At 54.9% G+C, this 51,016-nt stretch carries 38 protein-coding genes and 9 pseudogenes; 38 read left to right on the forward strand and 9 right to left on the reverse strand.

The genetic code is table 11. The features are described from left to right. Window positions 1–190, reverse strand: a pseudogene (locus tag ACTBDZ_RS00235) (hypothetical protein); the annotation flags it as partial. A 162-nt stretch (window positions 191–352) separates the two neighbouring features. Here ACTBDZ_RS00235 and fabB point away from each other — a divergent pair. Then, window positions 353–1,567 (forward strand): beta-ketoacyl-ACP synthase I, encoded by a 1,215-nt coding sequence (fabB, locus tag ACTBDZ_RS00240; RefSeq protein ID WP_438813761.1) that lies wholly within the window; start codon window positions 353–355, stop codon window positions 1,565–1,567. Window positions 1,568–1,630: 63 nt separating this feature from the next. Here the strand turns inward: fabB and ACTBDZ_RS00245 are convergent, their stop codons facing one another. Both ACTBDZ_RS00245 and ACTBDZ_RS00250 read right to left on the reverse strand, forming a co-directional pair. Continuing rightward, on the reverse strand, window positions 1,631–2,860 hold the full coding sequence (locus tag ACTBDZ_RS00245; RefSeq protein WP_438813762.1) for a flagella biosynthesis regulator Flk: 1,230 nt from the start codon (window positions 2,858–2,860) through the stop codon (window positions 1,631–1,633). 119 nt (window positions 2,861–2,979) lie between these two features. After that, window positions 2,980–3,923: pseudogene (locus tag ACTBDZ_RS00250) on the reverse strand (DMT family transporter). 96 nt (window positions 3,924–4,019) lie between these two features. On the opposite strand from ACTBDZ_RS00250, the gene ACTBDZ_RS00255 reads away from it, so the two are divergent. From ACTBDZ_RS00255 to yfcD, 19 genes and pseudogenes are all read left to right on the forward strand, one after another. Then, window positions 4,020–4,796, forward strand: coding sequence for a helix-turn-helix domain-containing protein (locus ACTBDZ_RS00255; protein WP_438813763.1), 777 nt, complete (start codon window positions 4,020–4,022; stop codon window positions 4,794–4,796). A gap of 90 nt (window positions 4,797–4,886) precedes the next feature. Then, on the forward strand, window positions 4,887–6,014 hold the full coding sequence (locus ACTBDZ_RS00260) for a DUF3410 domain-containing protein (protein WP_438813764.1): 1,128 nt from the start codon (window positions 4,887–4,889) through the stop codon (window positions 6,012–6,014). A 102-nt stretch (window positions 6,015–6,116) separates the two neighbouring features. Next, the gene (locus tag ACTBDZ_RS00265; protein ID WP_438813791.1) at window positions 6,117–7,127 is read left to right on the forward strand and encodes an aspartate-semialdehyde dehydrogenase; all 1,011 of its coding nucleotides are present in this window, start codon (window positions 6,117–6,119) and stop codon (window positions 7,125–7,127) included. Next, entirely contained in the window at window positions 7,127–7,948 is an 822-nt protein-coding gene (gene truA, locus ACTBDZ_RS00270) for a tRNA pseudouridine(38-40) synthase TruA (RefSeq protein WP_438813765.1), read from the forward strand. Before ACTBDZ_RS00265 ends, truA begins: the two co-directional genes overlap by 1 nt. 78 nt (window positions 7,949–8,026) lie before the next feature. After that, the gene (locus tag ACTBDZ_RS00275) at window positions 8,027–8,713 is read left to right on the forward strand and encodes a DedA family protein (protein WP_438813792.1); all 687 of its coding nucleotides are present in this window, start codon (window positions 8,027–8,029) and stop codon (window positions 8,711–8,713) included. A gap of 213 nt (window positions 8,714–8,926) precedes the next feature. Continuing rightward, the gene (gene accD / locus ACTBDZ_RS00280; protein ID WP_438813766.1) at window positions 8,927–9,844 is read left to right on the forward strand and encodes an acetyl-CoA carboxylase, carboxyltransferase subunit beta; all 918 of its coding nucleotides are present in this window, start codon (window positions 8,927–8,929) and stop codon (window positions 9,842–9,844) included. Between the two features lie 88 nt (window positions 9,845–9,932). After that, window positions 9,933–11,201 carry a bifunctional tetrahydrofolate synthase/dihydrofolate synthase gene (gene folC, locus ACTBDZ_RS00285; RefSeq protein WP_438813767.1) on the forward strand — a complete coding sequence of 423 codons (1,269 nt, stop codon included), beginning with the start codon at window positions 9,933–9,935 and terminating at the stop codon, window positions 11,199–11,201. Further along, window positions 11,191–11,949, forward strand: a complete 759-nt coding sequence (dedD, locus tag ACTBDZ_RS00290) for a cell division protein DedD (RefSeq protein WP_438813768.1) — start codon at window positions 11,191–11,193, stop codon at window positions 11,947–11,949. The genes folC and dedD overlap by 11 nt, the downstream gene beginning before the upstream one ends. A 307-nt stretch (window positions 11,950–12,256) precedes the next feature. Further along, window positions 12,257–12,763, forward strand: a complete 507-nt coding sequence (gene cvpA, locus ACTBDZ_RS00295; RefSeq protein WP_438813769.1) for a colicin V production protein — start codon at window positions 12,257–12,259, stop codon at window positions 12,761–12,763. A 21-nt stretch (window positions 12,764–12,784) separates the two neighbouring features. Beyond that, the gene (gene purF / locus ACTBDZ_RS00300) at window positions 12,785–14,302 is read left to right on the forward strand and encodes an amidophosphoribosyltransferase (RefSeq protein WP_438813770.1); all 1,518 of its coding nucleotides are present in this window, start codon (window positions 12,785–12,787) and stop codon (window positions 14,300–14,302) included. A gap of 202 nt (window positions 14,303–14,504) precedes the next feature. Next, the gene (locus ACTBDZ_RS00305; RefSeq protein WP_438813771.1) at window positions 14,505–15,074 is read left to right on the forward strand and encodes a UbiX family flavin prenyltransferase; all 570 of its coding nucleotides are present in this window, start codon (window positions 14,505–14,507) and stop codon (window positions 15,072–15,074) included. Window positions 15,075–15,490: 416 nt separating this feature from the next. Beyond that, complete coding sequence (locus ACTBDZ_RS00310; RefSeq protein WP_438813772.1) at window positions 15,491–16,270, forward strand: lysine/arginine/ornithine ABC transporter substrate-binding protein; 780 nt, start codon at window positions 15,491–15,493, stop codon at window positions 16,268–16,270. A 66-nt stretch (window positions 16,271–16,336) separates the two neighbouring features. Then, window positions 16,337–17,024, forward strand: a pseudogene (locus tag ACTBDZ_RS00315) (histidine ABC transporter permease HisQ). Beyond that, window positions 17,017–17,628: pseudogene (locus ACTBDZ_RS00320) on the forward strand (ABC transporter permease); the annotation flags it as partial. The pseudogenes ACTBDZ_RS00315 and ACTBDZ_RS00320, both read left to right, overlap by 8 nt. A gap of 1 nt (window position 17,629) precedes the next feature. Beyond that, window positions 17,630–18,604 (forward strand): annotated as a pseudogene (gene eat / locus ACTBDZ_RS00325) (ethanolamine permease); the annotation flags it as partial. Between the two features lie 15 nt (window positions 18,605–18,619). After that, window positions 18,620–20,024 (forward strand): annotated as a pseudogene (locus tag ACTBDZ_RS00330) (ethanolamine ammonia-lyase subunit EutB). After that, window positions 20,021–20,818 (forward strand): ethanolamine ammonia-lyase subunit EutC, encoded by a 798-nt coding sequence (eutC, locus tag ACTBDZ_RS00335; RefSeq protein WP_438813773.1) that lies wholly within the window; start codon window positions 20,021–20,023, stop codon window positions 20,816–20,818. The pseudogene ACTBDZ_RS00330 and the gene eutC overlap by 4 nt, the downstream one beginning before the upstream one ends. A gap of 305 nt (window positions 20,819–21,123) precedes the next feature. Continuing rightward, window positions 21,124–21,675 (forward strand): phosphodiesterase, encoded by a 552-nt coding sequence (gene yfcE, locus ACTBDZ_RS00340; protein WP_438813793.1) that lies wholly within the window; start codon window positions 21,124–21,126, stop codon window positions 21,673–21,675. 85 nt (window positions 21,676–21,760) lie between these two features. Beyond that, a complete protein-coding gene (gene yfcD / locus ACTBDZ_RS00345) occupies window positions 21,761–22,354 on the forward strand; it encodes an NUDIX hydrolase YfcD (RefSeq protein WP_438813774.1) in 594 nt (197 codons plus the stop codon). A 51-nt stretch (window positions 22,355–22,405) separates the two neighbouring features. Here yfcD and ACTBDZ_RS00350 read toward each other — a convergent pair whose 3' ends face one another. From ACTBDZ_RS00350 to ackA, 3 genes are all read right to left on the reverse strand, one after another. Beyond that, window positions 22,406–23,230, reverse strand: coding sequence for a hypothetical protein (locus ACTBDZ_RS00350; protein WP_438813775.1), 825 nt, complete (start codon window positions 23,228–23,230; stop codon window positions 22,406–22,408). Between the two features lie 260 nt (window positions 23,231–23,490). Further along, window positions 23,491–25,647, reverse strand: a complete 2,157-nt coding sequence (gene pta / locus ACTBDZ_RS00355; RefSeq protein WP_438813776.1) for a phosphate acetyltransferase — start codon at window positions 25,645–25,647, stop codon at window positions 23,491–23,493. A gap of 93 nt (window positions 25,648–25,740) precedes the next feature. Next, window positions 25,741–26,943, reverse strand: a complete 1,203-nt coding sequence (gene ackA / locus ACTBDZ_RS00360) for an acetate kinase (protein ID WP_438813777.1) — start codon at window positions 26,941–26,943, stop codon at window positions 25,741–25,743. Window positions 26,944–27,491: 548 nt separating this feature from the next. On the opposite strand from ackA, the gene yfbV reads away from it, so the two are divergent. From yfbV to ACTBDZ_RS00380, 4 genes and pseudogenes are all read left to right on the forward strand, one after another. After that, the gene (gene yfbV / locus ACTBDZ_RS00365) at window positions 27,492–27,947 is read left to right on the forward strand and encodes a terminus macrodomain insulation protein YfbV (RefSeq protein ID WP_438813778.1); all 456 of its coding nucleotides are present in this window, start codon (window positions 27,492–27,494) and stop codon (window positions 27,945–27,947) included. 169 nt (window positions 27,948–28,116) lie between these two features. Further along, a complete protein-coding gene (locus ACTBDZ_RS00370; protein ID WP_438813779.1) occupies window positions 28,117–28,611 on the forward strand; it encodes a YfbU family protein in 495 nt (164 codons plus the stop codon). A 28-nt stretch (window positions 28,612–28,639) separates the two neighbouring features. Then, window positions 28,640–29,300: pseudogene (locus tag ACTBDZ_RS00375) on the forward strand (sugar phosphatase). A gap of 120 nt (window positions 29,301–29,420) precedes the next feature. Further along, window positions 29,421–31,297 (forward strand): annotated as a pseudogene (locus ACTBDZ_RS00380) (SLC13 family permease). An 86-nt stretch (window positions 31,298–31,383) separates the two neighbouring features. Here ACTBDZ_RS00380 and yfbR read toward each other — a convergent pair. Next, a complete protein-coding gene (yfbR, locus tag ACTBDZ_RS00385; protein WP_438813794.1) occupies window positions 31,384–31,983 on the reverse strand; it encodes a 5'-deoxynucleotidase in 600 nt (199 codons plus the stop codon). Window positions 31,984–32,096: 113 nt separating this feature from the next. Next, window positions 32,097–33,311, reverse strand: a complete 1,215-nt coding sequence (locus ACTBDZ_RS00390; protein ID WP_438813795.1) for a pyridoxal phosphate-dependent aminotransferase — start codon at window positions 33,309–33,311, stop codon at window positions 32,097–32,099. Window positions 33,312–33,946: 635 nt separating this feature from the next. Between ACTBDZ_RS00390 and ACTBDZ_RS00395 the strand changes: the two genes are divergently transcribed. The 14 genes from ACTBDZ_RS00395 to nuoN all read left to right on the forward strand — a co-directional run bounded on the left by ACTBDZ_RS00395 (window position 33,947) and on the right by nuoN (window position 50,720). Then, window positions 33,947–34,906: a LysR family transcriptional regulator gene (locus ACTBDZ_RS00395; RefSeq protein WP_438813780.1), complete on the forward strand. Its 960-nt coding sequence runs from the start codon at window positions 33,947–33,949 to the stop codon at window positions 34,904–34,906. A 655-nt stretch (window positions 34,907–35,561) separates the two neighbouring features. Continuing rightward, window positions 35,562–36,005 carry an NADH-quinone oxidoreductase subunit A gene (locus ACTBDZ_RS00400; RefSeq protein ID WP_438813781.1) on the forward strand — a complete coding sequence of 148 codons (444 nt, stop codon included), beginning with the start codon at window positions 35,562–35,564 and terminating at the stop codon, window positions 36,003–36,005. Between the two features lie 17 nt (window positions 36,006–36,022). Beyond that, the gene (locus ACTBDZ_RS00405; RefSeq protein ID WP_222157560.1) at window positions 36,023–36,697 is read left to right on the forward strand and encodes a NuoB/complex I 20 kDa subunit family protein; all 675 of its coding nucleotides are present in this window, start codon (window positions 36,023–36,025) and stop codon (window positions 36,695–36,697) included. A gap of 112 nt (window positions 36,698–36,809) precedes the next feature. Continuing rightward, a complete protein-coding gene (nuoC, locus tag ACTBDZ_RS00410; protein ID WP_438813782.1) occupies window positions 36,810–38,609 on the forward strand; it encodes an NADH-quinone oxidoreductase subunit C/D in 1,800 nt (599 codons plus the stop codon). 2 nt (window positions 38,610–38,611) lie between these two features. Beyond that, window positions 38,612–39,145: an NADH-quinone oxidoreductase subunit NuoE gene (gene nuoE / locus ACTBDZ_RS00415; protein WP_438813783.1), complete on the forward strand. Its 534-nt coding sequence runs from the start codon at window positions 38,612–38,614 to the stop codon at window positions 39,143–39,145. After that, entirely contained in the window at window positions 39,142–40,491 is a 1,350-nt protein-coding gene (gene nuoF / locus ACTBDZ_RS00420) for an NADH-quinone oxidoreductase subunit NuoF (RefSeq protein ID WP_438813784.1), read from the forward strand. Before nuoE ends, nuoF begins: the two co-directional genes overlap by 4 nt. Before the next feature lie 117 nt (window positions 40,492–40,608). Further along, window positions 40,609–43,335, forward strand: coding sequence for an NADH-quinone oxidoreductase subunit NuoG (nuoG, locus tag ACTBDZ_RS00425; RefSeq protein WP_438813785.1), 2,727 nt, complete (start codon window positions 40,609–40,611; stop codon window positions 43,333–43,335). After that, window positions 43,332–44,309 (forward strand): NADH-quinone oxidoreductase subunit NuoH, encoded by a 978-nt coding sequence (nuoH, locus tag ACTBDZ_RS00430; RefSeq protein ID WP_438813786.1) that lies wholly within the window; start codon window positions 43,332–43,334, stop codon window positions 44,307–44,309. The genes nuoG and nuoH overlap by 4 nt, the downstream gene beginning before the upstream one ends. Window positions 44,310–44,322: 13 nt before the next feature. Then, window positions 44,323–44,865 carry an NADH-quinone oxidoreductase subunit NuoI gene (gene nuoI, locus ACTBDZ_RS00435; protein WP_222157554.1) on the forward strand — a complete coding sequence of 181 codons (543 nt, stop codon included), beginning with the start codon at window positions 44,323–44,325 and terminating at the stop codon, window positions 44,863–44,865. Window positions 44,866–44,875: 10 nt separating this feature from the next. Next, window positions 44,876–45,430, forward strand: a complete 555-nt coding sequence (gene nuoJ, locus ACTBDZ_RS00440; protein ID WP_438813787.1) for an NADH-quinone oxidoreductase subunit J — start codon at window positions 44,876–44,878, stop codon at window positions 45,428–45,430. Continuing rightward, the gene (nuoK, locus tag ACTBDZ_RS00445; protein ID WP_195315030.1) at window positions 45,427–45,729 is read left to right on the forward strand and encodes an NADH-quinone oxidoreductase subunit NuoK; all 303 of its coding nucleotides are present in this window, start codon (window positions 45,427–45,429) and stop codon (window positions 45,727–45,729) included. The genes nuoJ and nuoK overlap by 4 nt, the downstream gene beginning before the upstream one ends. Beyond that, window positions 45,726–47,576, forward strand: coding sequence for an NADH-quinone oxidoreductase subunit L (gene nuoL / locus ACTBDZ_RS00450; protein ID WP_438813788.1), 1,851 nt, complete (start codon window positions 45,726–45,728; stop codon window positions 47,574–47,576). Before nuoK ends, nuoL begins: the two co-directional genes overlap by 4 nt. Window positions 47,577–47,720: 144 nt before the next feature. After that, window positions 47,721–49,256 (forward strand): NADH-quinone oxidoreductase subunit M, encoded by a 1,536-nt coding sequence (gene nuoM, locus ACTBDZ_RS00455; protein WP_438813789.1) that lies wholly within the window; start codon window positions 47,721–47,723, stop codon window positions 49,254–49,256. Window positions 49,257–49,262: 6 nt separating this feature from the next. Beyond that, window positions 49,263–50,720, forward strand: a complete 1,458-nt coding sequence (gene nuoN / locus ACTBDZ_RS00460; RefSeq protein ID WP_438813790.1) for an NADH-quinone oxidoreductase subunit NuoN — start codon at window positions 49,263–49,265, stop codon at window positions 50,718–50,720. A 225-nt stretch (window positions 50,721–50,945) separates the two neighbouring features. On the opposite strand, the pseudogene ACTBDZ_RS00465 reads toward nuoN, so the two are convergent. Beyond that, window positions 50,946–51,016: pseudogene (locus ACTBDZ_RS00465) on the reverse strand (surface-adhesin E family protein); the annotation flags it as partial.

Raw genomic sequence — 51,016 nt, forward strand, 5'->3', positions numbered from 1 at the left:
CCGCAATGATGCACAGTGGGCGTGAATGCTCAACAAAGCGCGCCGGAAAGTGATTGCCTTGCAAGAAAACGTAGCGGGTCTCTTCCAACCCATCCTGATTTGAGAAGTAAACGTCATCAAACTGTTGCGAAACAGGTGTACCCTGTTCGTTCTAGGAGAGAGTACCGTGCTGAACAGCATGGTCTTTCACGATAATTGACTCATTTTTAAAGCGATAGCGCGATTTTACTCAGCCAGCGTCCAGCGCGCAAATTTTGTAAAAGGTTGGGTGATCGGACTTGTTCAGCTTACATCTGTACGCTAAAGTGCGTGACGAAATCCCAAAATACATTTATACGGAAAGAGGTATTGAATGAAACGTGCAGTGATTACTGGCCTGGGGATCGTCTCAAGCATTGGTAATAACCAGCAGGAAGTCCTGGCATCGTTGCGGGAAGGCCGCTCGGGTATTACGTTCTCACAAGAGCTGAAAGATTCCGGTATGCGTAGTCACGTCTGGGGCAATGTGAAGCTGGATACTGCCGGCCTCATTGAACGTAAGGTCGTGCGTTTCATGAGCGATGCCTCTGTCTATGCTTTTTTGTCGATGGAACAAGCCATTGACGATGCCAAGCTGGCACCTGAGGTTTACCAAAACAATCCGCGTGTCGGTTTGATTGCCGGTTCCGGCGGTTCCGCGCGTTCTCAAGTGTTTGGCGCGGATGCCATGCGCAGCCCACGGGGCCTGAAAGCGGTTGGCCCGTATGTGGTGACCAAAGCGATGGGTTCTGCGGTGTCAGCCTGTCTTGCAACGCCCTTTAAAATTCAGGGCGTGAACTACTCCATCAGCTCTGCCTGCGCCACCTCTGCGCACTGTATTGGTAATGCGGTAGAGCAAATCCAACTGGGTAAACAGGACATCGTATTTGCTGGTGGCGGTGAAGAGCTATGCTGGGAACTGGCCTGTGAATTTGATGCCATGGGCGCGCTGTCTACCAAATATAACGAAACGCCGGAAAAAGCGTCCCGCACCTATGATGCCGATCGTGACGGTTTTGTTATCGCCGGTGGCGGCGGTATGGTGGTCGTGGAAGAACTGGAACATGCGCTGGCGCGTGGTGCACATATTTACGCCGAAGTGGTGGGATACGGTGCAACCTCTGACGGTGCCGACATGGTTGCGCCGTCCGGTGAAGGCGCAGTGCGCTGCATGAAGCTTGCGATGCAGGATGTGGATACCCCTATCGATTATATCAACACCCATGGTACTTCTACGCCGGTGGGGGACGTGAAAGAGCTGTGGGCGATTCGTCAGGTGTTTGGCGATGCGGTTCCACCCATCTCGGCAACCAAGGCCATGACCGGGCACTCCCTCGGCGCAGCGGGCGTACAGGAAGCGATCTACTCTCTGCTGATGCTGGAGCACGGTTTTATCGCGCCAAGCATTAACGTTGATACGCTGGATGAGTTGGCGCAGGACATGAACATCGTGACACAACCGACTGAGCGTAAGCTGACCACGGTAATGTCCAACGGTTTTGGCTTCGGCGGCACCAATGCTACGTTGGTGATGCGCAAGTTAGCGTAATCGATATACCCTAAATCGTCTGTTTTGCTGAACCGGGGCCTTGTGCCCCGGTTTTTTTGTTTGTTAAAACAGTACCCACAACAAAAATATCACCACGCAAACGCTGACAATGGGCCAAAATAGCGGTTTGTTGAACACGGCCTGGAGGGCAGGCGGTAAGGCAGCAACCAGCGGGTTGGCAATCGGCTGCGGATGCGGGAACAGGCTCTGTATCGTCAGTTCCCCGTCGGAAGCGCGCTGCATGCGGTGAGCGAACAAAAAGGTCACCAGTTCGTTGAGTTGCGGTTGGGTGAGCGGTGTTTGTACCCCGGCATTGAAACGGTTTTGACTGTAGTCCAGCAACAACTGTCGCTCATTGGCTTCCAACGCGGGTTGAAACAGCGTGTACAAGGTGGACTGAGTCGCAGTCATTGGGGGTTGCGCCGCATTGCCCGCCGCAGTGGTTGCGGTCGACGTTGTTGCCAGAGTCGCGGGCGCATCGCTGCGCCCGTTGCCGGTGGTCAGCAGATGATGCAGGTCAGTTTGCGTTTGCAAATATTGCATCAGGAGCGGCAAATGACGAGCGGGGATCGGCGTGCACGGCGGCTGGTGTTGCATTGCCGTCAATGACGTCCAGATTTTTTCCGTCGGTTCGCCCAGCAGCGCGGACAATCGCACCACCATCTGATTCAGGCTGTTCTGCTCGACGCTGGATAACGGACGTTGCAGCAGGGCCGTGGTCGCGGCATTGGTCGCAACATTGGTGAGCGCATTTTGCACCAGCGTTGTGGCAAGCGCGGGTGCTCTGCCTGACGCGGCATTTAGCGGTGCCGCATCGGGCGGTGTTTGCAACATGGTCAGCACCCGTTGTAACTGGGGCTGCGTCAGCGCTTTGAGTTCGGTATGACCAAATTCCTGACGTAAAAACTGAGTGACGCGCTGGCTGTTGTTTCCTTGCGGCAGCAGATCGGTCAAGCGTTGCAATAACGGATGGCGGGCGCTGCTTTGCTGTGTTTGCGCCTGCACCAGTTGGTTCTGCAATGACTGCTCGGCGGCGGTAAAATGCTGTCCGAGCAAGGTCTGGTTTGGCGCCAGACCGATGTCCTGACGTAGTGTGGTCCAGATGGCATTGTTACTCAGCGACGTCAGCGCCTGTAGCTTGACCACCAGCGTATCCAGCGTGGCGCGCTGGGTAAAGCTGAGCGGGGAGTTCGCCGCCGCCGTATTGGATGAGGAAGAGGCAATGGCCGACGTCGGCCATGCGGGGGGGCGATCTCCCGGCGTCGGGGTTCCCGGACTGCTGACAGGCTGCATGATGGACTCCTCACTGCGTGAAAGACACCCTGCATTCCCCGGGAGCCCTGAATAGGCAACGGAAATCATAGCAAGGTGTCTGGTGCGAGAATAGTCAGATCATAGGGGAAAATGTCTTCTTATTTGCGGTTTGTTTCCACTTCATGGATTTGGCTGCGAGACGTATCGCTATCCGGTGTGCGAATGGAGTTGTGCTGAGCGCGCGGAGTACGCATATGCTGCGCCATGACAACCCCGAGTAATACCAGTATCCCGCCCACGATGTGGTAGCTGTGCAGCGTTTCATGCAGCAACGTCACGGCGATCAGCGCGGTAAACACCGGTGTCAGATTAATGAAAATGCTGGCGTTATTGGCCCCGATGCGCATCACCCCGACGATCCACATCCACGGAGCGAGGATAGAGGCGAAAATACCGGCGAACAGCACCAGCGGTAGGTTTTGCGCGTTCAGGGCAATGCTTTCTGCCAACAATAAGTTCGGCAGCAACAGCACGACGCCAAAGGCAATCTGCACGTAGACGACACCCAGGTGGGCAGAGCAATGGACCAGCGTTTGGTTAATACGCCGTACAAGGCGTAGGCTAACGCAGCAATAAACATCATCACCTCGCCGCGCCCGATGCCCTGCGCCAGAATCAGAGCCGGATGTCCACCGCTGATAAGCCAACTGATGCCGAAAAAGGAGAGCAGACTGCCGCACAGTAAGCTCAAGGTGGGTACCACGCCGAGCAACGGAATGCTGATCAATACCGTGAACAAGGGGATCAACTAAACCAGCATGCCCATCATCAGCGCACTGATGCTGTGTGCGGCATAGTAAGCCATGCTTTGGTAGAGCACCATGCCGAGAAACCCCAGAAACAGCAATTTTCCCCAGTGTAGCCTGATGGTGCCCGCGTGGTGTCGCAACTGAGGCAACATAAAGGGCGTCAGTACCAGCAGAGCCAACAGCCAGCGGTAGAATGACATCGCTGCTGGATCGATGACACCAACGGAAAGTTTGTTAACGATCACGTTAAATGACCAAAACAGGACGGCGATAAGTGGGAATAACAGGTGCATGATAACAATTCTCATTAACGTGGTAAGTCAGTTTACGACAGGCGGGTTCGTTCTATATAGTGAAAACAAGACATTCTGAACGGTAAGACAGACAACATGACGCGACAACGATCTTACTACCGCCCTGAAGGCATACCGCCGAACGGGGTGTTTTTGTGTACCGAAGCGGTCAGAGCGGATACGGAATACCTGCCTCATCGTCATGAGTGGGGGCAATTGCTGTATGTGGTTTCTGGTGTTGTGGTGCTGCGTCTCGCACAGGAGCGTTTTTGGGCACCGACCCATTTTGCTATCTGGTTACCGCAGGGGATTAAGCACGCTTGCTACAACCAACGTCAGGCCACCATTCGCACCATCAATTTCGATACGCGCTGGTATGCAGAACTTCCCGAAACGCCGTGCCTGCTTGAGGTCGGCCCGCTGTTTAAGGCGATTCAGGATGATCTATTCGCGCGCGACGTGCTGATCCCTCACGATAAACCCGACCTGCGCTTGTGTCGTGTGCTATGCGATCAAATGACGGTGGCACCGCGCCAACGCAATTACTTGCCGGGAACCGACGATCGCCTGTTGGCTCCAGTGTTGCATGCTCTGGAGCAGTGCCCGGCGGATAACCGTACGCTGGCGCAATGGGCAACCGAGGTCTACAGCACGGAACGCACGCTGTCGCGGCGCTGTCAGGCATTACTCGGTATGTCATTCAGCGAGTGGCGACAACGGCTACGCTACCTGCAAGCGCTGGCATTGTTGCGTCAGGGCATGAGCGTGCAGTCTGTAGCGCTGGAAGTCGGCTACAGCTCTTCATCGGCGTTTATCGCCATGTTTCGCCAGCAAAGTGGGTCCACGCCGGAAGGGTATCGAACCAGACCTTAATCGATGGGGATAGAGTTGGGATTCTTCACCATTCGGTGGCAAAATAGTGCTCCTGTTTTTCTTGCAAACGTTACCTGACCGGGGTCGTACATGAAAATTGTGGTTGATGAGAATATGCCGTATGCGCGCAAGCTGTTCAGCCACGTGGGTGAGATGGTGGCCGTGCCGGGAAGGCCGTTGCCCGTTGAGGCGCTGACACAGGCACACGCCCTGATGGTGCGCTCCGTCACGCCGGTTAACGCCGCGCTGTTAGCGGATTCGGGCGTGACCTTCGTCGGCAGCGCCACGGCGGGCACCGATCATGTGGATGAAGCCTGGCTGCGTGAGCAGGGGGTCGGATTTTCAGCCGCGCCGGGTTGCAATGCCATCGCGGTGGTGGAATACGTTTTTTCTGCGCTGCTGATGCTGGCGGAGCGAGATGGCTTTCAGTTGCGCGACAAAAGCGTTGGGATTGTCGGTGTGGGCAACGTCGGACGGCGTTTGCAGGCACGCCTCAACGCCTGGGGAGTGAAGACGTTACTGTGCGATCCCCCTCGCGCGCGCAATGGTGATGTTGGCCCCTTTTTGCCGCTGGATGCGCTATTGCGTGACGCGGATATTGTCACGCTGCATACGCCCTTGACCAAGGGTGGCCCAGATAACACCCTGCACCTGATTGATGACGCGGCGCTCGCCGCCTTGCCCGCTGGCCGTATTTTGATCAACGCGTGTCGCGGGCCGGTGGTTGATAACGCAGCCCTGCTGCGGGCGTTACAGCAAGGCAAGGATCTGCGCGTGGTGCTGGACGTGTGGGAGCCGGAGCCGGGACTTTCGCTGGATTTGCTGGCGCGTGCAGACGTGGGTACGGCGCATATTGCTGGCTATACGCTGGAAGGCAAGGCGCGCGGTACCACGCAAGTGTTTGAGGCGTTGTGCCAGTTTATCGGGCAGCCTCAGCAAGTGCCGCTGTCATCGCTGTTGCCTGCCCCGGATATCACGGATGTTCACGTAACGGCCCCTCTCGATCAAGCGTTGCTTAAGCGTCTGGTGCATCTGGTGTATGATGTACGCCGCGACGATGCGCTGTTGCGCCAGTCTGCGGGTCAAGCTGGCGGATTTGATCGTCTGCGTAAACACTATCAGGAGCGCCGCGAATGGTCTTCGCTGCGTGTCACTTGTTCTGATGAGGCCAGTGTGGCCTGTCTGAATGCATTGGGTTTCACTGCCATCTTGCCGTAGTGAGGTGAGAGGGTGTCATCAAATACGACGTTTTTAGCGTAGGGTATTCGGGTGGTGATATACCGCCCGAGCAAGAGGTATTGACGAATGGGAGAACACCACATGTCTGACGGCTGGAATATTGCGCTATTGGGCGCAACGGGTGCGGTGGGAACGGCGCTGCTGGAGTTGTTGCAAGAGCGCGCGTTTCCCGTAGGCACGCTCTATCCACTCGCCAGCGAACGCAGCGTGGGGGAATCCGTGAGGATCAACGGCAAATCCTGGCAAGTCGAGGATGCGGCCGAGTTTGATTGGTCTCAGGCACAGTTGGCCTTCTTTGTCGCGGGCAGCGAAGTGAGCGCACGCTATACGGAAGACGCCGGTAACGCAGGTTGCCTGGTGATTGATAGCAGCGATCTGTTCGCGCTGGAGCCGGATGTCCCGTTGGTGGTGCCGGGTGTCAACACCCATGTGCTGGCGGATTACCGTAATCGCAATATCGTCGCCGTGGCAGACAGTCTGGTGAGCCAGCTGCTGCTGGCTATTAAACCGCTGATCGAGCAAGCCGGGCTGTCACGTCTTCACGTCACCAATCTGCTCTCTGTGTCTGCGCTGGGCAAAGTGGCGGTAGACGATTTAGCCGGGCAGAGTGCCCGTTTGCTGAACGGCATTCCACCGGAACTGGGCTTGTTTGCCAAACAGCTGGCGTTTAATGTGCTGCCGTTTCTGGCGGATGCGCAAGGCAGCGTGGCACAAGAGCGTCGATTGGTGGATCAGGTGCGTAAGGTGTTACAGGACGAAGGGCTGCCAATCTCCGTTAACTGCTTACAGGCTCCGGTGTTTTACGGCCATGCACAGGTCGTACATCTTGAGGCATTACGGCCGCTGTCTGCGGAGGAGGCCCGAGATGAACTCGCACGCGCTGAAGATATTCAACTCAGTGATGAAGACGACTACCCGACGCAAGTGGAAGATGCTTCTGACAACGTTCAGCTCAAGATTGGTTGCCTGCGCAATGATTACGGCATTCCCGAACTGCTGCAATTCTGGTCGGTTGCGGATAACGTACTCTTCGGCGGCGCGTTGATGGCGGTGGAAACGGCAGAACGGCTGGTGCAGGAGTATCTGGGGTAATGTCAGACAGTAATTTGCCGCCGCAGCCTGCTGGTATCAAGGTGGCGCTGGGCATTGAGTATGACGGTAGCCGCTATTATGGCTGGCAGCGTCAGGCTGAAGTAGAGAGCGTGCAAGGGCATCTGGAACAGGAGCTGAGTAAAGTGGCCGATGAACCGATTACCGTGTTTTGCGCCGGCAGAACCGATGCCGGCGTGCACGCTACCGGGCAAGTGGTGCACTTCACCACCCAGGCTCAGCGCAAAGATGCTGCCTGGACCATGGGCGTCAATGCCCATTTGCCAGCGGATATCGCCGTGCGCTGGGTGAAAACCATCGATGATGATTTTCATGCACGTTTCAGCGCCACGGCACGTCGCTATCGCTACCTTATCTTTAATCATCGCCTGCGCCCGGCGGTATTAGTGCGTGGCGTAACGCAGTTCCATTTCCCGTTGGATGCAGCGCGCATGGAACGCGCCGGGCAAAGCCTGCTGGGTGAGAATGATTTCACCTCGTTTCGCGCCGTGCAATGCCAGTCGCGCACGCCGTGGCGCAATGTAAATCATTTAAAGGTTACGCGTCATGGCGCTTACATCGTGGTAGATATTAAAGCCAATGCGTTTGTTCATCATATGGTGCGCAATATCGTTGGTAGCCTGATGGAAGTGGGATGCGGTAATCAGCCTGAATCCTGGATAGCCGAACTGCTGGCGGCTAAAGATCGCACGCTGGCGGCCGCCACGGCGCGCGCCGACGGTCTTTATCTGGTGGCGGTAGATTATCCGGCACGTTTCGAACTGCCCGTTGCGCCAATGGGCCCGCTGTTTCTGGAAGATTGACCCGTGGCGGGCGGTTGTATCGCACCGCGCTAAACACTAGAGGATTCTCACGGCATTGCGCCGTGAAACATGCACATGATGGAACTTGTCGCGTTTGTACGCTTTATCATCGATTTTATTCTGCATATTGACGTTCACCTTGCGGAACTGGTTGCGCAATACGGTGTCTGGATTTATGCCATTCTGTTTTTAATCCTGTTTTGCGAAACAGGTCTAGTGGTGACGCCATTTCTGCCGGGAGATTCCCTGTTGTTTGTCGCTGGCGCGCTGGCGGCATTGCCCACTAACGATCTGGATGTGCACACCATGGTGGCGCTGATGGTCGCGGCGGCCATACTCGGGGATGCGGTCAATTACACCATCGGGCGTTTGTTCGGGGAAAAGCTGTTCAGTAACCCCGATTCGAAAATTTTTCGCCGCAGTTATCTGGATAAAACGCACCAGTTTTATGCCCGTCACGGCGGTAAAACGATTATTCTGGCGCGCTTTGTACCGATTGTGAGAACATTCGCGCCGTTTGTCGCCGGTATGGGACATATGCGCTACCGCCATTTTGCTCTCTATAATGTGGTAGGGGCATTGCTGTGGGTATTACTGTTTACCTACGCAGGTTACCTGTTCGGCGACCTGCCGATTGTGCAAGAAAACTTGAAGTTATTGATTGTCGCGATTATTTTCATCTCTATTTTGCCGGGGATCATTGAAATCTGGCGGCATAGACGAGCGGCGGCCCGGGCGAATAGCCCGTCGCGTTCACAAGAATAAACGCGGTAATCGCTCCGGTTTGACCAGTTTTCTATCCACAGTCCCGGAGTGTTATGGTTTAATGAGCGGCATTTATGGTCTGTCCCTGATGACGACCTGCGTTATCAGCGCCTTGCAATACGGGTGTAAACACCGGTTCAAGCTGCGGTAAACGGGCGTAGTGACGGGGCAGAGCGGACTGGCCACGGCCAGGTTCAAGCAGAAAGGTTATCAATGAGCTGGATTGAACGAATTCTTAACAAGAGCAACATTACACCGACCCGCAAGGCCAATATTCCTGAAGGGGTATGGACCAAATGTGACAGTTGTGGTCAGGTGCTTTACCGCGCTGAATTGGAGCGTAACCTTGAGGTGTGTCCCAAGTGTGACCACCACATGCGACTTTCCGCCCGTGCGCGCTTGAATGCGTTTCTGGATAAGGACAGCGTGGTTGAGCTGGGTAGTGAGCTGGAGCCCAAGGATGCGCTGAAGTTCAAAGACTCGAAGAAATACAAAGATCGTCTGGTTGCTGCACAAAAGCAGTCTGACGAAAAAGACGCGTTGGTGGTGATGAAAGGCACGCTGTACGGCATGCCGGTGGTCGCTGCTTCCTTTGAATTTGCCTTTATGGGCGGTTCCATGGCCTCTGTGGTCGGCGCGCGTTTTGTGCGTGCGGTTGAGCAGGCGTTGGAAGATGGCTGTCCGCTGGTGTGTTTCTCCGCCAGCGGCGGTGCGCGTATGCAGGAAGCGCTGATGTCGCTGATGCAAATGGCGAAAACCAGCGCAGCGTTGGCAAAAATGCGCGAGCGCGGTCTGCCCTATATTTCGGTGTTGACCGACCCGACCATGGGCGGTGTTTCCGCCAGTCTGGCGATGCTCGGCGATTTGAATATTGCTGAACCTAAAGCGCTGATCGGTTTTGCCGGTCCGCGCGTTATCGAACAGACGGTAAGTGAAAAATTGCCGCCAGGTTTCCAACGCAGTGAGTTCCTGCTGGAAAAAGGGGCGATTGACATGATCGTGCGCCGCCCGGAAATGCGCTTCAAGTTAGCCAGCATACTGTCTCGGCTGACCAACCACCCTGAGCCGGTGGACACCGCTGAGGTTCGTCCGCCGGAAGTGACCACTGAACCGCAGGATGATGCGCAATAAGTGACACATGAACAGGGTGCGACAGGATTGTGCTTAGGCCGTTCTGTGCACCCTGTATCAATGAACCGTAAGCCAGTGAACGGGACTCATGGAAAATCTTCTCATTCCCCAAGCCACGTCGCCTTTGGCCGCGTGGCTTCATTATCTGGAGCACCTGCACGCCACTGCCATTGATATGGGATTGGCGCGTGTTAAACAGGTTGCCGACCGTCTTCATCTGCTGCGTCCGGCCCCAACGGTGTTTACCGTCGCGGGCACCAACGGAAAAGGCACTACCTGTTGTACGCTGGAAGCCATTTTGATGGCGGCGGGTTTACGTGTCGGCGTTTACAGTTCGCCCCACCTGCTGCGTTATACCGAGCGTGTGCGCATTAAAGGCCAGGAATTGCCGGAAACCGCGCACACTCAGGCGTTTGCCGAGATCGAAGCAGGGCGTGGCGATGTCTCATTGACCTATTTCGAGTTTGGCACCCTTGCGGCACTGCACCTCTTCAGGCAGGCAAATCTGGATGTGGTGATTCTGGAAGTCGGGTTAGGTGGGCGTCTGGATGCCACCAATATTGTGGATGCTGACGTGACGGTGGTGACCAGTATTGCGCTCGATCATACTGACTGGTTAGGGCATGACCGCGAAAGTATTGGTCGCGAAAAGGCCGGTATCTTCCGCGGTAATACTCCAGCCGTGGTGGGTGAGCCGGATATGCCCGCCTCTATTGCTGCTGTGGCCGAAGAGAAAGGGGCATTGTTGTTCAAGCGTGGTCGCGATTGGCACTTTGCGCTGGAAGGCGACGGCTGGTATTGGCAATCCGCCGACGGAGAGCGCATGACGCTGCCGCTGCCGAACGTGCCATTGCCCAACGCTGCTACGGCGCTGGCCGCGCTGCGCCAGGGGCCGATTGACGTCTCTCTGGCGGCTGTCGAACAGGGGTTGCGTCGCGCTGCGTTACCGTGCCGGTTCCAAACGGTGAGTGAACAGCCGAAACTGATTCTGGATGTTGCGCATAATCCCCATGCAGCAGCCTATCTGGCCGGGCGATTGGCGCAGTTGCCAAAAACGGGCAAAGTACGTGCGGTGATTGGTATGCTGGCCGATAAAGATATTCCCGATACGCTGGCGCACCTCAAGCCCGTGGTGGATGAATGGTATTGCGCCCCGTTGGAGGGGCCACGTGGTGCCAGCGCTGAATTGATAGCGGCACATCTGGATCGCTGCCGGTCGTTTGACGATGTCGCGAACGCCTGGCATCAGGCGATGCAAGATGCAGATACGCAGGATACTGTCGTGGTGTGCGGATCTTTTCATACGGTAGCGCATGTGATGAAAGCGCAGGAGGAGAGGGGATCGAATGGCAAGTAAGTTTCAAAACCGTCTGGTCGGCACCATTATTCTGGTGGCGTTGGGCGTTATTGTGCTGCCAGCACTGCTGGATGGCAAAAAGAAACATTATGAAGATGAGTTTGCCGCGATCCCGCTGGTGCCAAAGCCGGGTGACAGCACGGAGGCCGAATCGCTGCCTTCACTGAACCAGTCGTTGCCCAGTGAGCCGCCGAAAGGGGCACAGCAGGCGATGCAAGGGCAACCGGCTCAGGGCGGTGTGACCGCGCCTGAGGATGACGGTGCCATGCAGGCACCGCCGAGCAGTACGCCACCGCCTCCTGCCGCACCGATAGAAATTGCCCCGCCAGTCGTGGCAGCGCGTCCGGTAACCCCTAAAGTGGACGTGAAGCCGGAAACCAAACCCAAGGCGAAGCCGGAAATCAAACCGGAAGTGAAACCTGAGCCGAAACCGGAAAGCAAGCCGGCAACGCCTACACCGCCGCCCGTAGCGCAACCGGAAGTGAAGCAGGAAGCCGCGCCCGCAGGACAAGCCTATGTGGTGCAACTGGGTGCACTGAAAAATGCGGATAAGGTGAATGAAATTGTTGCCAAGCTGCGCCTGTCGGGATACCGCGCCTACACGGTGCCGTCGACACCCGTCGCAGGGGAGATAACCCGCGTTTACGTCGGGCCGGATGCGTCAAAACAGAAATTACAGTCCGCCCTTGGCGAACTGCAACAGCTGAGTGGGCTGAGCGGGCAGGTCAGGAACTACAGAGCACGTTAAGGGTTGCAAGAGGGTTAAGTCCGCTGAGGTTGTTGGCAAAACCTACTAAAACGGTCATCCCTGCCCACCGCGTCATCCCCGGCTTTCGCCGAGGATGACGCGGAAGAAAAGTGACTTTGCCAGTACGCTGCCAGCAAATTCACCTATCGGTGAAATCGTTGGGGAATAGGCTACGCAAACGTTTTCTTTTTCTGTTAGAATGCGCCGCGAACAGGATGATGAGCGGCGCTACGCTCTCTTGAGCTGGCGGTAATGATTGCTGGTGCGAGAGAGATTGTGTTGGCATCGTTCGTGAGTGAGAGAATTCATGGTTTGGGTTGATTACGTCATCATTGGCATTATTGGTTTCTCTGCGCTGGTCAGTTTGATCCGGGGCTTTGTTCGTGAGGCGCTTTCGCTGATCACCTGGGGCAGTGCATTCTTTGTCGCCAGCCATTATTACCCATACCTGTCGGTCTATTTCACGCGTTTTGAAGACGAGCTGGTGCGCAACGGGGTTGCCATCGCCATTCTGTTTATTGCGACATTGATTGTGGGAGCGATCGTCAACTATGTGATTGGTTCACTGGTTGAACGAACCGGGCTTTCAGGCACCGACAGAGTACTGGGCATTTGCTTTGGTGCATTGCGCGGTGTGTTGATTGTCTCTGCATTGCTGTTCTTTTTGGATACCTTTACCGGTACCGGTTTTTCACAAAGCGACGACTGGAAACGGTCTCAGCTTATCCCGCAGTTTAGCTATATCATCAGGTGGTTTTTCGACTACCTGCAAAGCACATCAAGTTTCTTGCCGCAGCACATAGAGCTGCGGTAGCGCTGATGAGGAAAAGACAACATGTGCGGTATTGTCGGTATCGCCGGTTTTACACCGGTAAACCAGTCGATTTATGACGCGTTAACGGTGTTACAGCACCGTGGACAAGATGCCGCAGGCATCGTCACCATCGACCCCATGAACTGCTTCCGCCTGCGTAAGGCAAACGGCCTGGTGAAGGACGTATTCGAGGCGCGTCACATGCAGCGCCTGCAAGGCAATATGGGCGTGGGGCATGTGCGTTATCCTACCGCGGGCAGCTCCAGCGCATCGGAGGCCCAGCCGTTTTATGTCAATTCCCCGTTTGGCATCACGCTGGCGCACAACGGTAACCTGACCAACGCCCATGAACTGCGCAAACAGCTGTTTGAGCAAGGGCGTCGCCACGTTAACACCACCTCTGATTCCGAGATTCTGCTCAATATCTTTGCCTGCGAGTTGGATCGTTTCCAACACTACCCGCTGGATGCCGACAACGTGTTTGCTGCCGTTGCCGCCACCCATAAAATGATTCGCGGTGCCTATGCGTGCGTTGGGATGATCATCGGGCACGGTTTGTTCGCTTTCCGCGATCCAAACGGTATCCGTCCGTTGGTGATCGGCAAGCGCGAACTGGCCGATGGCCGCATCGAGTATATGGTGGCCTCGGAAAGCGTGGCGCTCGATACCCTTGGCTTTGAGTTCTTGCGTGACGTAGCGCCGGGAGAGGCGGTTTACATCACTGAGAAAGGGCAACTGTTTACGCGCCAGTGCGCCGAAAACCCGAAAAGCAACCCGTGCCTGTTCGAGTATGTCTATTTTGCTCGCCCGGACTCTTTTATCGACAAAATTTCGGTCTACAGCGTCCGCGTGCGCATGGGCCAAAAACTGGGCGAGAAGATTGCCCGCGTGTGGGAAGATCTGGATATCGATGTGGTAATTCCTATCCCTGAAACCTCCTGCGATATCGCCTTGGAGATTGTGCGCATTATCGATAAACCGTACCGCCAGGGCTTTGTGAAAAACCGCTATGTTGGCCGTACCTTTATCATGCCGGGTCAGGAACAGCGTAAAAACTCGGTGCGTCGCAAACTGAACGCCAACCGCGCTGAGTTCCGCGACAAAAACGTGCTGCTGGTGGATGACTCCATCGTGCGCGGTACCACCTCGGAGCAAATTGTCGAGATGGCGCGTGAAGCGGGTGCACGCCGCGTTTATCTGGCCTCTGCCGCGCCGGAAATTCGTTTCCCTAACGTGTACGGCATTGATATGCCGAGCGCCAATGAGCTGATTGCCCATGGTCGCGAAGTAGAAGAGATTCGCCAGATTATTGGTGCCGACGCCCTGATTTTCCAGGATCTCGACGATCTGATCGCCGCCGCGCGGGAAGAAAACCCGGATATCGTGCAGTTTGAATGCTCGGTATTTAACGGTATCTACGTGACAAAAGATGTCGATCAGGGTTATCTCGACTATCTGGAAGGGCTGCGTAATGACGATGCCAAAGCGTTGCGCAGTCAGAACGAAGTCGAGGATCTGGAACTGCACAACGAAGGTTGATGTCATCCAAGGCGAAAGCTGGGGATCTCTGTGAGAAGAAACGCGTTCCTTCTGTAAGAGATTCCCGCCTGCGCGGGAATGACTGACTTGTGAGCAACATCAAAGGGAGGTGCGTAAGCGCCTCCCTTTGTTGCTTATTGAGCGGGGATAAGGCAAAGTCTGCCCGTTATCCTTTTTGCACAGCAGCATCTCGAGGTTTGGCATGAAACGACTCATTATTGGACTTTCCGGTGCCAGCGGCGCGATTTATGGCGTGCGCCTGTTACAGGTGTTACAACCGTTGGCAGACGTGGAAACCCATTTGATCATGAGCCCGGCCGCCCGACAAACGCTGACGCTGGAGAGTGATTTCAGCGTGCGCGATGTGCAGGCATTGGCGGACGTGGTGCATGACAGTCGTGACATTGCGGCCTCTCTGTCGTCCGGTTCGTTTCGTACCGCGGGAATGGTGATTCTCCCCTGTTCCATCAAAACCCTTTCAGGGATTGTGCACAGCTACAGCGATAACTTATTGATTCGTGCCGCAGACGTGATATTAAAAGAGCGTCGCCCGTTGGTCTTGTGCGTGCGTGAAACCCCATTGCACCTCGGGCATCTGCGCCTGATGACGGCAGCCGCAGAAATGAGGGCAGTGATCATGCCGCCCGTTCCCGCGTTTTATCACCGTCCGCAAACCTTGCAAGACGTGGTGGATCAAACGGTCAACCGTGTGCTCGATCAGTTTGATATTGCGTTGCCTGAAGCACTGTTCACACGCTGGCAGGGCAGTTAACGCCGCCCAATCGTAAAAACACACCAATCAGGTGCAATTCCTGTCATCTTTTCCCTCGCTTTCTTGCCTGTCTGCGCAAGGTTTGCACTACGCTTAAGCGATGATGCGTTGTTATGGTTCAAGTGTTGATTGATTTGCACCAATATGTTGCCGGGAAAGCGCGCCGTCTCTTTCCTGATCAACACACGCATCATTACCCTCATCAGGGTGCCCCTATCACTACGCGCCTGCGGCAGAGTTCGGATTTATCCGTATTCTGTTGCGATTATGGCGCGGATTTTGCAAGGTTTCTGCTGATGAGACTGGCGGCGCTGGCATCCCTTTCGCGCAAGAGCGCGCAGGCGTCTGACCGCCCCTTTACGCTTAGTGATATTCATTCTTTTTGATCATCATTCCATCAAGATAAGGGTTGCGAAATGAAAAAATTATTCAGAATTCTGCCGTTGGCCTTAGTTATTGCTGCGGGAAGCTCGCTGGCCGATGTTCCCAAGAATCTCAAAATCGGCACCGACCCGACGTATGCACCCTTTGAGTCCAAGAATGCCAGCGGTGAACTGGTAGGGTTTGATATTGATTTGGCTAAAGAGCTGTGCAAGCGCATCAAGGCTGAATGTACTTTTGTGGAAAGTGATTTCGACGCGTTGATCCCTTCACTGAAAGCGAAAAAGATTGATGCCATCATCTCCTCGCTCTCCATCACTGAGAAGCGCCAGCAGGAGATTGCTTTCACGGAAAAACTCTACGCTGCCAACGCGCGTCTGATTGAGAAGAAAGGGGCGAACATTCAACCGATGCTGGAATCACTGCGCGGTAAACGTGTCGGCGTGTTGCAGGCCTCTACTCAGGAAGCCTATGCCAATGCCAACTGGCAGCCGAAAGGCATTGATGTGGTGGCTTACCAGAACCAGGATTTGATCTACGCCGACTTGACCGCAGGCCGTATCGATGCCGCGTTCCAGGATGAAGTGGCGGGCAGAGAAGGCTTCCTGAAATTACCGGCGGGTAAAGACTACGTCTTCGCGAGTCCGGCAGTGAAGGATGACAAATTCTTTGGCGTCGGTACCGGCATGGGGCTGCGCAAAGAAGATAAAGCATTGAAAGCTGCGCTGGATAAAGCGTTTGAAGAGATGCGCAAAGACGGCACCTACGACACTTTCGCGAAGAAATACTTCGATTTTGACGTATACGGCGGCTAATGGCGTGTTGCTGGGATCTGCCTGCGTCTTGCAGGCAGAGTGTGCCTTTTTAGACGGAAACACGCGATGCTCTACGGCTATACCGACCTGATTCTTGATGGGGCGCGCATGACGCTGCAATTAGCGGTGTGCTCGCTGCTGTTGGCGTTGGTCATTGGGCTGATTGGCGCTGGGGCCAAGCTCTCTGCCAATCGCCTGCTGTCCGGTTTTTTCTCCGCGTACACCACCCTGATCCGTGGCGTGCCGGATCTGGTGTTAATGTTATTGATTTTTTATGGCCTGCAAATTGCGCTCAATAGCGTGACGGAAACGCTCGGTATCGCACAAATCGATATCGATGCTCTCGGCGGGGATCATCACGCTCGGGTTTATCTACGGCGCCTATTTCACTGAAACCTTTCGCGGTGCCTACCTGGCTGTGCCGCCAGGGCAGATTGAAGCGGCGGTGGCTTACGGTTTTACGCCACTGAAGGTATTTCGCCGCATCATGTTTCCTTCCATGATGCGCTTTGCCTTGCCCGGTATCGGCAATAACTGGCAGGTGATCCTCAAGGCAACGGCGCTGGTGTCGCTGTTGGGGCTGAATGACATTGTCAAAGTGACCCAGTTGGCGGGCAAGGGGGCGCATGAACCGTTTTATTTCGCCATTGTTGCCGGGGTGATGTATCTGATTTTTACTACAGTCTCCAACGGGGTACTGTGGTGGCTGGAACGCCATTACTCGCAGGGCGTGAAGAAGGTGAATTATGAGTGAGATCCTGCAACAGTACTGGCAACCTTTACTATGGAGTGATGGGTATCGTCTCACCGGCCTGGCGATGACGCTGTGGCTGCTGATTTCGTCGGTGGTGATGGGCGGTCTGCTGGCGATCCCGCTGGCTATTGCCCGCGTTTCTCCACGGCGACGTTTCAGTTTTCCGGTGTGGGTATTTACCTATGTGTTTCGCGGCACGCCGCTTTACGTGCAGTTGCTGGTATTTTACTCCGGCGTTTACAGTCTGGAGATCGTGCGCGGCACCGACATGCTGAATGCGTTTTTCCGCAGTGGGCTGAACTGTGCGGTGCTGGCATTGGCATTGAACACCTGCTCCTATACCACAGAGATTTTTGCTGGTGCGATCCGTTCGGTGCCTCACGGAGAAATTGAAGCGGCCAGAGCTTACGGTTTTTCCCGGTTTAAACAGTATCGCTGCATTATTTTGCCCAGTGCGTTACGTATTGCACTGCCCGCGTACAGCAACGAGGTGATTTTGATGCTTCACTCCACGGCGCTGGCGTTTACCGTAACGGTGCCGGATATCTTGAAAATTGCCCGAGATATTAACGCTTCCACTTATCAGCCGTTTTATGCCTTTGGCTATGGGGTTGAATATTCTGGGGGTTGGCATTGCTGCCACCTTTGAACTGTTAGTCACCTTACTGGCGATTTTCGAACTGCTGGTGTTTATGGGCGTGGTTGCACCTGGATTCGAATGGGCAAACTTTGCTCGTGGCGGTTGGGCGGGGATGGACAGTTTCAGTCCGGTTGCCTTATCCGGTATTTTTGCCGCCATTCCCTTTGCTATCTGGTTCTTTCTCGCCATTGAGGGGGCGGCGATGGCCGCTGAAGAAGCGAAAGATCCTAAACGCACCATTCCTCGCGCCTTTGTCGGTGGCATCCTGACCTTAAGCCTGCTGGCAATGGGGGTGATGCTGTTTGCCGGCGGGGTGGGTGATTGGACGCAGCTTTCTAATATCAATGACCCGCTGCCTCAGGCAATGAAAATGATTGTCGGCAGCAATAGCGGTTGGCTGCACATGTTGGTGTGGCTCGGGTTGTTTGGCCTGGTGGCCTCATTCCATGGCATCATCATGGGCTATTCGCGTCAGATCTTTGCCCTGGCGCGCGCGGGGTATCTCCCCGCTTCGCTGGCGCGAGTCCATCCGCGTTTCCGTACGCCGCACCGCGCCATTCTGGCGGGCGGTGTCGTCGGGATTGCCGCCATCTTCTCCGATTCGTTCGTCACCATCGGCGGGCTGCCGCTGACGGCAAATATCGTTACCATGTCGGTATTCGGTGCGATAGTCATGTACATTACGTCGATGGCCGCCTTGTTTAAACTGCGTCGCAGTGAACCGGCACTCAGTCGTCCGTTCCGTGCGCCCTGGTATCCCTTTGCCCCGGCATTTGCGCTGGTGATGGCGGTGATTTGTCTGGTTGCCATGGTGTATTACAACACGTTACTGGCGCTGATTTTTACTGCCATGATGTTGCTGGGATACGGTTGGTTTCGGGCAACCCGAAGTGCGCGTGAGTCCGCAGTATTCGATCCCCAATTGACGGCATCCAAATAGCAGGCGAGGAGGGATATGTATCACACAACACTGGGGGCACCAGCGTTACACCTTTGATTCTCTGCGTACGCTACTGGCCAAAGCGTCACCGGCGCGTTCCGGTGACTATTTGGCGGGCATGGCGGCCCTGAGCGCTGAAGAGCGTATGGCGGCGCGTATGACGGCGCGTATGACGCTGGCCGCAGTGCCATTAAAGACCTTTTTGCAGGACCTCTTGATTCCCTATGAGCAGGATGAGGTCACGCGACTCATTGTTGATAGCCACGATAAGCAGGCGTTTGAACCCATTTCACATTTGACCGTGGGGGATTTTCGCAACTGGCTATTGAGCGACACCACCAGTAGCGAACTGTTGACGCGCGTTGCACCGGGTATCACGCCGGAAATGGCGGCAGCGGTGAGTAAGCTGATGCGCAATCAGGATTTGATCCTGACGGCAAAAAAATGTCGTGTCGTCACGCGTTTTCGCAACACGATTGGCTTGCCGGGGCATCTCAGCGTGCGCTTGCAGCCGAACCACCCTACCGATGATTTGAAAGGCATTGCCGCCAGCATGCTTGATGGCTTGCTGTATGGCAGTGGCGATGCGGTGATTGGTATTAACCCAGCCAGTGACAGCCTGCCGCTGCTGGAACAGCTGAATTACATGCTTGATGATGTCATTCACCGCTTTGAGATCCCTACGCAGTCCTGCGTGCTGACGCATGTCACCAACACGCTGAAACTGATTGAGCGTGGGGCACCGGTGGATTTGGTGTTTCAGTCGATCGCCGGTACTGAAGCCACCAATGCCAGCTTTGGCTTCAATCTGGCGACACTGGGAGAGGCGCATCAGGCGGCATTGAGCTTACAGCGTGGCACGTTGGGTAACGAAGTGATGTATTTTGAAACCGGGCAGGGCAGTTGTCTTTCGGCCAATGCTCATCACGGTGTCGATCAGCAAACCTGTGAGGCGCGCGCCTATGCGGTGGCGCGGCGTTTCTCTCCGCTACTGGTAAACACGGTCGTGGGCTTTATCGGGCCTGAATACCTGTATGACGGTAAGCAAATTATCCGCGCCGGATTGGAAGATCACTTCTGCGGCAAACTGCTGGGTGTCCCGTTGGGCTGTGACGTGTGCTACACCAACCACGCTGAAGCGGATCAGGACGATATGGATACGTTGCTGACTCTGTTGGTCACCGCCGGATTGACCTATCTGATGGGTATTCCGGGCGCGGATGACATCATGCTTAATTATCAGAGCACCTCGTTTCATGATGCGCTGTATGTGCGTGAACTGCTGGGATTGAAACATGCGCCGGAGTTTGGTGAGTGGCTGGCGCGCATGAAGATTCTCGATACCCAAGGTCGAATGTGTGATGCCAGCCGTCAGCATCCGTTGCTGCAACATCAACCTTATCTGGAGGGGCGCGTATGAAGGACCTCGTTCACGCCAACCCGTGGGAAATGCTGCGAGAATACACCGCAGCGCGCATTGCCTTGGGGCGCACCGGTGCAAGCCTGCCAACCGAAGAATTGCTGAAATTCGGCCTGGCACATGCGCAGGCGCGGGATGCGGTGCATCAGGCGTTTGACAGTGAACCCCTTGCAGAGGCGTTAGCGGCGCAAGGGCTGAAAACCTTTACCGTGCACAGCGCTGCAACGTCGCGTGAGCAGTATCTTTATCGGCCTGATTTGGGACGGCGCTTGTCGGAGGCCAGCCGTGAGGCGCTGATGGCGCTGCGTCAACCGCCAGCCGATTTGCTGATCGTGGTGGCTGATGGTCTCTCGTCCAAGGCGGTGCATCGCCAGGCGGTGCCGCTCATTACTCAGGCGCATCCTTATCTGGAGCAACTCGGTTTGTCGCTGGCACCGGTGGTGCTGGCGCATCAGTCGCGCGTGGCGCTGGGCGATGACATTGGCGAGTGTCTGTGGGCCAAAGCGGTGGCGATCCTGATCGGCGAGCGCCCTGGTTTGTCATCACCGGACAGTCTGAGTATTTATTTAACCTGGGGGCCTCACACGCGCCGTTTGGAATCGGAGCGTAATTGCATTTCCAATATTCGCCCGGAAGGGCTTGATTATCCACAGGCCGCGTTTAAATGGGCCTGGCTGCTGGAGCAAGCGTTTCAACGCCGGCTGTCGGGGGTCGCGCTGAAAGATGAGAGCGATAACCCGGCGATGCACGGCAAGATTCACCCACCTGCCGTAGGGCATTTGACAACACCATGATGGTGACTCGCCTTCCACTGCGCGCTGCATCGTGCAAAAGGGGCGAGATTGTTCAATTTGCTTTTATCCGCGTGTCTCTGACACGGATTCTGCAACTCAGGATCGTACTGAACAGGGAGTGTTCAGTACGTTTTTTTATACGGTGCTTAACGTTGGTTTAGCGGCGGCCTTTATCCTATATCCCTCCGATCACGGATGTGTGTAATCGTGCGACACCCACCTGCCAAATGAAAAAAGGACAAGAGTTGAGTACGGTAATTTTGTTACACTTTGCCGTATTGCGACGTATTTTTTCGGGGATCACGATGAAGTTGATGTTTGCCTCAGATATTCACGGCTCGCTAACGGCGACGGAGCGGGTACTCGATATTTTTACCCGCAGCGGCGCCGAGTGGCTGATGCTTTTGGGGGATTTCCTCAATCACGGCCCGCGCAATCCGCTGCCGGAGGCTTATCAGCTTGCCGATGTGGCGAGCCGATTGAATGCGTTTGCCCGTCAAATTGTGGCGGTGCGCGGTAACTGCGACAGCGAAGTGGATCAGATGTTGCTCGACTTTCCGATCACGGCACCGTGGCAGCAGGTGCTGTTGCCGCAGCAGCGTCTTTTCCTGACGCACGGTCATCTCTACCATCCTCAGCATCTTCCGCCGTTGCAGGCAGGCGATGTGCTGGTGTATGGGCACACCCACCTTCCTGTGGCTGAGCGTCAGGGGGAGATCTACTGCTTTAATCCTGGCTCCGTCAGCTTGCCAAAGGGGGGCAATGTGCCCAGCTATGGCATGCTGTCACAAGGGGAGCTTCAAGTTTTACCGTTAATGGGTGGCGAGCCTATTGCACAGGTGACTATTAGTCACTAAGTTATCAACGATCTTGCACGACTAACGCTTAGTACGTTTAAAACAGACGCGCGTCGCAACGCGCCAATACTGAAGGGTTCAGAGGATGGTGGAGCAAAGTCAAGCGGCAGGGACCGAGTGGGTGGATATTGTTGACGAGAACAATGACGTTATCGCCCAGGCCAGCCGCCAGCAAATGCGCGCTCAACGTTTACGTCACCGCGCCACCTATATCGTTGTTCATGACGGCATGGGAAAAATACTGGTTCAACGCCGTACCGAAACAAAAGATTTCTACCCCGGTTGGTTGGATGCGACAGCCGGGGGCGTAGTGCAAACCGATGAGCACATGCTCAAGTCGGCCCGTCGTGAAGCGGAGGAGGAACTGGGCATTGCCGGTGTGCCTTTCGCCGATCATGGCCTGTTCTATTTTGACGGTGACAATTGTCGTGTGTGGGGGGCGTTATTCAGTTGCGTTACCCACGGCCCGTTTGCCTTGCAGGAAGAAGAAGTGGCTGAGGTGTGCTGGATGACACCGCAGGAGGTCACGGCGCGCTGCGATGAGTTCACGCCGGATTCGCTCAAAGCCCTGTCGCTGTGGATGAGTCGTTACAACGAGCAAAGCTACGGCAAACCCATTACGCGTGAGCCAGTGAAAACCGATGACGAGGTTGCCGCATCGGACGACGCTGAAGAGTAATCGGCTTACGCTGTGCTGCGGGCTGTCAATGGTGGCCCGCAGCGCAGACCATTATGCGGTAACGACAGCCTGTCGCGAGCCAGGACACACCAGTTGACGGCTCTTGATGTGGCACATTTCCAGATCCTCACGCAGGAAGAATGCCATCTCCCACGGATTTTTGTGAATGAACGCCTCGCGTACCTGTTCGAACAGCGGATTGTGTGGCGGGATCAGATAGGCATCGCCCTCAATCAAGGTGTAGTTCCACTCAATAGCGCGTTCAAAGGTGTAGTGTGAGCGCTCATCCATCGCAAAGAAACAGTGTGGGTTGCGTTTGAGCTGCCGGGATTTGAACGTCTCAGGGAAGGTGATAAGAAACACATCATTGTCCACCGAGGAGAGAAACGCCAGAACCGTGGTATGGGGTTGCTCTTGCGCCATGGTGACCAGCACGCCTACCTTGTTGGTGAAATCATGGTGTTCCGTCTCTGGCAGCGCATTCAGCGGCGTAAACGGCACCACGCGTTCTTCCCGTGTATCCTGAGGATAGTGATAGTCCGGTGCGCGGATATCCAGTACGCAGCTAAGCCCATACATCACCTGGCACTCACGCGGCTCCAGCAGCACCCAATCTTCATCCACCTCCGCCACGCGCCCTTTGTAAGAGGCGCGATAAACGGAAATGTTGGCATCAAACTGATCCACCCCGGTGCGGTTATCAAGATGCAGCGTGGCGAAATCACCGACGGCCAGCGCGTGGCCTTTGGGGAAGAAAACCCGCAGTGCATTGTTAGTGCGCGGATAGACGCCGCAAATGTGCATCACCACCTTTCCCTGCTGGTAGCAGGCTAAAACCCCGAGCGTCTGCTTGCCGAGATAGTGAACCAGATTCATGCTGTGTGTCCTTGCTTGTTGTTTTAATCGGTAGCTGTGTTTTGGCAAATTAAGGGTGTTTTTTAACGATTTACTATGACGCAAAAGCAAAAGGCCGCGAAAGCGCGGCCTTTGGATAATTCAGAAACCCTGGATTGCTGCTGGGTAGCCTGAATGGGGTCACGTATTCAATGTGTTGCTCCGCAATAAAAATAGTATTCATGCTCTATGTTCTCTTCATGCATTCAGGCTGGTTTTAAACACCTTTTTTGCATGCCAGACTATGTAGCAATACACTCATTGAATACGTGACCCTGAATGGCGGTCAGGGCCACGGTATAAACGATATCGTCTACCAGTGCGCCACGGGACAGATCGTTCACTGGCTTGCGCATGCCTTGCAGCATCGGCCCGATGGAGATCAGGTCAGCAGAACGTTGTACCGCTTTGTACGTGGTGTTACCGGTGTTCAGATCCGGGAAGATGAACACGGTAGCCTGGCCAGCAACCGGTGAATTCGGCGCTTTGGATTTCGCTACGTCGGCCATTACTGCGGCGTCGTATTGCAGCGGACCATCGATCACCAGATCCGGGCGTTTTTCCTGTGCCAAACGGGTTGCTTCACGCACTTTTTCCACGTCGCTGCCCGCACCGGAGTTACCGGTGGAGTAGGAGATCATGGCAACGCGCGGATCGATACCAAATGCGGCGGCGGAATCGGCGGACTGAATCGCAATTTCGGCCAGTTGCTCTGCGGTCGGATCCGGGTTGATGGCGCAGTCACCGTAGACAAACACTTGTTCCGGCAGCAGCATAAAGAACACGGAAGAAACCAGTGAACTGCCCGGAGAGGTTTTGATCAACTGCAACGGCGGACGGATGGTGTTAGCGGTAGTGTGAACGGCACCGGAAACCAGACCGTCAACTTCTCCTTGTTCCAACATCAGGGTGCCCAGCACCACGTTGTCTTCCAGTTGCTCACGCGCAACCACTTCGGTCATGCCTTTGCTCTTACGCAGCTCAACCAGACGCGGGACATAGCGTTCGCGAACGGCATCCGGATCGACAATTTCGATGCCTTTGCCTAGTTCAACACCCTGTGCAGCAGCAACGCGTTGGATCTCTTCCGGGTTACCCAGCAGCACACAGTGCGCAATACCACGTTCGGCACAGATAGAGGCGGCCTTCACAGTACGCGGTTCGTCGCCTTCCGGTAGCACAACGCGCTTGCCCGCCTGGCGTGCCAGTTCGGTCAACTGATAGCGGAATGCCGGCGGAGACAGACGGCGAGAACGCTCGGATGCGGCGCTCAGGGATTCGATCCACTGGCTGTCAATGTGGCGAGCCACGTAGTCTTGGACTTTCTCAACGCGTTCGCTGTCGTCAGCCGGTACTTCCAGGCTGAAACTTTGCAGGCTGAGCGAGGTCTGCCAGGTGTTGGTGTTCACCATAAATACCGGCAGGCCAGTCTGGAAGGCGCGTTCGCACAGTTTGGCGATGCTGGCATCGATTTCATAACCGCCAGTCAGCAGCACAGCACCGATTTCAACGCCGTTCATGGCAGCCAGGCACGCGGAGACCAGTACGTCAGGACGATCCGCAGAGGTCACCAGCAGGGAACCCGGACGGAAATGTTCCAGCATGTGTGGAATGCTGAGCGCACAGAAGGTCACGGTTTTCACACGACGGGTCTGAATTTCGCCTTCGTTGATGATGCGGGCATTCAGGTGTTTTGCCATGTCGATAGCGCGGGTGGCGATCAGATCGAAGCTCCACGGCACGCAGCCCAGTACCGGCAGCGGGCTGTTGGCAAACAGTTGTTTCGGATCGACGTTCGGCACGTCTGCTTTGCTGGAATCATCGAAGATTTCAGACAAATCAGGACGGGTACGACCTTGCTCATCCACCGGGGCATTCAGTTTATTGATGATAACGCCGGTGATGTTTTTGTTCTTGCTGCCGCCAAAGCTGCTGCGTGCCAGTTCGATACGCTCTTTCAACTGGTCCGGAGAGTCGTTGCCCAGTGCGATAACGAACACAATTTCAGCGTTCAGGGTTTTGGCGATTTCATAGTTCAGCGCGTTGGCAAACTGATGTTTGCGCGTCGGCACCAGACCTTCTACCAACACCACTTCTGCATCTTTGGTGTTTTCGTGGTAGTTGGCGATGATCTCTTCCATCAGCACATCTTGCTGGTTGGAACTGAGCAGCGCTTCAACGTGGCTCATTTTCAACGGCTCAGCCGCAGTGATGGCTGAGTTGGCGCGGATGATAGTGGTGGTTTGATCCGGCGTATTGTCGCCAGAACGCGGCTGCGCGATCGGTTTGAACACGCTCAGGCGCACGCCTTTTTGTTCCATGGAACGAATGACACCCAGGCTGACGCTTGTCAGACCAACGCTGGTGCCAGTGGGGATCAACATGATTGTACGGGACACGGCTAAACCTCTTTACGGTTGCTCGCTGAGTCAAAAACAGCTTGGTCAGAAAAGACACCGTCAGTCTTGGCTGACGGTGTGGGATTACTTGTCTTACGCGGTGAGACGCAGGGCGTCTTGCGCGATAACCAACTCTTCGTTGGTCGGGATTACCAGCGCAGGGCGGCAGCCCTCTTTGCTGATGTTGCCGCCGTTGCCGAAGCGAGCAGCCAGGTTGCGTTCGTGGTCGACTTCAAAGCCCAGCAGGCCCAGTTTGTTCAGCGTCAGTTCACGTACCATGGCAGCGTTTTCACCGATACCACCGGTGAAGATAACGGCGTCCAGACGGCCTTCCATCAGCGCACTGTAGGCACCGATGTATTTAGCCAGACGGTGGCAATACACGTCCATGGCACGTTTGGCATCCGCTTTGGTGGTGTAGTTGTCTTCAACATAGCGGCAGTCGCTGGTGACTTCAGTCAGGCCCAGCAGGCCAGATTCTTTGGTCAGCAGCTTGTTGATAGCCTCAACGCTCATGCCCAGGGAATCGTGCAGGTGGAAGATGATCGCCGGGTCGATGTCACCGCTACGGGTACCCATGACCAAACCTTCCAGCGGGGTCAGACCCATGGACGTGTCGACGCACTTACCGTTACGCACTGCGGTTACGGAACCGCCGTTGCCCAGGTGGCAAGTGATCAGGTTAACTTCGTCAACCGGCTTGTTCAGCGCTTCTGCGGCCTGTTGGGTCACAAAGAAGTGGCTGGTGCCGTGCGCGCCATAGCGGCGAACGTGATGCTCGGAGTACAGTTTGTACGGCAGGGCATACAGGTAGGATTCTTCCGGCATGGTCTGGTGGAATGCGGTGTCGAATACGGCAACGTTTTTGTCTGCCAGCGCCGGGAACGCTTTCAGCGCTTCGTCGATACCGATCAGGTGAGCCGGGTTGTGCAGCGGTGCGAACGGCACGGAATCTTTGATGCCTTGCAGCACGTCGTCGTTGATCACGGCAGACTGGGTGAATTTCTCGCCGCCGTGTACGATACGGTGACCGATAGCAACCAGTTGCGCGGAGAGTTCCGGTTTCTGTGCCAGAATGGTGTTAACGATGAAGTTCAACGCTTCGCTATGTGCAGCGCCTGCGCCCAGCGCAGCTTCCTGCTTGGCGCCATCCATTTTCCACTTGAGACGGGCTTCAGGAAGGTGGAAACACTCGGCCAGACCTGACAGGTACTCTTCCCCGTTAACAGCATCGATGATAGCGAACTTCAGGGATGAACTACCGCAGTTAAGAACCAGTACTAACTTACTCGACATGGAAGTACCTACTTGTTATACATGGTGAACAAATGTCAAACAGCGCGTAGCGTAGCCTAAACAGCCGCTGACATTTATGACTAACGTCATGGCACGGTGTGATTTCCCTGACATGACCATGAAAAAGCGCCGATATGGCCTATCCCCATAGCATACTGGATGCAAAGCGTGCGAAGATGACATATCGGCCCTGAAAAGCATGTGGCGAAAAATAAGGCGATAAATGTCGCGCCCGCACCAATGGTCCCCTGTTTTTTGCCTATGCTGTAGTTAATACAGTTGAAAACGGCATTCATCATCAAGCACGATGGTGAAAGGATCGTTATTCTGGCATGCAGCATGACCACGTTGGTTTAGTGACATGACTACTTTAGTATAGATGGCGACCTACGCCGAGGTAGGATACCGATAGCGTCAGGCAAACACAAAATATATTTTAATTTTATCAAATATAGTTGTTGTCTTGTTTGAGGATTTTATTTTTTATCTGTTATTTTGATGATGCAATTGAAAATGGTAATAACTGAAACGGTAACAAAGGAGTCGCCATGAAATCTCAACCAACTGATAAACGCGGGGGATGGCGTGTACTCCATTACGGGCAGCATTATATGAAAACCTGGCCGCTGGATAAACGTCTGGCGCCTGTTTTCCCTGAAAACCGCGTGGTGCGCGCTACGCAGTTCGGTATTCGTTTTATGCCGCCGCTGGCCGTGTTCACCTTAACCTGGCAGATTGCGCTGGGTGGCCAACTGGGGCCAGCAGTTGCGACCGCACTGTTTGCCTGTAGTCTGCCGTTACAAGGGCTGTGGTGGCTAGGCCGCCGCTCGGTATCGCCGTTGCCACCAACGCTTTCCGAATGGTTTCACGATCTTCGCCTTAAACTGCAAGAGGCAGGGATGGCGCTGGCACCGATTGAAGGTAAACCCACTTACCAGATGCTGGCCGACGTGCTGAAACGAGCCTTTAAACAGCTGGACAAAACCTTTTTAGACGATCTGTGACCGTTTTCACCCTTTGCGTGTGAATAGCATTATTTTGTCCTTCCCCTCTGTTTTAAATCAAAAAATCGGAGGCTAGCGCTATCTTCCCACTTTTGGGTATGCGATTCTGGTATCAGGTTAAACGAGTCAGCGGCGTCAGGCCGGTACTATAGAGGTTCAGGAGAGCACGATGGAAATGACGAATGCCCAGAGATTGATCCTTTCGAATCAATACAAAATGATGACGATGATGGATCCGGACAATTCAGAACGCTATCGTCGGCTGCAAACCATCGTCGAGCGCGGCTATGGGCTGCAAATGCGTGAGTTGGATCGGGAATTTGGCGAACTCAGTGAAGACGTGTGCCGCACCATCATCAATATCATGGAAATGCACCACGCCTTGCAGGTTTCCTGGGATAACCTGAAAGACCGCAAGGATCTGGATCAGCGTCGCCTGGCCTTTTTGGGCTTTGATGCCGCGACCGAAGCGCGCTATCTCGGCTTTGTTCGTTTCATGGTGCATGTGGAAGGGCGCTATCCGCATTTCGATTCCGGTACTCACGGCTTCAACGCACAGACGAAAATGTGGGAAAAATACAACCGCATGCTGGCAGTGTGGGTGTCCTGTCCGCGTCAGTATCATTTAAGCGCCGTAGAGATTGCGCAAATCATCAATACCTGAACCGGTGAAATAAAACAAAGAGGTGGTTGTGGAGTGTAAAGGTTTCCTGTTTGATTTGGATGGTACGTTGGTGGATTCACTACCAGCCGTGGAGCGTGCCTGGGTTAATTGGGCGGTTGTCCATGATATCGAACCCCAGGAGGTGCTTGATTTTATCCATGGCAAACAGGCGATCACCTCGCTGCGCTACTTTTTGCAGGGTAAAAGCGAAGCGGAGATCCAGCGTGAGTTTGATGAGCTGGAGCGCACCGAAGCGTCTGACACGCAGGGCGTGCAGGAGGCGATGCCGGGCGCAAGCCAACTCCTTGAGCGCCTTAACGCGCTTGGCATTCCCTGGGCTATCGTGACATCAGGTACTGTGCCTATCGCCCATGCGCGCCATCGTGCCGGGCAATTGCCGCAGCCACAGGTGTTTATCACCGCCGAGCAGGTGGCTCGCGGTAAGCAGCAGCCGGATGCTTACCTGCTGGGTGCTTCAAGCCTGGGTCTGGAACCGCATGAATGCGTGGTGGTAGAAGATGCGCCTGCCGGATTGGAATCCGTTAGCGGCAGGTTGTCAGGTGATTGCCGTCAATCCCCCGGCGGATACCCTGGCGTTAGAGGACGTTGATATGGTGCTGACATCGCTAACGCAACTGACCCTGACACCCACGCCGAACGGTGTGCAGGTGAGTAAGCTAACCGATTGATAAAAGCGTAACTAAATATGATCAAAACCCCGCCTCGGCGGGGTTTTTTTATGGCAGACTATCAGAACAGACTTGGGTTAAGCGTGATTTTTTAGGCTGTTACCGTCTGGACGGTTATCAATGACCGTGTTGCCGCTGGCTTACGCGTTTTTTCGGGAGGGTCTTTTGAACCGCGAACTGCTCTGGGTGTTATCCCTGCTGTTGATCGCTATCTTATTGTTTAGCACCAATAAGCTACGCATGGATGTGGTGGCGCTGCTGGTTATCATCGCCTTTGTGTTGAGCGGTACCTTAACGCTGTCGGATGCGCTAGTCGGCTTCAGCGACCCCAACGTGATCCTTATTGCCGCGCTATTTGTTATTGGCGAAGGGCTGGTCAGAACCGGCGTGGCGTATCAGGTCGGGGAGTGGCTGATTCGCGTTGCGGGCAACAGTGAGATCAAGATGCTGGTGCTGCTGATGCTGACTGTGGCGGCGCTGGGCGCGTTTATAAGTTCCACCGGCGTGGTGGCGATCTTTATTCATGTGGTGCTGAGCGTTTCGGCCAAAACGAAAACCTCACCGGGGCGGCTGATGATGCCGCTCAGTTTTGCTGGCCTGATCAGCGGGATGATGACGCTGGTGGCGACGCCGCCCAACATGGTGGTAAGCAGTGAGTTGATGCGTGACGGCAACCACGGTTTCGGCTTTTTCAGAGTCACCCCGATTGGTGTCGTGGTGTTGCTGCTGGGCATTGCTTACATGCTGGTGGCTCGATTCTGGCTGAGCGGTGTCGATCCGCAAGCGGCAAACAAAGAGGACTGGAAGCGCAAGACCTTTCGCGACCTCATTCGCGATTACAAACTGACGGGCAGGGCGCGTCGTTTGGCGATACTACCGGGTTCACCCTTTATCGGTCACCGCTTGGACGATTTGCGTCTGCGCCAGCGCTACGGTGCCAACGTGGTAGGGATTGAGCGCTGGCGTAAGTTCCGTCGCGTGATGGTCAGAGTGGCGGGTAACACCGAACTGCGGTTAAACGATGTGTTGCTGATTGATATGTCAGCCTCTGAAGTCGATTTGCGTGAGTTTTGCACCTCGCAGCGCTTGGAACCGATGGTGCTGCGCGGTGAATACTTTTCTGAACAGGCGCGCGATGTGGGGATGGCGGAAGTGTCGCTGATCCCCGATTCTGAGCTCATTGAGACGCTTTATGACGTAGGCTTCCGCAGCCGCTACGGGCTTTCCGTGGTGGGTATCCGCCGCAATGGTGAGGCGATGGACGGATTGCTGGCCGACGAACCGTTGCAACTGGGCGATATCCTGCTGGTAATTGGCGACTGGCGTATGATCCGCCAACTGCAATCGCAAAAGCATGTGATGCTGGTGTTGAACCTGCCTGCCGAAGTGGATGACGTTGCGCCTGCGGTGAGCCAGGCTCCGCACGCGCTGTTCTGTCTGGCGCTGATGGTCGCCATGATGCTGACTGACGAAATCCCCAATGCCATTGCTGCGTTGATTGCCTGTTTGCTGATGGGAAAATTTCGCTGTATCGATATGGAAAGCGCTTACCGTGCGATCCACTGGCCGAGCCTGATTTTGATCGTCGGGATGATGCCCTTTGCGCTGGCGCTTCAGCAGACCGGTGGTGTGACGCTGATTGTGAATGCCCTGATGGACGTTGCGGGTGGGACTGGGCCGCAGGTGATGCTGGTGTGCCTGTTTGTGCTGTGTGCGACGATCGGACTCTTTATTTCCAACACCGCCACCGCTGTGTTGATGGCACCGATAGCCATTGCTGCGGCAAAAAAGATGGGGGTTTCGCCGTATCCCTTCGCCATGATCGTGGCTATCGCCGCCTCCGCGGCATTCATGACACCGGTTTCGTCACCGGTGAATACGCTGGTGCTCGGCCCAGGTGGCTACCGCTTTGGTGATTTCGTCAAAGTCGGCGTGCCATTCACGGTGTTGGTGATGATTGTCAGCGTGACATGGTGCCGTGGCTGTATGGTTTTTAACTGTGCGTTGATGCACCTTATAAAACCATTTCACTGCACTAACAGAAATACCGATATCAACGCCAACGTTGCACGCTGATATCGGCTTACAGAGTGGAACCCTGACTAATCTCATCCAGCGACAGGCTAAAACTCGGGATAAACACCTCCATGAAGTAGTCCATCTCCGGGCTTTGGCGCTGTTGCAGCGTCTTTTCCAGCCGGGTTTTGGCAAGGGCGAATTCGCTGTTACCGGCTGAAAGCTCTTCAAGGCATTTCAGGTAAGCGCACAGGGCATCTGCCTGTTTGACGATGGCGTGCTCTTCTTCACTACAGCAACTGTCATCAATCAGTTGGCGATAATCCTGCTGTAATCCGGGTGGCAACATGGCAATCAGGCTGCGCTGCGCCAGCTTTTCTATCTTCTTGTACTCATGGGCGATCTGCGCATTGAAATATTTGATAGGGGTCGGCATATCCCCGGTCAGCACCTCGCTGGCATCGTGGTACATCGCCAGCATCCCGATGCGTTCTGCATTCAGGTTGCCGTTGAATTTGCGGTTTTTGATCACCGCCAGCGCGTGAGCGACAAAGGCCACCTGAAGGCTATGCTCAGATACGTTTTCGGTGCGCACGTTGCGCATCAGCGGCCAGCGGCTAATCAGTTTCAAACGGGATAAGTGGGCGAAAAAGTGACTCTGATTCATCATGTTCTCTCAGACGGCAGCACCATAATCGGTTATTGTGGCCGCTCTCGGGAAGGATGTAAACGCCAGCGTGTCGTGAAAAATGAAGCGCTGGCGTGATGCAAACAGAGGTGTTACTGATGGTAGTGCGACAGGAAACGGCCCAGCTTGTGGATGGCGGAATCCAGCTCATCTACACGCGGTAGCGTGACGATACGCACGTGGTCCGGATGCGGCCAGTTAAACGCAGTGCCTTGCACCAGCAGCACTTTTTCTTGCAGCAGCAGATCCAGCACCAGTTTCTGGTCGTCATGGATATTGAAACGCTTGGCGTCGATACGCGGGAACATGTAGAGCGCTCCCTGCGGTTTGACACAGGAGACGCCGGGGATCTGGTTGATCAGTTCCCAGGCGCGCAGACGTTGTTCATACAACCGTCCACCGGGGTGGATGAACTCACTGATGCTCTGATAACCGCCCAGCGCAGTCTGGATGGCGTGTTGCATAGGCACGTTGGCACACAGACGCATAGATGCCAGCATTTCCAAGCCTTCGATATAGCCTTTGGCATGCTTTTTCGGGCCGTTCAGCACCATCCAACCCTGGCGGAAACCGGCTACCCGGTAGGTTTTCGATAAACCGTTAAAGGTCACCGTCAGCAGATCCGGCGCCAGCGCGGCGATGGAGTGGTGCTGCGCCTCGTCGTACAGAATTTTGTCGTAGATCTCGTCAGCAAAAATAATCAGGTTATGCTGGCGTGCAATTTCCACGATTTCCATCAGCAGCTCTTTGCTGTAAACGGCGCCGGTAGGGTTGTTGGGGTTGATGATCACGATGCCGCGCGTGCGTGGCGTGATCTTGCTGCGAATGTCGTCCAGGTCGGGGAACCATCCGGCTTCTTCATCACACAGATAGTGTACCGCATGCCCGCTGGATAACGAGACGGCGGCGGTCCACAGCGGATAATCCGGTGCAGGAACCAGCATCTCGTCGCCCGTGTTAAACAACGCTTGCATGGATTGCACGATCAGCTCGGAGACGCCGTTGCCGATATACACATCTTCCAGCGTCATTTCACGCATTCTGCGCGCCTGATAATGCTGCACAATGGCCTTACGCGCGGAATAAAGTCCTTTGGAATCGCAGTAACCCTGCGCGGTAGGTAAATTGCGGATGACATCGACCAGAATTTCATCCGGTGCATCGAAACCAAACGGCGCAGGGTTGCCGATGTTCAGTTTGAGTACTTTATTTCCTTCCTCTTCCAGGCGCTTGGCTTCTTTTAGCACCGGGCCTCGAATGTCATAGCAAACATTATCCAGCTTTTTAGACTTCTCAATGGGAGACATCATAGATAGAGCGAACCTTTTTCAGGAAAAGCGTATTTCGCGATGAAATAGCATAACCTGCCTAATGTACTCCTGTGTTTACCCCTTTTGAAGAATGATCGTCGATTTTAGTGCAATGCTGCGGGCGGCTGCACTGTTATTGTGCATTGATATCCCCACGGAATTTCACTAATCCCTTTTTGAAAAAAGGGGTCACGTATTCAATGAGTGTATTGCTACATAGTCTGGCATGCAAAAAAGGTGTTTAAAACCAGCCTGAATGCATGAAGAGAACATAGAGCATGAATACTATTTTTATTGTGGAGCAACATATTGAATACGCGACCAAAAAAGGGAGATAAAGCATCCTGTGCGCCTTTCTTTTCGTCAGGCTATTTATTCGGAGCGTGAAAATATAATTTCCAGTATAAAGGCGGAGCGGTTGTTTTTTTACCGAGCGGATAACGATCCCGACACTATTTGGTGGTGGGCGTTAGCGGCTGGATGAAAAGGCGATAATGGTAACGAAACGTGAGTATTTTTTTGCCCTAATCGAACGACTGCGATACTGTTTCAACATGTATTGTAATTAACGATACATGTAATAAAACACCAGGAATGTTTGTTAAATACTAAAATAGATAAGTGAAAATCGTATGGCCAATGCAAATCGATCGGTACTCAATCTTGATCTCGATCTACTCAGAACGTTTGTAGCGGTAGCGGATTTGAACACTTTCGCCGCCGCCGCCGTGGCGGTTTGCCGCACGCAATCTGCGGTGAGCCAACAAATGCAACGACTGGAGCAACTGGTGGGGAAAGAGCTGTTCGCCCGCCACGGTCGTAACAAATTGCTGACAGAACACGGCGTGCAGTTTCTGGGTTATGCCCGCAAGATCCTGCAATTTAACGATGAAGCCTGCACCTCGCTGATGTACAGCGACATGCTCGGCACACTGGCGATCGGCGCGTGTGAGGATACGGCAGATAACATTTTGCCTACGCTTTTGCATCGCGTGACCACGCTGTTTCCCAAACTGACCATTGACGTTAGCGTAAAGCCTAGTCCAGAACTGCACAGTATGCTGGAAAAAAAAGTGATTGATTTGGCGATCACCACCATGTCGAGCGATAGCGCTGAGCAAATTTTGCTGCGCACCTCGCCGACCATGTGGTATTGCGCGGCGGATTATCGCTTTCGTCAGGACGAACCCGTATCGCTGGTGTTGCTGGATGAGCCCAGCGATTTCCGTGCATTGGCGATCACCTTGCTCAATGAAGCAGGGATTCCCTGGCGTATTGCCTATGTCGCGTCTACGCTCCCGGCCGTGCGTGCTGCGGTAAAGGCCGGCTTGGGCGTAACGGTGCGCACCGTTGAGATGATGAACCCGGAACTGAGGGTATTGGGAACGGCAGACGGTTTACCGGTGCTTCCCGATACGCAGTATTTTTTGTGCAAACGCCTGCAAGAAAGCAACACCCTGGCCGATGCCATTTTCAATGTGGTAGCGTCTGGTCACTACTATCGTGGTGCGTTGCTTTCAGGTGCCTCAGCCAGCGACGATAACAGCACTAGCGAGGGGGATGCGGCGCTGAAAAATGCCCTGTTTATGTAATTCAGAACGTTGCACACGTTCATACGGGTATGGCGTAGTAGCAGGACGCCGTCACGGCTATGCCCGTTTTTTTACTCCCTTCTGATTATCCCACTTCGTGATTATTCCCATTCACTCGTGTTCCTCTTATCGTTATTCCTCGCGCTTTCTAAGGTTTTGTATTTTATGAAAAGCTGTTTCTTATTTTTCAAATGAATGTTGCAAACTTTCAGCTGTTAACATTGGCGCTGACAATTGGGTTTTTTTACTAACTAAATTGACAAAAATGTGTGTTGGATCAAAAAATAACCCTATTAACGCTAAGGGGGACCGGGTTTTCCGCACGAAAATGGTATAGTGCTTGTGCATTATCATCTATCCTTTAGCTAGCAGGTTGTTAACAATTACACCCGCCAGAGCCAGACTGACTTGATTTAGCTGAAGTATGAGAAGTGAAATGTTAACAAAACAGCGTGCATGTTAAGTTATGTGCTGTTATTTTTAGTAAGGTTGAAAAAAGGTTACAAAATAAAGGACGCAACCACTGCAAAAAGCGCTTAACGTAGATGTTTTCCGCACTGTTTGCAGGGTGATTATCCTTCCTTTTAATCGATGTGACGCCTTAACTGCCAGTAGAGCAGGTGTTCAACGTCACTTTTGATGAGTAAGCAAGAGTATGTCAACAACGACTGAAATCCTCGCCCATCACTGGGCATTTGCGCTATTCGTTATCATCGCCGTCGGCCTGTGCGGCTTCATGCTGCTGGGCGGGTTCCTGCTAGGCGGGAGAGCCAGGGCAAGGGCAAAGAACGTTCCCTATGAATCCGGGATTGACTCGGTTGGCTCTGCGCGCATGCGCCTGTCCGCCAAGTTCTATCTGGTTGCCATGTTTTTCGTTATTTTCGACGTTGAAGCCCTGTATCTCTATGCCTGTGCCGTTTCCATTCGGGAAAGCGGCTGGCTGGGCTTCATCGAAGCTGCCATTTTCATTTTGGTGTTGTTGGCGGGGTTGGTCTACCTGGTCCGTATCGGCGCGCTCGACTGGACGCCGACGCGTTCAAAACGGCAGGTTATCAAGTCTGACTTTCCGGTTAACACTACCAACACTCATCCGCAGTAACAGCGAGGCACTTTAAGATGGACTATACGCTCACCCGCATAGAGCCGGACGGTGAGAATGACCGTTATCCCCTGCAACGCCAGGAGATCGTTACCGATCCTCTGGAACAGCATGTTCACCGCAGTGTCTTCATGGGAAACCTGGAGCATGCCTTACACGACACGGTCAACTGGGGCCGCAAGAATTCACTGTGGCCTTACAACTTCGGTCTTTCCTGCTGCTATGTGGAAATGGTGACCTCGTTCACTGCCGTGCATGACGTGGCGCGCTTTGGCTCTGAAGTATTACGTGCTTCACCGCGTCAGGCTGACTTCATGGTGGTGGCCGGAACCTGTTTCACCAAAATGGCCCCGGTGATCCAACGCCTGTACGAACAGATGCTGGAGCCGAAATGGGTCATTTCCATGGGCGCGTGCGCTAACTCGGGCGGTATGTACGACATCTACTCTGTGGTGCAGGGCGTCGATAAGTTCCTGCCGGTGGACGTCTATATTCCAGGCTGCCCGCCGCGCCCAGAAGCGTATATGCAAGCGCTGTTGCTGCTCAAAGAGTCTATTGGTCAAGAGCGCCGCCCTCTGTCATGGGTGGTGGGAGAGCAGGGTGTGTATCGCGCCAACATGCAATCCGAGCGCGAACGCAAACGTGAAGAACGTATTGCGGTGACGAACCTGCGTTCGCCCGACGAGATTTAATCTGTTAATGGCAAGCAGAATGGCTGCGTAATACTACTCTCACAGGGTAGCAAGATAATAAACGGCAGCCGCACCATTAACAGAATGGCAAAATTACCGTGGTGACATATTTATGACAGATTTAACGACGCACGACCTCGCGCAGCCGGCCTGGGCCACCCGCGATCACCGGGATGATCCCGTCGTTGGCGAGCTGTGTAACCGTTTTGGACACGAAGCCTTTACCGTGCAGCCAACCCGTACCGGGATGCCGGTTGTATGGGTAAAGCGTGAGCAATTACTGGACGTTGTCACGTTCCTGAAAAAACTACCCAAACCCTATGTGATGCTGTTCGATCTGCACGGGGTGGACGAGCGCCTGCGCACACACCGTGAAGGCTTGCCTGCCGCAGACTACTCTGTCTTCTATCACTTCATCTCCATTGAACGTAATCGCGACATCATGATCAAGGTGCCATTGTCTGAAAATGACCTGCGCCTGCCGACCATGGTGAAACTGTTCCCTAACGCCAACTGGTATGAGCGTGAAGTATGGGACATGTTCGGTATTACGTTTGACGGGCACCCGCACCTGACGCGCATCATGATGCCGCAGACGTGGGAAGGTCACCCGCTGCGTAAAGACTACCCGGCGCGCGCCACCGAATTCGATCCCTTTGTGCTGACCAAGCAGAAAGAAGATCTGGAAATGGAATCTCTGACCTTTAAGCCTGAAGACTGGGGCATGAAGCGCGGGACGGAAAACGAAGATTTCATGTTCCTTAACCTCGGTCCGAACCACCCCTCATCACACGGGGCGTTCCGCATCATCCTGCAACTGGATGGTGAAGAGGTTGTCGATTGTATTCCTGATGTGGGCTATCACCATCGCGGTGCAGAGAAGATGGGCGAGCGCCAGTCCTGGCACAGCTATATCCCGTATACCGACCGTATCGAATACCTGGGCGGCTGCGTCAATGAAATGCCCTATGTGTTAGCCGTAGAGAAACTGGCAGGGATCGTGGTGCCGAAACGTGTGAACGTTATCCGCGTCATGCTCTCAGAGCTGTTCAGAATAAACAGCCACCTGCTCTACATCAGTACCTTTATTCAAGACGTCGGTGCCATGACGCCGGTCTTTTTTGCCTTTACCGATCGCCAGAAAATTTATGATTTGGTGGAAGCCATCACCGGTTTCCGTATGCACCCGGCCTGGTTCCGTATCGGTGGCGTGGCACACGACCTGCCGCGCGGCTGGGAACGTCTGCTGCGTGAGTTTTTGGACTGGATGCCCAAGCGTCTGGATACCTACGTTACGGCTGCGCTGAAAAACACCATCCTCAAAGGACGTACTCAAGGCGTAGCGACGTACAACGCTAAAGAAGCGCTGGAGTGGGGCGTCACTGGAGCGGGGTTGCGTGCTACCGGTATTGCGTTTGACGTACGTAAATGGCGTCCGTATTCCGGCTATGAAAACTTTGACTTTGAAGTACCGGTCGGCGACGGCATCAGTGACTGCTATGCCCGCGTGATGCTGAAAGTGGAAGAGCTGCGCCAGAGCCTGCGGATTCTGGAACAGTGCCTGAACAATATGCCGGAAGGCCCGTTCAAAGCCGATCACCCGCTGACCACGCCGCCGCCGAAAGAGCGCACGTTGCAGCACATTGAAACGCTGATCAACCACTTCCTCCAAGTGTCCTGGGGCCCGGTGATGCCGGAAAACGAATCGTTCCAGATGATCGAAGCGACGAAAGGCATCAACAGTTATTACCTGACCAGCGACGGCGGCACCATGAGCTACCGCACCCGTATTCGCACCCCAAGTTACGCGCACTTGCAGCAGATCCCTTCCGTGATTCGCGGTTGTCTGGTGTCTGACCTGATCGTGTACCTCGGGAGTATTGATTTCGTTATGTCAGATGTGGATCGCTAATTATGCATGATCAAGACACTCAACAACCTATTAACGCCGCAGCCGATGCCGCGCCGAACGAGTCTGTTTTTGTATTGAGCGACGCTGAGCGCGATGCCATCGAGCATGAAAAACATCACTACGAAGATGCGCGCGCGGCGTCCATCGAAGCGTTGAAAATTGTTCAGAAACATCGTGGCTGGGTGCCGGATGGCGCTATCCATGCCATTGCCGACATTTTGGGGATTCCGGCCAGCGATGTGGAAGGCGTGGCGACGTTTTACAGCCAGATTTTCCGTCAATCGGTTGGGCGGCACGTGATTCGCTATTGCGACAGCGTGGTGTGTTACATCAACGGTTTTCAGGGCGTGCAAGCGGCGCTCGAACGAAAACTGAAGATCAAGCCCGGTCAAACCACCTTTGACGGTCGTTTTACCCTGCTGCCGACCTGCTGCCTGGGCAACTGTGACAAAGGTCCGTCGATGATGATCGATGAGGATACGCACAGCCATGTCAAGCCTGACGATATCGATTCGCTATTGGAGCCGTATCAATGAGTATAAACAGGATTTTGACGCCCGAACAGCATCCGCTGACCTGGCGTCTGCGTGATGACAAGCAGCCGGTATGGCTTGACGAATACCGCGCAAAGAATGGGTATGCGGCGGCGCAGAAAGCGCTCAGCGGCATGGCTCAAGATGAAGTGGTTAGCCTGGTAAAAGACGCGGGCCTGAAAGGGCGCGGCGGTGCGGGCTTCTCCACCGGTCTGAAATGGAGCCTGATGCCGAAAGACGAAAGCATGAACATCCGCTATCTGCTGTGTAACGCGGATGAGATGGAGCCGGGCACCTACAAAGACCGTTTGCTGATGGAACAACTGCCGCACCTGCTGGTGGAAGGCATGTTGATCAGCGCGTTCGCCCTCAAAGCCTATCGCGGCTATATCTTCCTGCGTGGCGAATACGTAGAGGCTGCCGTTAACCTGCGTCGCGCCATCGAAGAAGCAAAACAGGCGGGCCTGCTTGGTAAAAATATTCTCGGCAGCGGATTCGATTTCGAGCTGTTCGTGCACACCGGTGCCGGGCGCTATATCTGCGGTGAAGAAACCGCGCTGATCAACTCACTGGAAGGCCGCCGCGCAAATCCGCGCTCCAAGCCACCGTTCCCGGCCTCTGCCGGTGCGTGGGGCAAGCCGACCTGTGTAAACAACGTGGAAACCCTGTGTAACGTGCCTGCGATTATCGCGCACGGTGCCGAATGGTATCAGGGGCTGTCTGCCGGCAAGAGTAAAGATGCAGGCACCAAGCTGATGGGATTCTCTGGCCGTGTGAAAAACCCCGGTTTGTGGGAACTGCCGTTTGGCACTTCGGCGCGCGAAATTTTGGAAGACTACGCGGGTGGCATGCGCGACGGGCTTAAATTCAAAGCCTGGCAGCCGGGCGGCGCGGGTACCGACTTCCTCACCGAAGCGCACCTCGATCTACCGATGGATTTCGAACATATCGCCAAGGCAGGCAGCCGTCTCGGCACCGCGTTGGCCATGGCGGTCGATCACGAGATCAACATGGTGGGGCTGACCCGCAATCTGGAAGAGTTTTTTGCCCGTGAATCCTGTGGTTGGTGTACGCCGTGCCGCGACGGTTTACCGTGGAGCGTGAAGATCCTGCGTGCGCTGGAGCGAGGCAAAGGGCAACCCGGCGATATTGAAACGCTGGAGCAACTGTGCCGTTTCCTCGGGCCGGGCAACACCTTCTGCGCCCATGCGCCAGGTGCCGTTGAGCCGCTGCAAAGTGCTATCAAGTATTTCCGTGACGAATTTGAAGCGGGTATTGCGCCGCAATATCTGGGAAATACCAAAGCGATTGGCGGTATTCAGCCGAACCTGCTGAAAGAGCGTTGGTAATCAAGCCGACAATAACAGGAGACGAAGCACGTCTCCGCTGGCGGATAGCCTGCTCTTATTACAGAATTTTTGATTAGCGCCTGTGGCAACACGGGCCATTATGGAAGCATGCTGACTATGGCTACGATTCATGTAGACGGCAAAGAGTATGAGGTGAACGGCTCGGACAACCTGCTAGAGGCTTGTCTGACGCTGGGGCTTGATATTCCTTACTTTTGCTGGCATCCCGCGCTGGGTAGCGTCGGTTCCTGCCGCCTCTGCGCGGTGAAGCAGTACCAGAATGCGGAGGACACGCGTGGCCGTCTGGTCATGTCTTGCATGACCCCCGCAACCGATGGCGCGTTTATCGCCATCGACGATGAGGAAGCCAAACTGTTCCGTAAAACCATCGTCGAATTCCTGATGACCAACCACCCGCACGACTGCCCGGTCTGCGAAGAGGGTGGCAACTGTCATTTGCAGGATATGACGGTGATGACGGGACATAACTTCCGCCGCTATCGCTTTACCAAACGTACTCACCGCAATCAGGATCTGGGGCCGTTTATCTCTCATGAGATGAACCGCTGCATCGCCTGCTATCGCTGTGTGCGTTACTACAAGGACTATGCCGGTGGCACCGATCTGGGCGTGTATGGTGCCCATGATAACGTCTACTTTGGCCGTCCTGAGGATGGCGTGCTGGAAAGCGAATTTTCCGGCAACCTGGTCGAAGTGTGTCCGACCGGGGTATTCACCGATAAAACGCACTCTGCACGCTACAATCGCAAATGGGATATGCAGTTTGCGCCCAGCGTCTGCCAGCAGTGCAGCGTCGGGTGTAACACCAGCCCGGGCGAACGTTACGGTGAGCTGCGTCGTATCGAAAACCGCTACAACGGTAGCGTGAACCACTATTTCCTGTGTGACCGTGGCCGTTTTGGTTATGGCTACGTCAACGCGAAAGATCGTCCGCGTCAGCCGTTGCAGCGTCGTGGCGATGACTGGATTGCCCTGAACGCCGATCAAGCGCTGCAAGGGGCGGCTGATGTGCTGCGCCAGTCAAAACGCGTCATCGGTATTGGCTCTCCGCGCGCCAGCGTAGAAAGCAACTTTGCGCTGCGTGAACTGGTGGGAGCGGAAAGTTTCTACACCGGTATTGCCCACGCTGAGCAGGCGCGTTTACAACTGATCCTCAACGTGTTGCGCGATAGCGGTGTACGCACTCCAATGCTGCGTGATATCGAAAGCTATGACGCCGTACTGGTGCTGGGTGAAGATTTGACCCAAACCGGCGCACGTATCGCGCTGGCGGTACGTCAGGCGGTGAAGGGGAAAGCGCGTGAAATAGCGGCTGCGCAAAAAGTGGCAGACTGGCAGATTGCGGCCATTCTCAACATCGGCCAACACGCCAAGCATCCGCTGTTTATGACATCGGTAGATAAAACGCGTCTGGATGATATCGCTGCCTGGAACTACCGCGCACCGGTAGAGGATCAGGCGCGCCTTGGCTTCGCCATCGCTCATGCTCTGGATGAAAATGCCCCGGCAGTCACCGATTTGGATGCTTCTCTGGCACCGAAAGTTGACGTTATCGTGCAGGCACTGGCTGGTGCGAAAAAACCGCTGATTATCTCTGGTACCCATTCTGGTAGCGAAGCGATTATCGAAGCGGCTGCCAACGTGGCGAAAGCGCTTAAACAACGCGGTTCTGATGTCGGAGTGACTTTTGTTGCCTCTGCCGCGAACAGTATTGGCCTGTCGATGATCGGCGGCGGTTCGCTGGACGATGCGCTGGCACAGTTGGAGAGCGGTGCTGCCGATAGCGTGGTGGTGCTGGAAAACGATCTCTATCGTCACGCCCCGCAGGCGCGTGTGGATGCGGCGCTGGCTAAAGCCACCAATCTGATCGTGCTGGATCATCAGCGCACCGCGATCATGGATAAAGCGTCGTTGATCCTCTCTGCCGCCAGCTTTGCTGAAAGCGACGGTACGCTGATCAATCAGGAAGGCCGCGCTCAGCGTTTCTTCCAGGTGTACGATCCGGCCTACTATGACAACAGCGTGGTGATGCTGGAAAGCTGGCGTTGGTTGCATTCGCTGGCGACCACCTATCAGAGCCGTAAGGTCGATTGGACACAACTGGATCACGTGATTGATGCCTGTGTGACAGCGTTGCCGCAGTTGGCGGGTATCAAAGACGCTGCGCCAGACGCCAATTTCCGTATCAACGGGCAGAAACTGGCGCGTTCACCCAATCGTTCCAGTGGCCGTACTGCCATGCGCGCCAACATCAGCGTGCATGAACCGCGTCAGCCACAAGACAAAGACACCATGTTCGCCTTCTCGATGGAAGGGAACAACAGTCCGACAGCCGCGCGTCAGCAGATTCCGTTTGCCTGGTCACCCGGTTGGAACTCCCCGCAGGCATGGAACAAATTCCAGGACGAAGTGGGCGGTCACCTGCGCCACGGCGATCCGGGTGTGCGTTTGATCGAAGCGGGCGAAGGCGTGCTGGGTTACTTCAACGCCATTCCGGCAGCGTTTAACGCACAGCCGGGACAGTGGCGCGTAGCACCTTACTACCATCTGTTCGGCAGTGAAGAGATGACACAGCGCTCTGCGGTTATCCAACAACGTATGGATGAGGCTTACGTGATGGTCAGTCTCGCCGATGCGGCGCTGCTGGGCGTTAACGCAGGCGCGCTGCTTGAGATGCGCTGTCAGGGACAGACCCTGCGTCTGCCGCTGCGCCTGAGCGACGCTCTGCGTCAAGGACAGGTTGGATTGCCGTTAGGGTTCCCGGGTATTGCGCCGTCGTTGGCAGGGGCAACCATTGAAAGTCTGCGGGAGGCTGTACAATGAGCTGGTTTACACCGGAGGTTATGGATACCTTGATCGCCGTCGGTAAAGCCGTGGTGATCCTGCTGGTGGTAGTCACCTGCGGCGCATTCATGAGTATGGGAGAACGTCGTCTTCTGGGGCTGTTCCAGGGGCGTTACGGGCCAAACCGCGTGGGCTGGGGCGGGTCGTTGCAGCTGGTCGCTGACATGATCAAGATGTTCTTCAAAGAGGACTGGGTGCCGCGCTTTACCGACCGCGTGATTTTCACGCTGGCACCGGTGATTGCCTTTACCTCGCTGCTGCTTTCGTTTGCCATTGTGCCGGTCACGCCGACCTGGGGCGTTGCTGATTTAAACATTGGCCTGCTGTTCTTCCTGATGATGGCGGGGCTGGCGGTGTACGCCGTGCTGTTCGCTGGTTGGGCGAGCGGTAACAAATACTCCCTGTTGGGGGCGGTGCGTGCATCAGCACAAACGCTGAGCTACGAAGTGTTTCTCGGCCTGTCGCTGATGGGTGTGGTCGCACAGGCGGGTTCGTTCAACATGCGCGATATCGTCGAATCCCAAGCGCACTTGTGGAACATGATTCCGCAGTTCTTCGGTTTTGTGACGTTTGCTATCGCCGGTGTGGCGGTGTGCCACCGTCATCCTTTCGACCAACCGGAAGCGGAGCAGGAACTGGCGGATGGTTACCACATCGAATATTCCGGTATGAAATTCGGTCTGTTCTTCGTGGGGGAATATATCGGCATCGTGACCGTATCGGCACTGATGGTAACGCTGTTCTTCGGTGGCTGGCACGGGCCGTTCTTACCGCCTTTCGTTTGGTTTGCGCTGAAAACCGGCTTCTTCATGATGATGTTCATCCTGATCCGTGCCTCGTTGCCGCGTCCGCGCTATGACCAGGTGATGACCTTCGGGTGGACCGTCTGTTTGCCGTTAACGCTGCTCAATCTGCTGGCGACGGCGGCTGTGATTTTGTACAACGCACACTAAAGGGAACTGAACCATGAAGATAAAAGACATTGTGGTTGGTTTCGGTACCCAGGTACGCAGTATCTGTATGGTCGGGTCCAACGCCTTCAAAAAGCGTGAAACCAAAATGTATCCGGAAGAGCCGGTTAACCCACCCCCACGTTACCGTGGCCGTATTGTGCTGACGCGCGATCCGGATGGTGAGGAGCGCTGTGTGGCTTGTAACCTGTGCGCCGTGGCCTGTCCGGTCGGCTGTATCTCGTTGCAGAAAGCGGAAATGAAAGATGGTCGTTGGTATCCCGAATTTTTCCGCATCAACTTCTCGCGCTGCATTTTTTGCGGGTTCTGCGAAGAAGCGTGCCCGACCACTGCGATTCAGCTGACGCCAGATTTTGAAATGGGCGAGTACAAGCGCCAGGATCTGGTGTACGAAAAACAAGATCTGTTGATCTCTGGGCCCGGTAAGTACCCGGAATACAACTTCTACCGGATGGCGGGTATGGCTATCGATGGGAAAGAGAAAGGCGACGCCGAAAACGAAGCCAAACCCATTGATGTCAAAGGCCTGTTGCCCTAAGGAGCCGAGCATGGAATTCGCGTTTTATGCATCGGGGTTAATCGCCATTCTGGCGACCCTACGTGTGATTACCCACACTAACCCCGTACATGCATTGTTGTATTTAATCGTCTCGTTGCTGGCTATCTCCGGCGTGTTTTTCTCGCTGGGGGCCTATTTCGCCGGTGCGGTGGAAATCATCGTTTATACCGGTGCCATCATGGTGCTGTTCGTGTTTGTGGTGATGATGCTCAACCTTGGCAACAGCGTGACGGAACAGGAAAGCGCCTGGCTGAAACCGGCTGTCTGGATTGGTCCTGGGCTGCTTTCGCTGCTGCTGCTGATTGTGGTGGTCAGGGCGATTTTCAGCCTGAGCGGCGCGGAAATTTCCGGTGCGGTAATCGACGCCAAAGCCGTGGGGATCACGCTGTTTGGGCCGTATGTGCTGGCGGTTGAACTGGCCTCCATGCTGCTGCTGGCCGGGCTGGTGGTTGCGTTCCACGTACACGTAGGCCGTGAAGACAAAATGGTCGATAAGCAGCCGAAAGAAGATGCAGAGAAGAAACTGGCGGAGGAGCGCGCATGATCCCGTTACAACATGGGCTGGCCCTGGCTGCCATTTTATTTCTGCTTGGGCTGACTGGTCTGATTATTCGGCGTAACCTATTGTTTATGCTTATCAGCCTGGAAGTTATGATCAATGCCGCCGCGCTGGCGTTTGTGGTTGCCGGCAGCTATTGGGGGCACGCGGATGGGCAGGTGATGTATGTTCTGGCGATCACGCTGGCGGCAGCGGAAGCCAGTATCGGTCTGGCGCTATTGCTCCAGATGTATCGCCGTCGTCATACCCTGAATATCGATACTGTCAGTGAGATGCGCGGATGAACTTACTCTACTTAACAATATTATTCCTGCTGCTCGGCTTTTTGCTGTTGGCATTTTCACGCGGTCGCTGGTCGGAAAACACTGCCGCTACCGTGGGCGTGGGTTCTATCGGGTTGGCCGCATTGACCACCTGCTGGGTCGCGATTGATTTCTTTGCGCAGCACCATGAAGGCGGCGTGACCTTTTTCAATCAACATCTGTGGACCTGGATGGCAATAGGCAACTTTGATATTGCCTTCCGTCTGGCGCTGGATGGCCTGTCTCTTACCATGCTGTCGGTGGTGACGGGCGTAGGCTTCTTTATCCATCTGTTCGCCTCCTGGTATATGCGCGGTGAAGAGGGGTACTCTCGCTTCTTCGCCTACACCAACCTGTTTATTGCCAGCATGGTGATTCTGGTGTTGGCGGACAACCTGTTGCTGATGTACCTCGGCTGGGAAGGGGTAGGGCTGTGCAGTTATCTGCTGATCGGTTTCTACTACACCAATCCGAAGAACGGTGCGGCGGCGATGAAAGCCTTCGTCGTGACGCGCGTCGGTGACGTGTTCCTGGCGTTTGCGCTGTTCATTCTGTTCAAAGAGCTGGGCACGCTCAATTTCCGCGAACTGATGGTGTTGGCACCGCAGAAACTGGCAGAAGGGTCTCCGGCGATTACCTGGGCAACGCTAATGTTGCTGGGTGGCGCTGTGGGTAAATCTGCCCAGTTGCCGCTGCAAACCTGGCTGGCGGATGCGATGGCAGGCCCGACTCCAGTCTCTGCGCTGATTCACGCTGCGACCATGGTGACGGCAGGGGTTTACCTGATTGCCCGTACGCACGGCTTGTTCCTGATGGCGCCGGATGTACTGCATCTGGTGGGCGTTGTCGGTGCCGTGACGCTGGTGCTGGCGGGGTTTGCCGCACTGGTACAGAGCGACATCAAACGCGTGTTGGCCTACTCCACCATGAGCCAGATCGGTTACATGTTCCTGGCGTTGGGCGTGCAGGCGTGGGACGCGGCGATTTTCCACCTGATGACGCATGCCTTCTTTAAAGCATTGCTGTTCCTGGCCTCCGGCTCGGTGATTCTCGCCTGCCATCACGAACAGAACATCTTCAAGATGGGCGGGCTGCGTAAAACTATTCCGCTGGTGTATGTCAGCTTCCTGATTGGCGGCTCGGCGTTGGCAGCGCTGCCGTTGGTCACCGCAGGCTTCTTCAGTAAAGATGAAATTCTGGCGGGCGCCTGGGCTAACGGTCATACGGATCTGATGATGGCGGGGCTGGCCGGGGCGTTTATGACGTCGCTTTATACCTTCCGCATGATTTTCATCGTGTTCCATGGTGAAGCGAAGACCAAAGCGCACGCAGGCAAAGGACTGTTTCACCACATTCCGTTGCTGGTGCTGATGGTGCTCTCCACTTTCGTCGGTGCGCTGATTGTGCCGCCGTTGCACGGCGTGCTGCCACAGACCACGGAACTCGGCCATGACCGTACCTTGACGCTGGAAATCGCGTCTGGCGTGGTGGCGATTGTCGGTATTCTGCTGGCTGCCGTGCTGTGGCTGGGTAAACGCCAGTTTGTGACCTGCGTAGCGCAGAGTGCACCGGGTCGCTTCTTCTCCACCTGGTGGTTCCACGCCTGGGGATTTGACTGGCTGTATGACAAAGTCTTCGTACAACCGTATCTGGCGATTGCCAAACTGCTACAGCGCGATCCATTGAACGCGATGATGGGCTTGCCTGCCGTGGTGGTGCGTTGGGGCAACAAAGGGTTGGCCGTCAGTCAGAATGGTCAACTGCGCTGGTATGTTGCGTCAATGGGCGTAGGGGCGGTTGTGGTGCTGGCATTGTTACAGTTTATCTGATGGCCTGTTATCTGATGAAACAGTGCCGTGAGATAAACGCGATGAAAGACACGCAGTAATGATGCGCAGGGGCGGGAGGCTAAGAGTAATGGCTTCCGCCACAGCAAGTTTTCAGATTTCTTAAAATTAGGGACGCAAAACGCCATGCTACTACCTTGGCTAATACTTCTCCCCTTTATCGGCGGCCTGCTGTGCTGGCAGCTCGAGCGCTTCGGCACCCGCGTGCCGCGCTGGATCGCACTGATATCGATGGGGTTAACGCTGGTGCTGTCGCTGCTGCTTTGGTCGCAGGGTGGGTACTCTTTAACGGCGCAGGCTGATGTGCCGCTGTGGCAGTCTGAATACAACGTGTCGTGGATCCCGCGCTTCGGTATCGGTATTCACCTGGCGCTGGATGGGTTGTCGCTGCTGATGGTGGTGCTGACTGGCCTGCTGGGGGTTTTGGCAATCCTCTGTTCGTGGAATGAAATCCAGCGTTATCAGGGCTTCTTCCACCTGAACCTGCTGTGGATCCTGGGCGGCGTGATTGGCGTGTTCCTGGCGATTGACATGTTCCTGTTCTTCTTCTTCTGGGAGATGATGCTGGTGCCGATGTATTTCCTCATCGCACTGTGGGGACACAAAGGTTCCGACGGGAAAACGCGTATTACCGCGGCCACCAAGTTCTTTATCTACACCCAGGCCAGCGGTCTGATCATGCTGATTGCCATTCTGGCGCTGGTGTTTGTGCATCACGATGCCACCGGGGTGTGGACCTTTAACTACACCGATTTGTTGAAAACCCCGATGTCGCGCGGCGTGGAATACATGCTGATGCTGGGCTTCTTTATCGCCTTTGCAGTGAAAATGCCCGTGGTGCCGCTGCACGGCTGGTTGCCGGATGCGCACAGTCAGGCTCCGACGGCGGGTTCTGTTGACCTGGCGGGTATCTTGCTGAAAACCGCGGCCTACGGTCTGCTGCGTTTCAGCCTGCCGCTGTTCCCCAATGCTTCCCACGAATTTGCTCCCATCGCGATGTGGCTGGGCGTTATCGGTATCTTCTACGGCGCCTGGATGGCATTTATGCAGACCGACATCAAACGCCTGATTGCCTACACCTCGGTGTCACATATGGGCTTTGTAATTATCGCCATCTACTCCGGTAGCCACCTGGCGTATCAGGGGGCGGTCATTCAGATGATTGCGCACGGGCTTTCTGCGGCCGGTCTGTTTATTCTGTGCGGCCAGCTTTACGAACGTCTGCATACGCGCGATCTGCGCCAGATGGGCGGCCTGTGGGCGCGCATTCGTTTCTTGCCCGCACTGTCGCTGTTCTTTGCGGTGGCGACGCTGGGGATGCCGGGCACCGGCAACTTCGTCGGCGAGTTTATGATTCTGTTCGGTAGCTATCCTGTGGTGCCGGTGATCACCGTGATTTCGACCTTTGGTTTGGTGTTTGCCTCCGTCTACTCGCTGGTGATGATGCAACGCGCTTACTACGGCACGCCAAAATCCGAGGAAAAACTACCGGGGCTGTCCACCCGTGAATTGTCGATGGTGATGTTGCTGGTGGTATTGCTGGTGCTGCTCGGGTTGTTCCCGCAGACCATCCTGAATACGTCTGATGCGACAATGGCTAATATCCAGCATTGGTTTATGTCATCAGTGACTGATTCAACACTTTCAACGACAAGGCCGTAATTCGCCATGACAATAACTCTTCAACACCTGGTCGCGCTTCTGCCGCTGTTAATCGTCGGTTTGACCGCCGTGGTTGTGATGCTGTGCATTGCGTGGCGACGCAACCATTTCTTCAATGCCACTGTCACGGTGATCGGTCTTAACATTGCGTTGTTCTCGCTGATTCTGGTGGGTAACGCCGGTCCGATGGACGTGACGCCGCTGCTGCGGATAGACGGTTTCTCAATGTTCTACACCGCGTTGGTGCTGCTTGCCAGTCTGGCGACCTGCACGTTCGCTTACCCGTGGCTGGAAGGCTATCCGGATAACCGCGACGATTTTTATCTGCTGGTGGCGATTGCTGGACTGGGCGGTGTTCTGCTGGCAAGTGCTAACCATTTGGCGTCGCTGTTCATCGGCATTGAACTTATCTCACTACCGCTATTCGGTCTGGTGAGCTATGCGTTTCGCCAGCGTCGCTCGCTGGAAGCGGGCATCAAATACATGCTGCTTTCTGCTGCCGCCTCTTCCTTCCTGCTGTTTGGGATGGCGCTGGTCTATGCCGATTCGGGCAGCCTGAGCTTTGCCAGCCTGGGCGCGCGGATGGCAGATCGCACGCTGCATGAGCCGCTGCTGCTGGCCGGCCTCGGTATGATGATTGTCGGTTTGGGGTTCAAGCTCTCGTTGGTGCCGTTCCACCTCTGGACGCCGGACGTGTATCAAGGCGCCCCGGCGCCGGTGTCGACCTTCCTGGCGACAGCCAGCAAGATCGCCATTTTTGGTGCAGTCATGCGTCTTTTCCTTTATGCACCGATGGTTGACAGTGACTCGGTTAGAACTGCACTGGGTGTGATCGCGTTTGCCTCCATCCTGTTTGGTAACCTGATGGCGGTTGCGCAAAGCAACATTAAACGTCTACTCGGTTACTCTTCCATCGCTCACCTCGGTTACCTGCTGGTGGCGCTGATTGCCGTGCAAACTCACCAACTGGCATTGGAAACCGTGGGTGTCTATCTGGCGGGTTACCTGTTCAGCAGCCTGGGCGCCTTCGGGGTTGTCAGTCTGATGTCCAGCCCGTACCGTGGACCGGACGCGGATTCCCTGTTCTCTTATCGCGGACTGTTCTGGCACAAACCGATTCTGTCTGCGGTCATGACGGTGATGATGCTCTCCCTGGCCGGTATCCCGATGACGCTGGGCTTCTTCGGCAAATTCTATGTGTTGGCCGTGGGCGTTGATGCCAAGCTGTGGTGGCTGACGGGTGCGGTAGTGGTGGGGAGTGCTATCGGTCTCTACTACTATCTGCGTGTCATGGTCAGCTTGTATCTAACCGCACCGCAAGAACGTCAGCGTGATACTCCCAATAACTGGGCGCTGACCGCAGGCGGCGTGGTAGTGCTGATTTCCGCCATCGCGGTGCTGCTGTTGGGCCTGTATCCACAGCCGCTGATTTCACTGGTGCAGATGGCGCAGCCGCTGATGTAATGCACTAGTGTTGTGCTATAAAACCGCCGCAGCCATTACTGGTTGCGGCGGTTTTTTTTGCGCGTCAGGGTGTCATGTCGGTCTGATGTTTACCCTTATTTCTATTTTCAGAATGGTCTGTGGTCATCAAGGCCCTAAGGTGCGGAGAACTTGACTATAGTTAATCTACCGGGCTTTGTTGAATAAATCAGAACTTGTAACGACTGTGCCCCATCGGGTCGATTGTTACGTGATGCGAATACTGTTCGGCATTCCTAATAGCGTGATCCGGTTAAGCGCTTTGACCATCGCCATGG

The sequence above is a fragment of the Symbiopectobacterium sp. genome (assembly GCF_051710365.1).
Taxonomy (GTDB): domain Bacteria; phylum Pseudomonadota; class Gammaproteobacteria; order Enterobacterales; family Enterobacteriaceae; genus Symbiopectobacterium.

Coding starts and splice junctions, on each gene's coding strand:
- fabB (WP_438813761.1), top strand. CDS start 353: ATGAAACGTGCAGTGATTACTGGCCTGGGGATCGTCTCAAGCATTGGT.
- ACTBDZ_RS00245 (WP_438813762.1), bottom strand. CDS start 2,860: ATGCAGCCTGTCAGCAGTCCGGGAACCCCGACGCCGGGAGATCGCCCC.
- ACTBDZ_RS00255 (WP_438813763.1), top strand. CDS start 4,020: ATGACGCGACAACGATCTTACTACCGCCCTGAAGGCATACCGCCGAAC.
- ACTBDZ_RS00260 (WP_438813764.1), top strand. CDS start 4,887: ATGAAAATTGTGGTTGATGAGAATATGCCGTATGCGCGCAAGCTGTTC.
- ACTBDZ_RS00265 (WP_438813791.1), top strand. CDS start 6,117: ATGTCTGACGGCTGGAATATTGCGCTATTGGGCGCAACGGGTGCGGTG.
- truA (WP_438813765.1), top strand. CDS start 7,127: ATGTCAGACAGTAATTTGCCGCCGCAGCCTGCTGGTATCAAGGTGGCG.
- ACTBDZ_RS00275 (WP_438813792.1), top strand. CDS start 8,027: ATGGAACTTGTCGCGTTTGTACGCTTTATCATCGATTTTATTCTGCAT.
- accD (WP_438813766.1), top strand. CDS start 8,927: ATGAGCTGGATTGAACGAATTCTTAACAAGAGCAACATTACACCGACC.
- folC (WP_438813767.1), top strand. CDS start 9,933: ATGGAAAATCTTCTCATTCCCCAAGCCACGTCGCCTTTGGCCGCGTGG.
- dedD (WP_438813768.1), top strand. CDS start 11,191: ATGGCAAGTAAGTTTCAAAACCGTCTGGTCGGCACCATTATTCTGGTG.
- cvpA (WP_438813769.1), top strand. CDS start 12,257: ATGGTTTGGGTTGATTACGTCATCATTGGCATTATTGGTTTCTCTGCG.
- purF (WP_438813770.1), top strand. CDS start 12,785: ATGTGCGGTATTGTCGGTATCGCCGGTTTTACACCGGTAAACCAGTCG.
- ACTBDZ_RS00305 (WP_438813771.1), top strand. CDS start 14,505: ATGAAACGACTCATTATTGGACTTTCCGGTGCCAGCGGCGCGATTTAT.
- ACTBDZ_RS00310 (WP_438813772.1), top strand. CDS start 15,491: ATGAAAAAATTATTCAGAATTCTGCCGTTGGCCTTAGTTATTGCTGCG.
- eutC (WP_438813773.1), top strand. CDS start 20,021: ATGAAGGACCTCGTTCACGCCAACCCGTGGGAAATGCTGCGAGAATAC.
- yfcE (WP_438813793.1), top strand. CDS start 21,124: ATGAAGTTGATGTTTGCCTCAGATATTCACGGCTCGCTAACGGCGACG.
- yfcD (WP_438813774.1), top strand. CDS start 21,761: ATGGTGGAGCAAAGTCAAGCGGCAGGGACCGAGTGGGTGGATATTGTT.
- ACTBDZ_RS00350 (WP_438813775.1), bottom strand. CDS start 23,230: ATGAATCTGGTTCACTATCTCGGCAAGCAGACGCTCGGGGTTTTAGCC.
- ackA (WP_438813777.1), bottom strand. CDS start 26,943: ATGTCGAGTAAGTTAGTACTGGTTCTTAACTGCGGTAGTTCATCCCTG.
- yfbV (WP_438813778.1), top strand. CDS start 27,492: ATGAAATCTCAACCAACTGATAAACGCGGGGGATGGCGTGTACTCCAT.
- ACTBDZ_RS00370 (WP_438813779.1), top strand. CDS start 28,117: ATGGAAATGACGAATGCCCAGAGATTGATCCTTTCGAATCAATACAAA.
- yfbR (WP_438813794.1), bottom strand. CDS start 31,983: ATGAATCAGAGTCACTTTTTCGCCCACTTATCCCGTTTGAAACTGATT.
- ACTBDZ_RS00390 (WP_438813795.1), bottom strand. CDS start 33,311: ATGTCTCCCATTGAGAAGTCTAAAAAGCTGGATAATGTTTGCTATGAC.
- ACTBDZ_RS00395 (WP_438813780.1), top strand. CDS start 33,947: ATGGCCAATGCAAATCGATCGGTACTCAATCTTGATCTCGATCTACTC.
- ACTBDZ_RS00400 (WP_438813781.1), top strand. CDS start 35,562: ATGTCAACAACGACTGAAATCCTCGCCCATCACTGGGCATTTGCGCTA.
- ACTBDZ_RS00405 (WP_222157560.1), top strand. CDS start 36,023: ATGGACTATACGCTCACCCGCATAGAGCCGGACGGTGAGAATGACCGT.
- nuoC (WP_438813782.1), top strand. CDS start 36,810: ATGACAGATTTAACGACGCACGACCTCGCGCAGCCGGCCTGGGCCACC.
- nuoE (WP_438813783.1), top strand. CDS start 38,612: ATGCATGATCAAGACACTCAACAACCTATTAACGCCGCAGCCGATGCC.
- nuoF (WP_438813784.1), top strand. CDS start 39,142: ATGAGTATAAACAGGATTTTGACGCCCGAACAGCATCCGCTGACCTGG.
- nuoG (WP_438813785.1), top strand. CDS start 40,609: ATGGCTACGATTCATGTAGACGGCAAAGAGTATGAGGTGAACGGCTCG.
- nuoH (WP_438813786.1), top strand. CDS start 43,332: ATGAGCTGGTTTACACCGGAGGTTATGGATACCTTGATCGCCGTCGGT.
- nuoI (WP_222157554.1), top strand. CDS start 44,323: ATGAAGATAAAAGACATTGTGGTTGGTTTCGGTACCCAGGTACGCAGT.
- nuoJ (WP_438813787.1), top strand. CDS start 44,876: ATGGAATTCGCGTTTTATGCATCGGGGTTAATCGCCATTCTGGCGACC.
- nuoK (WP_195315030.1), top strand. CDS start 45,427: ATGATCCCGTTACAACATGGGCTGGCCCTGGCTGCCATTTTATTTCTG.
- nuoL (WP_438813788.1), top strand. CDS start 45,726: ATGAACTTACTCTACTTAACAATATTATTCCTGCTGCTCGGCTTTTTG.
- nuoM (WP_438813789.1), top strand. CDS start 47,721: ATGCTACTACCTTGGCTAATACTTCTCCCCTTTATCGGCGGCCTGCTG.
- nuoN (WP_438813790.1), top strand. CDS start 49,263: ATGACAATAACTCTTCAACACCTGGTCGCGCTTCTGCCGCTGTTAATC.